The following is a 57,050-nucleotide window of genomic DNA, read 5'->3' as shown; positions in this document are numbered from 1 at the left end:
GTGGGAGTCGCGACGCTCCATCAGGAGCAGATCGTGAGCACCGTCAGGTGGGAGTCGCGACGCTCCATCAGGAGCAGATCGTGAGCACCGTCAGGTGGGAGTTATGGTGATCAGCCAGAAGATGCCGGGGAGGGGTGAGGAGAACCGGCGCCATCTTTTTTAGCGCGGACGATCCACAATATAAGGTATGCCCCAGTGGCTTAGCTGGCAGAGCGGCTGACTTGTAATCAGCAGGTCCCGAGTTCAAATCTCGGCTGGGGCTTAAAAGGCCAACTTATTAGCCTATTTTAAAACTGAGCTTCATATTCTCGATCATTTCATGGGCGAGAGGTATGGAAACATATATTAGTTCTTCAGATGCGTATATCTCATCGTATTACATATGTAACACATATGCACGCCACATGTGCGGGGTGGGTGTAATGGCGAAGGCTATAGAGTTAGGATTGAAATTAAAAGGCGAGGATGCTCGCAGGTTCGAGAGATTCCTTGAGCACAATGACCTGAGTACACGCGGCCAGTTTTTAGTCAGGGAGGCTGCGGTGCGTTCTCAAAAGCGATCTTAATGGCAGAACCAATTCCTGATGAAGAGTTGGAGTATGTCACTCTCCACGAAGGAATTGATGTTAATTCTTTTTCTTGTTGTAGTAATCCCGAAGAAGTTGATTTAGAGGAGTTCCTAAAAGAAGACGCCTTACGGTGTCAGAACAGTTTCTTCTCTGTCACGCAAGTTGTGTTCTGGAGAGAGGCTCTCGTGGGATATTTTACGCTTGTAACCGATTGCATCGAAAAAGAGGAGATGATACGGGGAGATCGAATAAGGGGCTATAAATATCGATATTACCCGGCAATAAAAATTGCAAGGCTGGCAGTTCACGACAATTACCGGCATCGCGGTATTGGAACCAATATGCTCATAGAAATCTTTTCTATAGTGGGCGACATCACTGAACATGTTGGTTGTAGAATTCTAACTGTTGACTTTAAGCCAACCTCTGTAGAATTCTATGAAAAATCAGATTTTCGAAGGGCTTTAGTCAATCCAGAAGATCCGCCAAAGGATACCATTCCTTTTTATTTTGATGTTTTGCATATCATCAGAGCGAGAAAAAGTTTGTAGATGTCCATTATTGACCTCATTTGAAAATACGCCCAAAATGAGTTCGGCACGCCCCGGAGGCACAGGCGTGCTGAAAAAGAGAGGGTATAGTTAAAGCTCCTCAAATCTCACCCGGACCCCCTCCGACCCAACCGCACACCCCCACCCCATCGCAGCTCTTTTCACCCGATCGCACCCATATATATACATGGCCTCTCACGTCCACCGGATAGAGGTACACTATTCCCGCGATCCACGCTTGCAGACGCGTACCGAGAGGTTCCGCTCGCCGGGCGTCCCCCTGCGCGATCTGCATCTCGTCGACGTCTATACCATAGCGACCTCCCAGAGGGACTTCTCCCCTGACGAGCTCTCGCAGATCGGTGCGCAGCTCAGCAACCCCGTTGTCCAGCGATACTCCGTAGACCGGCCGACCGAGGCCGACTTTGACCACGCGATCGAGGTCGGGTTCCTGCCCGGCGTCACCGACAACGCCGGGACGACGGCAAAGCAGACCATCGAGGATTACTTCGGGTTCCGGTTCGGCGAAGGGGAGGCGGTCTTCTCGTCGCAGCTCTACCTCGTCGCCGGCGACCTGACCCCCGACTCCCTCCGGAGGCTCACCGCTGCCCTCGCAAACCCGCTCGTCAACCGCGTCCACGTCAGGAGCCGCGAGGAGTACGGTGAGACGGGGATGGACACGATCACGCCCTTCGTCCGCCTCGACGAACTCCAGGCGGCCGGGACCGTCGACCTCGACCTTCCCGACGCGGACCTCGCACGCATCGGGAAAGAGGGCATCGTCGACCCCGGGACCGGGGAGCGGCGGGGGCCGCTCGCCCTCGACCTCGCCCAGCTCCACGCGATACGGGACTACTTCCGGAGCCTCGGTCGGAGGCCGACGGACGTCGAGCTCGAGTCGCTCGCCCAGACCTGGAGCGAGCACTGCAAGCACACCATCTTTGCCTCGGCGATGGACGACGACGTCCCGCGGGGGCTCTACAAGACCTGCATCCAGGCAGCCACCAACACCATCCGCGAGGCGAAGGGTGATAAGGACATCTGCGTCTCGGTCTTCACCGACAACTCCGGCGCAATCGTCTTCGACGACGAGCACCTCGTGACCTGCAAGGTCGAGACGCACAACTCCCCCTCGGCCCTCGACCCCTTCGGCGGCGCCCTCACCGGGATCGTCGGGGTGAACCGCGACACGATCGGGTTCGGCCTCGGCGCAAAGCCCTGCATCAACATCTACGGCTACTGCGTCGGCGACCCCGAGACTGAACCGCCCCTCTTCCGCGCCAAGAACCGGGAAAACCCCATTCTCCCCCCCCGGCGGATCTTCGAGGGCGTTATCCGCGGTGTGGATGTAGGAGGCAACTGTTCGGGCATCCCGACGCCACAGGGGTGGTGTTACTTCCACGACCGCTACGTGGGTAAACCCCTCGTCTTTGCGGGCACGGTCGGCGTGATGCCGCGCGCTCGCGACGGAAGATTGCTCCACGAGAAACAGGCCCTCCCCGGCGACCTCATCGTCATGGTGGGCGGCAGGGTCGGCAAGGACGGCATCCACGGGGCCACCTTCTCCTCGGAGGCGCTCGATCCGGCAAGCCCCGTGACCGCGGTCCAGATCGGCGACCCCATCACCCAGAAGAAGTTCTCCGACGTCATCGTCAAGGAGGCCCGCGACCTCGACCTCTACCGGAGCATCACCGACAACGGGGCAGGAGGGATCTCCTGCTCCGTCGCGGAGATGGCAAAGGAGTCGGGCGGGTGCCATGTCCTCCTCGACCGCGTGCCGCTGAAGTACCCCGGCATGGCGCCGTGGGAGATCTGGATCTCCGAATCGCAGGAGCGGATGACGCTCGCCGTCCCGGAGGAGAAGGTCGAGGCGTTCATGGACCTCATGAAGAAGAGGGAGGTCGAGGCCACGGTCATCGGGAGATTCACCGATACCGGCAGGTGCGTCGTGGAGTACAACGGCGAGACCGTCATGGATATCGACCTCGAGTTCCTCCACGACGGTCTGCCGAAGAAGCACCTCCAGACGTTGCCCGTGACGACGACCTATCCCGAGCCCGAGTTCGCGTGCCCGGACCGGCTCGACGACCTCCTCCTTGCCATGCTCACGAGAAAGAACATCTGCTCGATAGAGTTCATCTCGACCCGTTACGACCATACCGTCCAGGGAGGGCACGTCCTCGGGCCCGTGCAGGGGAGCGGGCGGGTCCAGGCCTCAGCCACGCTGACGAAGGTTGTGTTGGATTCGATGAAGGGCGTGGGGCTCTCGCAGGGCCTCTTCCCCTCCTACACGGAGCTCGATCCCTACCGCATGGCGATCGCCGCTATCGACACGGCCATCCGGGGCCTGATAGCGATAGGCGTCCCGATGGAGACGATCGCTCTCCTCGACAACTTCTGCTGGTGCTCTTCCGATGAGCCAGAGCGGCTCTGGCAGCTCAAGCGGGCCGCGCTCGGCTGCCGTGACGGCGCGGTCGGGTTCGGCACGCCCTACATCTCCGGGAAAGACAGCATGTATAACGACTTCTCGGGGTTCGACGCGGACTCTAACCCCGTCAAGGTCTCCGTACTCCCGACGCTCCTCATCTCCTCGATAGGCATCCACCCCGATGTTGCCACCGCCGTATCGATGGACGCGAAGTTCGATGGCGACCTCGTCTACGTCGTCGGGGAGACCAACGAGGAGCTCGGCGGGTCGGAGTACCTCGCGCACCTCGGCATCGAGGGAGGCACGGTCCCGGCCCTCGATATCGAGACGGCAAAAGCATGCTACGAGAGGATGACCGACGCGATCGAGAAGAAGATCGTCGCCTCTGCCTTCCCGGTCACCCACGGGGGCCTCCTCGTCGCCCTTGCAAAGGTCGCGATTGCGGGAAGGGTCGGCATGGACATCACCATTCCCGGCGGAATGCGCCCGGACTGCTACCTCTTCTCGGAGTCGCTCGGGCGGTTCGTCGTCACGATCGCTCCCTCCGACCGCGAGGCGTTCGAGGAGCTCTTCGGCGGCGACGCAAACCTCCTCGGCCACGTCGACGGCACGGTCTTCCGGGTATCGGCAGGAGGAAAGACCCTCATCGAGCAGCCCATCACGGCGATGGAAGCAGCATACAAGGCACCTTTCGGGAGGTACTGAGATGACTACTACCAAGACCCCGGCAAAAGCCCTCATCATGAGCGGTTACGGCATCAACTCCGAGATGGAGACCAGGGAAGCCCTGATGCGGGCCGGGATGGCATCCGACATCGTCCACATCAACGACCTCATCGCGGGGGAGAAAGCCCTCTCCGACTACCGGCTGATGGTCTTCCCCGGCGGGTTCTCTTACGGCGACGATACGGGTGCCGGCAACGCCTACGCAAACCGCGTCAGAAACAACCTCTGGAGCGACCTCAAAGACTTCCTCGCGGGGGACAACCTCGTCCTCGGGATTTGCAACGGGTTTCAGATCCTCGCGAACCTCGGCCTGATCCCCGCGTTCGAGCAGGTTCGTCCCCGCGAGATCGCCCTGATGCCGAACCGGAAGGGCGTGCTCGAGTGCCGGTTCGTCACCCTGAAGCCTGCGGTGGAGAACCTCTGGACGCGGGGCATCACGCACCTCTACTGCCCGGTCTCCCACGGCGAGGGGAACTTCTCCTGCTCGGAAGAGACCCTGAAACGTATCGAGCGCGAGAAGATGGTCGCGTTCCGCTACTGCCGCGACGACCTCTCTCCAGCGGGAGGGGAGTACCCCTACAACCCGAACGGTTCGCTTGCGGACATCGCCGGGATCACCTCGGCGGACGGCAGGGTCCTCGGCCTGATGCCGCACCCCGAGCGGGCCATGGAGTTCGTGAACCTCTACGACTGGCCGACCCAAAAAGAGCACCTGCGGCGCGAGGGAAAACCCCTGCCCACCGAATCGATGAACATGCAGATCTTCCAAAACATCGTCGCGTACTTCGAAAAGTGAACCGACTCCAATACCTTTTTTCAGGATCCTGGCGCGTCACCTGTGCCTCTCGTCTGCCCTTTCTCCTATACCCGGATCGTCTGTTGCCGCAGCCCGGGATCACGGCAGGCTCCTGCTCCCTGAGAGCAGGGAGAGGAGAGGCCGGGCCCCCTCACACCGAGAAGAGCGGTCCGAGCTCCACCTTCTGCCAGTCCCGGTCCACGACTTTCAGCCAGAGCGTACGGGTCTCCGGGACAAAGATCACCTGGTGATCTGAGGAGTACGGCATACCCTCGAGCATACTGTGCCGGAATGTCGCGCCCCCGTCCTCCAGCAGCACGTCGCGGATCGCGACCATCCGTTCCCCGTCGATCGAACCCCGGTTCTCCTCGGCGAGGCGCAGAAGATTGTCATACCGCGAGGTCGAATGATCCGCCGGGGGCACCGCAAGCCGCCAGGACGGGTCCACGAAGTGGTTCGCGGCCGCGATCACGCCCTGACCCTCGCGGCGCTTGATGTCATACACGGTCTCCTCGTAGGAGTAGGCCCGGTCCGGTCCTGCCGCGTTCACGATCCAGGCGCAGTCCGCACGGGTGGTCATGATCCCGGCGTCGAGCCCTTCCATATCGGAGTAGTCGAGCATCAGCCGGAAGAACTCCCCGATCAGGTCGGGCCTGCCGGCGATCTCAAGGCTACTGCCCGAGTCCACGGCGTTGTCGTCGGCGATGAAGAGGCCGGCGCTGTTCATCAGGGTCTCGGAACGTGCCCCTGCCGGGCCGAAGGTCGCCACGCCGTTGCTCCCGTCGGTCGGGTTGTAGACCGCGAGGGTGTAGTATGGGTAAAAGACCGAGAATACGTCGGGCAGGTCGTAGTTCCGGGAGAGGACCACCGAGCCGTCAGGGGTGTAGTTGCCCCATACCGCCATGAACGAACACCCTGCCTTCGCCCCATAAGTTACGAGGTAGACGATCGGGCCTTCGTAGAGGATATCGACCTCCTCTACGGAAAGACCGGACGTCTCCGCGATTCCCGCCCGGATCTCCTTCATGCGTTTTGCCTGGAGCGCCGTTGCCGTTGTAGCGAACTCGCCGATCTCCGCCTCGGTGTATCCGTTGGCCGTGAAGTGGGAGCGGAGCATCGCGTACTCTTCCTGGAGTTCGTCCTTCATCAGGGCGCCATACTGCCGTCCCATCTCCCGGTAGGTGCCGGAGAGGACGACGATATGGTACGATCCTGCCTCGTAGCGCGTGCCGTTGCCGAACGCGGCAACCTGCTTTGACCCGGCGTCGGTGCCGGCAGTCCACCCGCTCTCCGAAGTGAGGACGACCGCCGCCGCCGGGACCACGAGCAGCAGTGCGATGAGGAGGTATAATCGTCTCATGAGGAGATCTCCGCCCTCAAGCGGATAAACCTGCTTAAATGGTTTTGGCATGGCTGTTTTCCCGGCTCCCACCCGCAGCGTCCCGCCCCCGGCCCGGGGAGCACCCTGGAGCTCGCTCGATCCGGGTCGGGAACAGCACCGGAATTCCGATAGAAGAACCGGTTCCACAGCAGGCTCGAAGCAGGCACCGCCCGGAGAACTGTGGCAACCGAGGCAGCGACCGGCGACGGAATGTTTGAGTAGTCGAGAGGGAAAGAGGAAGTACGATGAGTACGCATCAGGAGACGGTCGGGGAGGAGAACGGAGAGGTATGGGAGTTGCGGCTCTACGTCGCGGGCCAGACACCTAAATCGCTCGCGGCATTCGCAAACCTGAAGAAGTTCTGCGAGGAGCATCTTGCCGGCCGATACCGGATCGAGGTGATCGATCTCGTCGAACAGCCTCAACTCGCGAGAGGCGACCAGATCTTCGCCGTCCCCACGCTGGTCCGGAAACTTCCCCCGCCCTTGAGAAAGATCATCGGTGATCTCTCGAATACGGAGAAGGTGCTGGTCGGCCTCGATCTGCGACCGGGGGATAAAACCTAGATTCTAAGGGGGTTGACCGAGTGAGTAACGAGAGCGACAATCAGGGCCGGAACAGGCCGTTGACCGCGGAAGAGTTCGAGACGGCACTGAAGAGTATGGACTCCCGTTATATTCTGCGGCTCTACGTAGCCGGGATGACCCCGCGGTCGCAGAGGGCGATCGAGAACATCAAGAACATCTTTGAGACGAGCTACAAAGGGAGTTACGATCTTGAAGTGATCGACATCTACCAGCACCCCGAACTGGCAAAAGACGCCCAGATCCTCGCGGTGCCCATGCTCATCAAGCAGCTTCCCCTGCCGATCAGGAGATTGATCGGGGATATGTCGGACGAAGATCGTGTCCTTGTCGGGCTCGGGATTAAACAGCTGGAGTGACTGTGCGCTCCACCGAAAACTACCCTCCAGGTAACCCATCCAACATGAACATTCCCCGATTACCGCGAGAGGAAGAACTCCTCCGCGTGCTGGAAGAACTCTATGGAGGCTTTGCGGAGGCTGAAGAGACCCTTTCGGCGATCCGGAGGGGGGAGGTCGATGCCTTCCTCGTCTCGACGGACGAGGGCGAGAAGGTCTATACCTTAAACACCGCCGAACACCCCTATCGTGTACTCGTCGAGCAGATGTGGGAAGGGGCTGCAACACTCTCCACCGACGGCACCATCCTCTACTGCAACGAGTCGTTCGCCCGGCTTCTCGGCATGCCCCATCAAAGCCTGATGGGAGAGCCGATCCACGCCTTCATCGCCCCTGCCTCTGCAGAGAGTTTCCGGAGGATGATGGAGGACGGGAACCCCTCCGGCACCGCGGGCGAGAGCACGCTCCAGGCGCATGGCGGGGACCTGGTGCCGGTACACCTCTCCCTGAAACTCCTGCGGATGGACGGGATACAGGTCTTCTCCCTGGTTGTCACGGACCTGACCGGGCAAAAGCAGTCGGAGGAACTTCTCAGGAAAGCCTACGCCGAACTCGAGACCCGGGTGAAAGAGCGGACCGCCGAGCTTGCCAGGTCCAACCAGGCCCTGCGCGAGCGAGGAGCGGCTGGCGATGGCTCTCGATGCCGCCAGTCTCGCACCCTGGGAGATCGACCTGGCCTCCGGGAAGGTTATTCCCTCTGAAGCGCTGGTGAAATTGTGGGGTGTTCCCGATGCCGGCGCACTGCAGACCCGCGACGACTGGAGGACCATCGTGGTGCCGGAGGATCGGCCCCGGATCCGGCAGGCCATAGATGAGGCCATCGCCCATAACGGCGAATACATGGCTGAATTCCGCATCCGCCGCCAGTCCGAAGGTTCCATCCGCTGGATTGCAAGCCGGGGCCTGGTGTGCCGGGACCCGGAAGGGCGGCCTCATCGCCTCATCGGCGTAGCCGCCGACGTCACCGAGCAGAAGCGTGCCGAGGAAGAACGGGCCAGGCTTCATCACGAGCTCGAGAGTGCGCACCGGGAGGCGAACCTCTACCTGGATATCCTGACGCATGATATCGGCAACACCGAGAATGTCTCGAACCTTTATGCCGAGCTGCTCCTTGCCACCCTCGACGGTGAAGCTGCCGATTATGCGGCGAAACTCCAGCGGAGCATTGGGAAAAGCATCGAGATCCTTGGCCTTGTTTCGAAGATCCGGCGGATCCATACCGGACCGCCCGATATCCGGCCGGTTGACCTCGATACGATCATCCGCGATGAGATTGGCCGGTATCCTGACGGCAGCATCAACTACGCCGGCGCTTCATCCCTCGTGCTGGGTGACGAACTCCTCCCGGAGGTCTTCTCAAACCTGATCGGCAACGCCATCAAGCACGGCGGTCCCGACGTCGCGATCGCCATCCGGACGGAGGATGCAGGCGGGTTTGTGTGGGTAACGGTGGCGGATACCGGCCCCGGTGTTTTAGATGCCGATAAGGAGGCGATCTTCCACCGCTATGAGAAGAAGCAGCGAGGCGTCGGCGAGGGGCTCGGGCTCTACCTGGCCCGGATCCTGGTCGAACGGTACGGCGGCAGGATCTGGGCCGCCGATCGGGTGCCGGGCCGCCCGGAGTGCGGTGCAGCATTCCAGTTCACGCTGAGAAAGGCCTGAATGTTGTGCCGGGTCCCGGACCCGGAAGACCCCGGACGGGATCGTGTCTCTGCGCGGCTCCATCGGGGATACGGCTCCCTCCGGGCGTCCTGTACGGCGTAACGAAGCACCGGGTCACCAGATTTCGGGGTAATGTATATGGTAAATACAGATCATCAAAAGAATATGGATCAGGCTGCAGGTGCTCCGGCACCGTCCGGGGATACCGAATTCGCTCTGGCAAAGGTGCCGAGCGGCATCCACGGTCTTGACGAGATCACCGCCGGCGGGCTCCCGAAGGGGCGGCCGACGCTGGTCGTTGGAAAGGCCGGGAGCGGGAAGACGCTCTTTGCCATGCAGTTCCTGGTGAGCGGGGCGACGCAGTACAACGAGCCCGGCGTCTTCGTCTCTTTTGAGGAGACGGCGGAGGACCTGGTCAAGAACGTCCACTCCCTCGGCTTCGACCTCCCCCGGCTGATCGCGCAGGAGAAACTCGCTATCGACTATGTCCGGATCGAGAAGAGCGAGATCGAGGAGACCGGCGAGTACAACCTCGACGGGCTCTTCATCAGGCTTGCTTACGCGATCGATTCCATCGGGGCGAAACGGGTGGCGCTCGATACCATCGAGGTCCTCTTCTCAGGTCTCTCAAACGAAGGCATCATCCGCGCCGAACTTCGCCGGCTCCTCTCCTGGCTCAAGGAGAAAGGCGTCACGGCGGTCGTGACCGGCGAGAGCGGCCAGGGCGAAAACCTGACCCGGCACGGTCTCGAGGAGTACGTCTCCGACGCCGTCATCTTCCTCGACCACCGGGTGACCAACCAGATCTCGACCCGGCGCCTGCGCATCGTTAAGTACCGCGGCTCCACCCACGGCACGAACGAGTACCCGTTCCTGATCACGGGGAACGAAGGTATCGTCATCATGCCGGTCACCACCCTCAGCCTCGACCACGAAGCCCTCGAAGACCGGGTCTCCACCGGCATCGAACGGCTCGACGCGATGCTCGACGGCAGGGGTTACTTCCGGGGTTCAAGCGTCCTGATATCAGGCGCGCCGGGCACCGGCAAGACGAGTTTCGCCGCTGCCTTCGCAGACTCGGTCTGCCGGCGGGGTGAGCGGTGTCTCTACTTCGCCTTTGAAGAGTCGCAGGGCCAGATCGTGCGGAACATGCGGTCTATCGGGATCGATCTCCAGCCCTGGATTGATGCGGGAAACCTTGTAATCCGTTCTTCCCGTCCGACGGCGTACGGCCTCGAGACGCACCTCGCCACCATGCTCCGGGATGTGCAGGTCTTGCGGCCCGACGCGGTCGTCATTGACCCCATATCGAGCCTCATCTCGGTGAGCAGCGAGGCAGACGCGAAGGCGATGCTGGTCCGGTTCGTCGATTATCTGAAGGTCAACCATATCACCGGGCTCTTCACCGACCTGACGCAGGCGGAGGGAACCTCTGAACAGACAAAGATCGAGATATCGTCGCTGATGGACACATGGATCCTCCTCAAGTTCATCGAGTCCGGCGGCGAGCGGAACCGGGGCCTGTATGTCCTGAAGTCCCGGGGCATGGCGCACTCCAACCAGATCCGGGAGGTCATCGTCACCGGTGAAGGGATCGATCTCGCGGACGTCTATCTCGGGCCGGGCGGGGTGTTGACCGGCTCGGCGCGCTACATCAGGGAGATGGAGGAGGAGGCGGAGTTGCGGAATCGCGAGGACGAGCTCCGGGTCCGGCAGATCGAGGCCGACCGGAAGCGGAAGGTGCTCGAAGCCCGGATCGCAGCCCTTCAGGCGGAGTGCCGGGGGGTGCAGACGGAGTTCGACCGGTTCTCATGGGAACTGGACCGGAAGAAGCAGGTCCGGTCTGAGGAGAGGGGGCATCTCGCCCGCATGCGGGAGGCGGACCGAACGGCAGGGGATTCCCGGAAAGAGCATGGCGGGGAGCGGTAAGCCGGGAGATGCCTGAGGGGGAGACTCCCTGTGAAGCGCGACCTGCCTTCTCGCGTCCTGCCCTCACCGCCCCGCGTCGCCCGACTGGCACGTCCCTTCCGCCGTGCCGGCATGACCCCGATGCCCAACGGGGAAGATCTCCTCCCCGTCATCGCAACTATATTATTCTCTGTAGAGAATAGTTCGCCGGAACCGGAGGAGCAGCCACGAAGATCAGGGTCACCCGCTGTTTTGCAGAAGAGGGCGGCGATGCGCCCGCAGTCCTGGAAGTCGAGGTGAGCCAGGGCGATGTTCCTTCAGCAGACGAAATCCTCTCGTTTGCGTCCATGCACGGTGATTTCGTCTGCATATCCGACCGTATCTTCCGCCGGTTCGAGATAATCCTCCCGCCGGAGAGCCGTCTTGAGATCCTCAAAGACGCGCTCCTCCAGATCGTCTACCTCGAACGTGAAGGCTCCACGAGCGAAGGACTCAACCCTTATGAGGTAGAGGACTTCATCGACACCCTGGAGCGGACCCGGCAGAAGGTGCTGGGCGAGGACGCAAGATCCTGACACCCGTCCCGGTTCGTTCACCTTTTTGCGGAGGACCGCGAACCTGTAATATGATCTGAGTGGCAGGAGAGGAGAGAGAGACGGACGGACCCGGCGGGCTTGCCGCCAATACCATCCATACCATGGACTGCATAGCGGGCATGCAGCGCCTTCCGGCGGGTTCTGTCGATATCATCGTCACATCGCCGCCCTACAACATCGGCAAGGAATACCGGTCATACAACGACCGGCAGCCCCGTGAAGAGTATCTCGGCTGGCTGGAGGAGGTCGCCGCCGGGGCGGCGCGGGTCCTCGCCGATGACGGCTCGTTCTTCCTCAACATCGGCGGCAAACCCCGGGACCCCTGGATCCCCTTCGACGCCGTCCAGCGGTTCCGCCCCTACTTCGAGCTGCAGAACGTCATCCACTGGGTCAAGGCGATCGCGATCGGGAAGGAGGATGTCGGCGGTTACGAGAACATACTCGGGGACATCGCCGTCGGCCACTACCAGCCGGTGAACAGTTCCCGTTACCTGAGCCAGTGCCACGAGCATATATTCCACTTCACGAAGAAAGGGAGCGTCGCCCTCGACAAACTGGGTGTCGGCGTCCCCTACCAGGACAAGAGCAACATCGGCCGCTGGAAGGCGGCGGAGCGCGACCTCCGGGACCGGGGGAACACCTGGTTCATCCCCTACCGGACCATCCGCTCCTCCCGGCCCCACCCGACCAGTTTCCCGGAGAAGCTCCCGGAGATGTGCATCCGGCTCCACGGCTGCCGGCCGGGGATGCTGGTCCTCGACCCCTTCATGGGCATCGGGAGCACGGCGCTTGCGGCGCTTGCCCTCGGCGCGGACTTTATCGGGTTTGAAATCGACCCGGGATACCGGGAGATTGCCGGGGCCCGGATTGCTGAAGCCCGCCGCGAGATGGAGCAGAAGGCCGGCGGGCCTTATAACCCCATGCCGTCAACGGAAGAGTGATGGAGACCCTCATCCCCTTCGCCGTCGCCATCGTCGTGATAACCGTCGCGTCGCTCAGGTATCACCTCCCCCCGTTTCTCACCCTGGTCGGGACGTCCGTCCTCTTCGGCGCCCTTGCCGGGATGCCGGCGGAGACGCTTATTGCGGCGATCACGGGCGGCGCCGGCAGGATATTCTCCATCCTCGGTATCGTCATCTTCTGCGGAGTCGGCATCGCCCAGGTCCTCCGCGAGAGTGGTCGGATAGAGAATATCGTCGCCGACATCCGGGGCCTGGTGCACCGCCCCCTTGCCACGGCAGGGTCGGCCGGCTACCTCCTCTCCGTCCCGCTGATGTGCGGCATCACCTCGTTCGTCATCCTCGCCCCCATCATCACGCACCTCCAGCCCGACCGGCAGGCGTCAAAGATCCTCCTCTACTGCGCCGGCGTCGCCGGGATGATATCCTACGTGCTCCTCTACCCCGCTCCAGTGGTCTACTCCACCATAACGACGCTCGGCCTCTTTGCCGGCCGGCCCTGGGAGGTCGACCTCGTCACCCTTCCTGTCTCGCTCCTCCTCCTCGCCGGTCTCCTTGTCGCCCTGCGGGCCCGCGGTACGCCTGCGGCGTTGCCGGCAGAACCGGCTCCCATAGCGGGCGGGCGGCACCTTCTCGCCTGGCTGCCGTTCCTGGTCATCGTCTTCGCGCTCGTAGTAGGGTCTTTCGTCCCACCGCTCCACGCCCTTGCAAACATCAACCTGGCGCTTCTTGCCGGGCTCTTTGCCGCACTTCTCACCGTTCCGGCCGACGTCCGGGAGAAGGCGCTTGCCCGGGGGACGAAAAACGCCGGGATCATCATCTTCGACCTCGCCGGTGCCGGAGCGCTCGGCGGCGTCATCGCCGCAAGCACCTTCCCTGCCGATGTGGCCGCGCTCGTTCAGGGTTATCTCCCCATCACCCTCCTCCCGTTCGTCGTCGCCGCCCTGGTGCAGGCGGCACAGGGCTCAAGAGTCGTCACCGCCACCGTCACCGCCACCATCCTCGCCACGATCCCTGCCGCTCTGGCGATCAACCCGCTTGCCCTGGTGCTCATGATCTCTGCAGGAGCGTTCATGTTCTCCTACGTGAGCGACCCCTTCTTCTGGCTGCTCAAACGGACGACCGGCGACGATTTTCCCGCGGTCGTGCGGAACTACACCCTGCCGCTCTCGGTGGCGGGTATCGTCACGCTCGTGGCGGCGCTGGCGGTCCAGGCCGGCCTGTGAGTCGGGTTCCTGCGGCATTCCACCAATATTCCTCAAAAATTCCGCCGGAACCACGTATATTATATAATTCGGGCGTCATGTTGTCCCCGCCAGAGGGAACAACTATGGATATCAAGTATGTATCGACAACATGCCCGTACTGCGGCACCGGGTGCGGGTTCAACCTTGTCGTGAGGGACGGCAAGGTCTTCGATGTGGCGCACTGGCAGCGTGCGCCCGTCAACGGCGGCAAACTCTGCCCCAAAGGACGGTATGCCCACGAGTTTATCAACAGCCCCGACCGCCTGACAACACCGCTCATCAAGAAGGACGGTACGTTCGTCGAGGCGACCTGGGACGAGGCCTACGACCTGATCACGGAGAAGTTCAGGTCCTATAAACCCGGAGAGATGGCCTGTCTCTCCTCCGCCCGGACATCGAACGAGGAGAATTACCTGATGCAGAAGTTCGCGCGGGTGGCGCTCAAGACCCCGAACGTCGACCACTGCGCCCGGCTCTGCCACTCGTCCACCGTCGCGGGCCTTGCGGCGGTCTTCGGATCAGGCGCGATGACGAACTCGATCAAGGACATCGCCGATTCAAAGTGCGTCTTCGTCCTCGGGAGTAATACCTTCGAGCAGCACCCGCTCATTGCACGGAGCATCGTCCGTGCAAGAGAGAGCGGCGGGAAGGTGATCGTCGCCGACCCGCGCTTCACCCCGACCGCCCGACAGGCTGATCTCTACATGCCGTTCGTCTCCGGAACCGATGTCGCCATCTTAAACGGCCTGATGCAGGAGATCATCCGGAACGGCAGGGAGGATAAGGAGTTCATTGCGAACCGAACGAAGGATTACGAGAACCTCAAGGAGGTCGTCATGCAGGAGACTTACAGCCTTGAGAACGTCTCAAAGATCTCGGGGATTCCGGTCGAGAGCCTCAGGACCGCGGCCGAGTGGATCGCAACGGCCGATGCTGCCGCGCTCATCTACTCGATGGGCATCACCCAGCACACCGTCGGCGTCGACAACGTCAAATCGACCGCGAACCTGATGATGCTCACCGGCAACCTGGGCAAGCCCGGCAGCGGCGTGAACCCGCTCCGCGGCCAGAACAACGTCCAGGGCGCCTGCGACATGGGAGCCCTCCCGAACGTCTACTCCGGCTACCAGAAGGTCACCGACGAGGCGACCCGGAAGAAGATGATGGAGATGTGGGGCGTCGAGGATATTGCCGAGGGCAGGGTCGGCTACACCGTCACCGAGATGATCAACGTCCTCGCCGACAAGCCCGGTGAGATCAAGGCGATGTACATCATGGGCGAGAACCCGATGCTCTCCGATCCCGACCTCCACCACGTCGAGGAGGCCCTCCGGAACCTCGAGTTCCTGGTCGTGCAGGACATCTTCATGACCGAGACGGGCGAACTCGCCGACGTCATTCTGCCCGCCGTCTGCTACGCCGAGAAGGACGGCACCCAGACGAACACCGAGCGGCGTGTCCAGCGCTGGAAGAAGGCACAGCAGGCACCCGGCGAAGCGAAGGAAGACTGGCGGATCATCTGCGAGCTCGGGAGCAGGATGGGCTACGAGAAACAGTTTGCGTTCGAAAGCCCTGAAGCGGTCTTTAACGAGGTCGCCGCCGTGACGCCCTCCTACCACGGGATGTCCTACGCTCGCCTCGATCCGGACGGCCTGCACTGGCCCTGCCCGACGGCGGAGCACCCGGGAACGGCGATCCTCCACCGGGAGAAGTTTGCGATGCCCGACGGCCTGGGCGTCTTCTCGCCCATCGAGTGGAAACCGCCCGCCGAGGTCCCGGACGCCGAGTACCCGTTCGTCCTTACGACCGGCCGTACGATCTGGCAGTGGCATACCGGCACCATGACCCGCCGGTCGCGGAGCCTTGAGAAGGAGGCACCCACGGGCTGGATCGAGATCAACCCTGAGGATGCGAGGGAACTCGGCATTAAGGACGACGAGGTCGTCCGGGCGAGCACCCGCCGCGGCACGGTGGACGTCCCCGCGAAGGTGACCCCCGACATCGTGAAGGGTGTCATGTTCATGCCGTTCCACTACAGGGAGTGTGCGGCGAATGTCCTGACGAACAACGCGCTCGACCCGATCGCAAAGATCCCTGAGTTCAAGGCGTGTGCCGTGAAGGTCGAGAGAATCGGGGAGGTGTGAGATATGGCAGGAAAAGGCGATTTACTCTATGCATGGACGACGGACGACGAACTCCGCGAGAAGGCCGAGACCGGCGGAGCGGTGACCGCCCTGCTGCGCCACGCTCTCGAGAGCGGTATGGTTGACGGGGTCTTTGCGGTCCGGAAGGGCGCGGACGTCTACGACGCCCTGCCGGCGCTGATCACCGACCCCGCCGAGATCGGAGGCATTGCGGGCTCGCTCCACTGCGGCACCCTGCTCCTCCCCAAACAGATGCGGCGGTGCCTCCTCGCAACCGATCCCAATATGCGGATTGCGACGGTCCTCAAGGGCTGCGACGTCAAGGCTATCTACGAGATGGCCAAACGCGGGCAGGTCAACCTGGACAACATCATCGTGATCGGCCTCAACTGCGGCGGCACCATCCGGCCGGAGGTAGCGCGGACCGTCGTCCGGGAGAAGCTTGGCCTCGACCCCGACGATGTCGTCAAGGAGGAGATCGACAAGGGAAAGTTCATCGTTGTCACAAAGGACGGCGAGCACGCCTCCGTCTCGATCGATGAACTCGAGGAGGGGGCAGAAGACCTTCTCGGGAACGAGGGGCTCGGCCGCCGGTCCAATTGCCGGCGGTGCAAGATCAAGATCCCGCGTCAGGCGGATCTCGCCTGCGGGAACTGGGGCGTTATTGGGGAAAAAGCCGGCAACGCCACATTCGTCGAGGTCTGCTCCGAGAAGGGCGCGAACCTCCTCAACAGCGCTATCCAGGCCGGCGCCGTGGCGACGGAGGCGGCAAATCCGAAGGGGATCGAGATCCGCGGCAAGGTCGAGAACGCCATGCTGAAACTCGGCGACAAATGGCGGGAACGCTACTTCGGGGCGCTCGGCGAGGGGACGGAGCGCCTGAACCGGATCCGGGAGCAGACCTCCCGGTGCATCAAGTGCTACTCCTGCATCGAGAACTGCCCGATCTGCTACTGTATCGACTGCAGTACGAAGAAGGACTACCTGGTCGAGCCCGGCGTCATCCCGCCGCCGTTCATGTTCCACCTGATCCGGTTCGCGCATATCTCCGACTCCTGTGTCAACTGCGGCCAGTGCGAGGAGCTCTGTCCTGTGGAGATCTCAAACTCGGTCTTCCTGCACGCCATCCAGGTCGACCTCGAGAGGCTCTTTGGGTTCCACCCGGGCGAGGATATGACTCCCCCCGTGCTCGCGCTCGTCGAGGAGAGTTCAGAGCGCGACCGGCTCATCGCGACGGGGAGCGACCAGATCTTTGACGTGTTCAAATGACCTGAATGCAACGCTCAACCATCAACCCTCTTTTTCTCGCCGGGACTGTTTCCTGCCGCCATACCCGGTTCGATCAGGGTGACGGACCCTGTACGGCGTCTCCCTGCCGACTGAGATACCTTCCGGGTATAGGCCTTCATAATATCTGTCCGGGTGATGAAGCCGGAGAGCACCCCCGGATCATCTGCCGGAACAACAGGCAGGTGGTGAATGTCGTGCTCGGTCATCAGGTCCAGGGCATCGCGCAACGTACAGGCATGGTGAACGGTGAATACCCGTGAGCTCATGGCCTCCTTCACCAGGACGTCATGCTCGCCGTTTATCCGGTTATCTCTGACATCATCGAGAGCGATGATGCCGACGAGTTTGCCCTCCCCATCGAGCACCGGAAACCCGGTGTGCAGTGTCTCGTCGATCAGGTGGAGCACCCGTCCAACCCTGTCATCGGGCGATACAGCCAGGATCCGGTCACGGGGCACCATAATATCGCCGGCATGGATATCCTGGAGGATTTCAACCATATACTCGTCCCTGTGAGCAGGAGATTGGGACCGGTCCAGCACCTGCTCACGGAAGATGGTGGACTGGCCGATGAGAATGACCGCCACCGAGACAGCGCCCATCGCCGGCACGAGCAGGGAGAAGTCGCCGGTCATCTCTACGACCATGATCATGACCGCGATGGGTGCATGGGAGATCGCACCGAAGAGGGCGATCATCCCGACGACGAAGAAGACCGGCACGGATTCTGCGGGCACGATGCCGGGGAGCGCGAGGTGCAGCAGGGAACCGAAGGCCCCTCCTGTCGCCCCCCCGATCACCAGTCCCGGTGCGAAGACGCCGCCGCTCCCCCCCGAGCCGATGGTGAGCGATGTCGTCAGGATCTTTGCAAACGGGAGGAAGAGCAGCACCCCGACGGGGAGCATGTTATAGAGGGCAAGTTGCGCAAAGCCGTATCCGGTTCCGAGGCTCCCGAGCCCGACGATTGCCGCTTCGGGAGAGAGGGCCGCAAGAGCAAGGACGAATATGCCGGTGAGAAACGCCCCGGCAAGGGGTTTGAAGTGATTCGGGAGGTTGAACCGGCCGAATATCTCCTTAAAAATCCTGTTCGTCCCATAGAAGGCGTTTATGTAGATCAGGCCGACTGCCGTCGAGACCACGCCGAGGAGGATGAAGAACGGGATCTGAAAGACGTTCCAGGAGGTCGCCGCGGGACCGAAGACCGGTTCAAACCCTTCGACCAGGCCGAACATGGCATATCCGATGACAGAGGCCAGAAACGCGGGAACGATCGCTTCGGTCTCGAAGTCCTGCTTGTAGAGGATCTCCGCGGCGAGGATTGCCCCGCCGAGAGGTGCCATGAAGATCGTGCCGATCCCGGCGCCGACACCGGTGGCGATGGCAAGCCTCCGCTCGCGGGGGGAGAGGCCTAACAGGTCGGCGGCGATCGAACCGAAACCGGCCGAGATCTGCGCGGTCGGCCCTTCACGGCCCGCGCTTCCTCCCGTCGAGATGGTCAGGATGGCGGTGACGGCTTTAACGAGAGGGACACGCCAGCGTACCCGCTTTCCTCCGTGAAACGCCCTGATCGCTGCATCGGTCCCGTGACCTTCCGCCTCCGGGGCAAGGGTGTAGACCAGGATGCCGGAGAGAAGCCCCCCGAAACAGATGACGGGGAGGATCATCCAGAGGTGATCGGGAGGAGCCCACTGGCTGATATCCTGGAGGGTCTGCCCTTCCTTCGGGAGGTTGAACCCGACGATGCCTTCCATGAAAAACGCAGTTCCCAGTTTCAGCCCTTCAAAGAAGAACAGGGCACCGAGGCCGGCGATAAGCCCGACGATGATGGCGATAAGTATGACCCTCCTGTAAGGAGTGACGGCTTCCTCGATCTGCATGAAATCTATGAAATATTTTTCATACGACCTGATATGTTATTTGATTAATTCCCAGTGGAAGTACATTGTTTTTGAATGCACATTGCCGGCCGGCGCTCCCGGTACGGTCTGTGGTGTGGGACGGGAAGATATAGTGTCTGAAGGACGATTCCTGCCTGAGAGGGCACGGAGCGCTTACACCGGATCCGGAAGCAGGTCTCCCGGTGCACCAGGCACTGCTCCTCCTGGAGGGATTGCCCAATCTGATTGGCTGCAGCGCGGAGGAGAAAGTTCCCTTGAGCCCTGTAGGATCCTGCTTCGTTCATGTTCCTGGCTGCGCACGTCCGGCTCCTGCGCCAGCTGCGGCCGGCACGTCCGTCGTGCCGTGCATCGGCCGTCGGGTGACGGGTGGGCGCGCAGCCCGAACCGGGATGCCCCTCCTCCAGCCGTTCGGCACTCCTCTCCAAAATCCGCTGTACATCTTCCAAAGACGCCTGATAACGCTCCTGCAGCGTCCGAACGGCGTCTTCCGAGTTACACGGTCATCATGCGGCGGGAGGGGGACCCTTCCCGGGAGCATACCCCCTGATCGGTCTACAGGGCAGGCTGTACCCGAGGCATGCGTCGGCTACTGCGGCACCACAAAGGCTTACGCCCACGGTGTCTGCAGTCCGCCTGAAGCGAGGTCCGGCACGGAACCGGAGACTGCTCTGGAAGCGAGGCGCTGGCCGGCCTTCTCTTCAAAACAAAGTTAATCTGCCTGACTGAAAGCCGGTCCCTGATGGTCATTCCTGCGCGCATGTCAAGTGCGGTGATAATGCCGTATTTTTTCTGTCCCGGAAGGGGGAATGGGCTACTGCCGGAGACCGGGCGCGCCTGCTCCCGGAATACCGTCGAACATCCCCTAAAACTACCTATATTCTGCGTGGTCTCCAATCCGAAGGTTAAAGCGTTATTTATTGATTCTTCATGTTTAACTATGGAAATTAACTTACAGCGACGATAAATGCCCCAAATGAGGCTCCGTCACCGGGGCACAGCGATCATTTCGAAACCTATTAATAGCACTCTTAAATTACTGATTAATTAGACCTATCCATTCGGATTACTTGATGGTATAGGTAGGACGTTTAGAGAGGTGTATGAAAAATGGTATTCCATCCTCCAGTTGCTATCGTAGCAAAAGCAGGTGATGCCGGGAAGTACAAGGTCGGACTGCCGGCCTGGAACATGCTCCTGCGTGGTGTCCTCTCCGGAGCCTTCATCGCGATGGGTGCTGCCCTGGCGACGGTCTGTTCGACCGGTATCCAGGCAACCGACGTTGCGATGCGGTTCGGTGCGGCAAGCCCCGGTATCTCCCAGCTCGTTCTGGGTGCTGTCTTCCCTGTCGGACTTATCATCACAATCATGACCGGTGCCGAACTCTTCACCGGCGACGCGATGCTCGCCCCCATGGCAGCGTTCGTCCACAAGGTCAGCTGGGCAAGCGTGCTCAACCTCTGGGTCTGGGTATATATCGGCAACTTCATCGGGTCGGTAATCTTTGCGTACATCATGGCATACGGGCCGTGTGTCAGCTACGATGCCGCCGGAGTCGCAACGGTCACCGCATTTGGTACGAGAGCGATAGGCATAGCGGCCGCAAAGACAGGTTACGTCGGTGGTATGGCGCTCTGGTCGTGCTTCCTGAAGGCAATTGCCTGTAACTGGCTCGTCAACCTTGCTGTCCTGCTCGGTATCTGCGCCGACGACGCGATCGGTAAGATCGTCGGTATCTGGTTCCCGATCTTCGCCTTCGTTGCCAGCGGGTTCGAACACAGCATTGCGAACATGTACTTCATCCCGGCGGGTATCTTCGTCACAGGTATTGACCCCACAAAGGCAGTCGCGACGGTCAACTGGGTGAACATGTGGACCAACAACGTAATTCCGGTCACACTCGGCAACATCGTCGGCGGTCTGTTCTTCGTCGGTGTCCTCTACTGGGTCGCATTCAGAAAGGAAATTGCAGCCCTTAAGTAGATCTAAGTAGACCTGATTAACGATGCAGATCGGAAATATCAAAGTGAGGGTGTCGGCCGTTGTACTGGCCGTCTTCCTCTTTTTTGTTGTCTTGATGGCAGCGTATGTCCTCACTACAGGGGATGTATACCTGCTGATCTGGGGCGTACCTGTGGCCGTCATGCTGGTTCTCATACCGCTAGCGCTCAACTACATGAGCCAGTCACAGTATACGTCACTGGTGCCTATGTACGAAGCAGAAGCGAAGAACGCCCGGATACGGGAGATCAACCTAAACATGCTCGGGGAACCGGTACGCATAAAGGGTGTCGTCGAACGTGTGTATTTCCAGTTCCTCAACCGGCCGCAGTACCTCGTCGCCGACCGGACCGGTGAGATATCGGTCAAGATGTTCACCTCGCCGGCACACAACGTACAGAAGGGGGATGTGGTCGAGGTGCTCGGGACGGTCGTCAAACGCTACATCCTGTCCGGGGATGCGGTCATCAACTGCGTCTCGATACGAAAAATCGAGAAAGTCCAGTAATCCTGATGCCCCCGGGGCGTCAAGCAATTCAGTGAAGGGACAGTTGACACAGGATAGGATCCTGCCAACATCACCTTCGCGCGTTTCTTCTCAAAATGTCGTATCAAGCCCGTCGTCGATCGGCCGGACCACCGGTCTTGTGTTGAGGTCCTGAACGTACTCCTCGAAGAGATGGATCCGGGTGCTCACCGGGAACGGTATCCCGATGGTGCTGATGACCGCTTCTCCCGGTTCAAGCGTCTGGATCTCGGTGTCCAGGCGCGATAGGTCCTGCTTTGCGCTGCTTGCGATGATATCGCGGTCTCCCCGGTCTGAGAGCCCCATCACGACGAAGGTGTTCAACTGGGCAAGGACCCGGGCGTCGATGTTCTTCGGCTGCTGGGTCACCACACAGAGCCCGACACCGAACTTTCTCCCCTCCATCGCGGCTTCCCGGAAGATCTGGGTGCTCCCGGGTCCTGACCCCAGCACCCGCTGCGCCTCCTCGATGGTGATCAGCACCTGCTTTGGCTCCTCATCGCCTCCGGCCCCTTCCCCCTGGTGGTTGCGCATGATCTTGCGCGTTATGATCGAGAGGACAAAGAGTTCGCTCTGCTCGCTCATTCCCGGGATATCGATCAGGACGACCTTGTTCTCGTGGAGCGCCTTCACGATCTCCGGGATCGAGGAGCCCTGGCGCCGGAAGAAGCCCCGGTTCCGGTTCATCATGCCCGTGATGCGCCGCTGCATCACCGAGAGCGTGCTCGGTGAGAAGTTCTTTAAGTCCCGGGCAATCCGGGGATGGCGGCCGGTGTAGGTCTCGGCGTCGAAGGTTGCAAAGTCGGTGGTCTGGAAGAAGTCGATCACGTCGGAACCCGGCGTGCTCTCGAGCATCTCCACGACCTCGCGCTGGGGCGGAGAGTGCTCGTAGAGCAGGAGGAGGTCGGGCGCCCTGAAGTCGTCGTGGTCAAGGTAGAGCTGGTCCAGACGGTACTTCTTCCGGAACTGCTCCGACCGGGTGGAGAAGACGGAGAGCCCGTCCCGGCCGGCCTGGTAGTGCAGGAGTCCCCGGGTATCCTTGCCGCTCGACGACCGCCCGCCCGCCACGTACTCGCCGTGCGGGTCGACGATGAGCAGCCCGAACGCCCGGGCCTGCATACAGGATGCGCAGAAGACCTTCATGAAGTTGCTCTTCCCCATGCCCGTCGTCGCGAAGACGCCCATGTGCTGGCGCATGACGGTTGAGGGGAGAGCGACCTGCACGTCCTGCAGGACGTCCTGGCCGGTCTTCATCACCCCGACCTCGATATCGCCCATCACCTGCCGGAGGAATGCAAAGTCATCCGAGCCCGGCCGCTCCACGCGGGAGAACTTCGCCGGAATTGTCCGGGGTTTTCGGAAGGTGCCGTCAGCGCCGACGTACCCGAGCGGGAGCGCCTCGACGAGGATGAAGACGTCCTCCCCTATGGTGTAGAAGTGCTCGGTATGGGGCCGGGTGTCCCAGTTCGGGTCGGAGAAGTTGCAGTCGTGGAGGAGGTCGCTCACTTTGGCAAAGAACGTCAGCCCCTTGACGTCGTCGGTGATCTTCAAGATGTCCCCGAGAAAGAGTTCTTCGTCGTGGGGGACGGCAAACCGGTAGCTGAGCACCCGGTCCCCGATCAGGCGGTATTTCGAGGCGTCGCCGCCGTCAATATCGATCAAATTCATCGTGGTAGTCTCCAAAGATGCCGGTGTAATCGGCAAAGGTCATGCCGAGCAGGTCCATGTCCCGGACGATGTCCCGGCGGACCTGGTCAACCGCGTCCCTTCCGATCTTCGTGGTGAGGTGGGCGTCGAGGAGCGGGTACGGGTAGCCCGTGACCCTCCCGTCGTCGGCAAAGAACGCGAGCGCCGAGAAGACCCGTTCGACGTTGTCCGGGCCGTAGTATTTCGGGATCTCCACCTTGAACGCCCGCTGTGCCCGCGGGTGCAGCCGCGTAACGTACTGCTCGCCCCGCTGCTTCCAGGGGCGTGCCTCCTGCCGATCGATGAGGCCCTCGGCGGCGGAGACGCAGAGATACCAGGGCTCACGGACGGAAAGTTCGCGAGCAAGCCCCTCTGCCGCCGGGATGATCGGGTGCCCCCCACCCCAGGTGAGCGACGTTCGTTTCGTCACCGCGGCGATGAGCACCCCCCGGAGGTTGCAGAGGTTCAAGAGTCTCTCGATGACCTCGTCATGGCTTGCATGGCGGACCTGGAGCGTGCCGTCGAGGACGATGAGGTCCCCGGTATCGAGTTCCGCGGCCATCTCCATCGCCGCCCAGTACTCGAGGGTGTCGCGTATGACGGCGGTGTTCCGGACCGGGTCGTCGTGGTCGAGGTGCGCCTTCGGGGTGCAGTGAAAACAGTCGTAAAAGAGCGTGTCGAAGTCCTCGTTCCCGGTTCCCGGGTTGACCGTAACGACGTAGAGGGGCGTCGTACGGTGGCAGAGGCGGGCACTGCCGGCATACGCGCTGACCGATGCCCGGACGGCGGCGATGGCGAAACTGCCTGCGTCGAGAATTATGGTGTTGCTCCCGTCCACCGCGCAGACTGCCCCGTCGAACTCGGGCCGGCAGCAGCGGTATGATGACGTATCAAACCCGCTGCACGCCGAAAACCGCTCGGGAAGGTCCTCGGGGGCGGACTCCCGGATCCTTCCGGCGACCCGCCGGATGGCGTCCTGGTAAAAGGTCTTCCGGTCCATCATTCGAACTCCCGGACGCGGCTTGCCTGGTCCGCCCCCATCTCGACCATGAGCGTCGTCGAGAACTCATCCTGGACCTCGGTGATATGGGATATGAGGAGAATCTGGGGGAAATGAGCCTCCTGGGTCCGGAGCGCCCGCAGGAGGTTATTACGCCGCCCTTCATCCTGGCTCCCGAAGATCTCGTCGAAGATCAGGAACGTGGAGTCGTGCACCCCGTTCACCTCGGCAAGGAACCGGGAGAGGGCGACCCGGAGGGCGATGGCGATGTCGTCCTGCTCTCCGCCGCTGAACCGGTCGGCCGGGTAGTCGTCTCCCATATCGTGGACGAGGACGGTGAAGTCGTCGTCGAGCATCACCGTCCCGTAGCGCCCATCGGTGATCTCGGCAAGCACCCTCCCCGCCTCCTCCTCGATCCTGTCCCTGACCACCTGCAGGAGGTAGTCCGTGTAGTCCTTGATGAGGGTGCGGGTCAGTTTCAGGCGCCCGATCTCCCTGGTGAGCGTCTCCTGCTGCCGGGAGAGGTCCTCCGCCCGGGAGAGCCTCCCTGCCTCATTCTCGATCTCTGCCGCCAGGCCGGTTATGCGAGCGGTGATTGCGTACCGCTGCTCCCGTGCCGCCGCAACCTCCCGCTCGCGGCCCGCGACTGCCTCCTCTGCTGCCGCGACCGCTCGTTCGTCAAACCCGAGGTCGCCGATGGCCGCCCCGACCCGGAGCAGGTCGGCCTCCCGACTTGCGAGGAGGTCCTGCTTTGCCTTGAGCGTCTCGAAGAGGCGTGGAACCTCCTCGAGGCGGACCCGGAGCTCAAGCGCTCTCCGGTGCGCCGCTTCGGCACGGCTGCACTCCTCACCAAGGCGTGCGAACCGTTGCGGGTCAAACGAGAGGCGGATGAGTTCAGCCCGGGCGACCTCCAGCCTCTGCCGGAGAGCGTCGACCCGTGCGAGAACAGCCTCCTGCTCCTTCTCCAGCGCCGGTCGCCGCGCGAGACGGGCCTGTGCCTCCGCGTAGGCGCGGTATGACCCCTCAAGTGCCTGCGCTTCGGCATCAAGGCGCTGCCGGACCACGGGGTCGAACCCGATCCGGGATACCTTCGCCTCGGTCTCCTCTTTTCCGGCGAGGTAGCCCTCGACATCCTTGATGAGCCGCTGCCGCTCCTCCTGGAGGGCGGGGAGGCGGCTGCACTCGCCCCGGAGGGTGTCGGCCGCTGCCCGCTTCTCCACGAGAGCGTGGATGCGCTCCTTGAGGGCGATATGCACCGCCGGATCGTATTCGTCCATGCCGAGCGCCTGCATCGCCGCACGGTGTTCTTCGGCCTCGGCCCGCCACCGCTGCACGCTCCTTCTGCTCTGGTCGTGCCGCGACGAGTAGAGCGCGTGCTGCTCCTTCAGGCGCTGGCAGTCGATGCGCTGCCGGGAGAGGTCCTGCAGAGCGGCGACGAGGTTCTTGCGGTCGGCGGTCGCCCTCGTATACTCGTGTTCGAGGTCTGCAAGCGTGGCCTGCATCGACGTGGTAGCGGCTGCAAGGTCGCCAACCAGTTCCTCGTAGTGCTCGCCGAGTCCCTGGTGGCACGTCGGGCAGGAGCCTTCCGGGCCTGCGGCGAGGATCTCCGCCCGGTGTTCGGCCAGTTTCCGGATCTCGTCGCGGATCGCCTCCTGGCGTTCGGCACAGGCGCTGATCCGGGATGTCAGGTAGTCTTTCCGGCTCTCCGCCGACTCGATCTCCCCCTCGATGGCGCCCATCCCGGCGAGCTGTCGGGCAAGCCCGGCGATCTCGCTCTCGAGCAGGCTCATCTCGTCTGTTGCGGCGCGGACCTCCCGGAGGCACCGCTCTTCCTGCCGGGCGTACTCCTGGGCTTTGAGAAAAGCCTCTTCCCGGGCCCGGAGGTAGTCGAGGTCCTCGATCTCCGCTTCGATCGCGCGAAGGTGTCGTGTCTTCTCCTCGATCGCTTCGATCTCCAGCCGATTCTCCCGGACACGGCGCTCCGTCTGGGAAAAGCGCTCGTCCATGCGGGCGAGTTCCTCACGGAGGGCGTCGTACTCCGGCTGGAGTGCCTTCATCGTCGTGAGACGGTCGCGGAGGGCCTGCCACTCCCCGACCTCCCGGGCAAGGGCGGTAACCGCCTCCTCGTCCTCTGCAAGTGCGGTGAGTTCGGCCTCAATCTTCGCGTTGCGTTCTCCGTACTCGCGGACCTGCTCGTTTGCGGCATGCACCTCGAGGACCCGGCGGTCGGTTGCGGCCTTCGCCTCCGCCATCACGACCATCTCCGCCTTCAGAGGTTCGTAGCGGTCGGCGAGAGGCGTGAGTTCTGCAAGTTCGGCCTGCAACCGCCGCCGCTCTGCGATCTCCGCCTCCCCCTCCCGGCACTCGGCACGGAGTCGTGTGATCTCCGCCGTGAACACCTCCTCCTCGTTTCTGAGGTGGAGATACCGTTCGCGCACGGAGAGCAGCCGGTCGCGTTCTCGTCGGGCATCCTCGAGCAACTCCACGGCACGCCTATCGATGGCACCTGCCTTCTCTGAGGCTTCTTCAACACCGGCGAGATCGGTGTGGAGTGCCGAGAGGCGGTCGCGGATCCCGTCTGCATCGAGCTCCCGGAGCCGCCCGGAGAGTTCCAGGAAAACCCCTTCCCGGGCATCGACCACCTTCTTCAGGTCTTCCATGCTGTCTTTCCTGAGGTAATCGATGCCCAGCACCTGCATGAACCAGTCCTTCCGGGACCCGGCCCGGCTCTCGATCAGGGCAAGGAGTTCCTTCTGCCCGGAGTAGATGGTGTTCCGGAGGTCTCCCGGGCCCATGCCGACGATCCGCTGCACCTCCTCTCCTACCTTCTGGACGCTGCTCGCGAGAAGTCTCTGGTTCAGGTAGAGGTTTGCCTCGTGGAGGGTCGAGGAGGGGCGGCGTTTGAACCTGCGGACGACGGCGTAGTCGTTGCCGGCGACCCGGAAGTCCAGGCGGACCTCGCAGACGTCCTGTGGGCCGGCAAAGGAACTGACGATGTAGTTTCCGTCGAGCCCGGTCCCCTGGAGGCCATAGAGGGCGAAGAGGATCGCGGCGACGATGCTGCTCTTGCCGGTCCCGTTGTTCCCGACGATGCCCGTGATGCCGTCCTGGAAGGCGATCTCCTGATCACGGAACCGCTTGAAGTTCCGCATCCGGAGTTTATTCAGCAGCACGCTCTCCCTCTTTATGGCGTGCGATGGCCGACCGGAGGACCGCCGTCCCGGTCCTCTTCACGAACTCTTCCTCGCCGGGGGCAAGGTGCTCCCGCTCCACGAAACGCTCGAACTCACCGATGTAGTCCAGACCGACGAGTGAGTCTTCGCAGAAGATCCGGGACGGATCGTCGGCGGTTATCACCTGCAGTTTGAGGTCCAGCACTTGAGCCCGGACGTCCGCGAGCGCCTTCTGGTCAAGTGCGCGGAGCGTCTCGCGCCGTATTCCATCGAGCGTGACCCGGCAGATCGCGCGGTCGATCCGCTCACCTGCGGTACCGGCCGCGTCGAGGATGCCCTCCACGACCTCACGGGCCGAGAGGCCGTCGCAATTGATCCGGCCGAGGCTGATCATGGGGGTGCGCGGGAGGTCGATCTGCTCGACCTCCCCGGACTCGAGGTCCACGGCGAGGCCGCCCTTCTTCTCCGCGATCTCTCCGTAGTTGCAGTACTCAAGTGACCCGCTGTACCAGGCGTTGTCGGCGACCTGCACCTGGCCGTGGAAGTGGCCGAGAGCGATGTAGTCGAACCGGTCCGAGAGGATCGTCGTGTCCAGTTCGTGCTCGGCGACGGTGTGCAACCGCCGGTCCTTCAGGATGCTCGCAAGGCCGTGGGTGACAAGCACGTCTGTGCCGCCGGAGTACTCGACCTCCGCAAATGCCGTCCGGTACCCTTCGGGGAGGAGCATATTCGGTATCAGGTGAAAGACGGTGTCCCCCAGTTCGACCCGCCGATAGCGGTTGTTGTGAGCGACGTAGAGGTCGCCTGCAGCGTAGCCTCCCCTCTCAAGCACCTCAAACGGCGATGCCGTATACCGGGTCTTGGCCATGCTGTGGTTGCCCGCAACCACGAGCACCGGGATCCCCGCGTCCCGCAGGCGGGAGAGGGCGTCGAGCGCCGTCGTGTAGGCGCGGGTCTTCGGTTTGACCTGGTGGAAGAGGTCGCCTGCATGGACGAGCGCGTCGGGACGCATCGCGATGATCCGGTCAACAGAGGCAAGGAAGTTGTCGTAAATGAACTGTTCGCGCAGGTTCATCCCGGTCTCCGGATCTACTCGGTTAAAAGCCGACAATCCGAGATGCGTGTCTGCTAAATGAACGATCTTCATGCCCACTAAATCTCCATGTCCCTAGAGTATAAATGCCTGTTCAGCGCGGTGTGAAAGTGTGCGGCATAGGCTCAGTGCCCGAAACACGCGTAACCTAATATATCCTCACTGATATTTGTATGGTGATCTCGTGTCAAAAAGAGCCGTTGACGCAGTTTTTCAGGCACTCTTCCTCCTCTCCGACATCCGATTCCTCCTGCGGGAGACAGCCCCGCAGCACGACCTTGACGAGGCAGAGCAGAAGCGTGCCGCAGCCACGCTCGAGAAGGTGAAGCGGCAGATCGCAGTCATCGAAGAGGAGCTGGTCCGGTGAGGTGCGCAGTCGATATCGAAGCCCGTGACGTCGAGGAGATGTACATCAACATCGACCCGATCCAGGCCGGTGGGCGGCTCACTCCTGAAGCCATGAAAGCGGCGATATCCTTCGGCGACGGCTATTCGGTCTGCGACAACTGCCGCAACCCTCCCCGGCTCGACTATATCAAGAACCCCCCTATCGCGCAGTACCACGCGGACCTCGCCGCGTGGCTGAATATGGATACCGCGCGGGTGGTCCCGGGAGCGCGCCGGGGGTTCCAGGCGGTTGCAAGCACTCTCGTCTCGAAAGGCGACCCGGTCATCCTCACGGCGCTCGCCCACTACACCGAGTTCATGGCAATCGAAGCGGCGGGCGGGATCCCCCGGGAGATCCCGAAGGACGAAAAGAACCACATCACTCCCGATGCCGCAGCAGAGAAGATCGAGGCGGTGATCCGGGAGTTCTCGCGGACCCCGCCCCTGCTCTTCGTCGACCACGTCGACTACCAGTTCGGGAACGTCCACGACGTCGCAGGAATCATCAAGGTCGCCCACCAGTACGACATCCCGGTCCTCGTCAACGGTGCCTACACCGTCGGGATCATGCCTGTCGACGGCAAAGCGCTCGGCGCCGACTTCGTGGTCGGGTCGGGGCACAAGAGCATGGCGGCCCCGGCGCCCTCCGGTGTCCTCGCGACGACGAACGAGCACGCAGCGCGGGTCTTCCGGATGACACAGGCAAAGGGAGACGTCACCGGCCGGACGTTCGGCATGAAAGAGGTGGAGATGATGGGCTGCACCCTGATGGGCGTCACCGTCGTCGGGATGATGGCCTCGTTCCCCCACGTCAGGGAGCGGGTGCAGCACTGGGAGACCGAGGTGGCGCATTCGCAGGCGGTCACGGATGCCCTCCTCTCCATCGAGGGGACAAAGGTCCTCTCCGACTACCCCAGAAAGCACACCCTGACCCGGATAGATACCCGCGGCTCCTTCGATATGGTGGCACAACGGCACAAGAAACGTGGATTCTTCCTCGCAAGCGACATGAAGAAGCGGGGGATCACCGGGGTCATCCCCGGCTCCACGAAAGTCTGGAAGTACAACACCTTCGGGTTGACGGAAAAACAGATCCGGCACGTCGGGGAGTCGTTTGTCGGAGTTGCGCAGGATAACGGGCTGAATACTGTCTGAGGAACCCCGAGACATTTTTTCTTTTGGAACCGGTGCGTGCGGGCCGGAGCGTTATCCGGTCTATCGTGTACCTGAACTCTCCGGGGGAGTTCGCAACCACCCTTCGCTTGCGTAACCCATGCACGACTTTCCAGTGGATATCGCGTCTGGGGGACGGTCCACTGTACCGGGCTTTGTCCCGTTCTTGCCCATAACAACGAATAGAATATTCTAAGGCTCAAAGAGCCACAAATTTTCGGGATCTGTGTTCCGCGATGGTTCGAAATGCAAGTACTCTCGGGCGGCGTTGCACCTAATTCCTCACCCAACCTCCTCAACCACCCCGTTCTTTGCGCGGTACACCCGCACCGTCGCCGCCGCCCGCTCCGCGAGGCTCCCGACGCCGATCTCTTCCTCGATCCCGGCGATCGTCGCCGCGGGTGCCGCCGTCGAAGGGTAGCGGGGGGCGACTGCGCATCCGACATCCCCCGGATGGGCCTCGAACGTCCCGATTGCGCGTGCGCGCTCGATGATCTCCTCCTTATCAAACCCGATCAGCGGCCGGAGCACCGGCACGGACGCCGCCGGAGCGATCACCGTCATGTTCGCCAGCGTCTGGGAGGCCACCTGCCCCAGGTTGTCGCCGTTGACGAGCGCGTAGGCGCCGCGTCTTTCGGCAAGGATGCCCGCCACCCGGAGCATGAACCGCTTGCAGAGGATGCACCGGTAACGGGGCTCCTTCAAGGCCGTGATCGCTTCAAAGAACGGTTCCATATCCACGACGAGGAGGTCGAGCGGGTGCCCCGGAACCCAAGCAGAGAGCCGGGCATGGTTCTGCAGAACGTTCTTCTCCGTATCCTCACCCCCGAACCGCCCGCTGTGCATGTTAAGGTGGACCATCAGGCATCCTCGGCGCATCATCAGCCACGATGCAACGGGCGAGTCGATGCCCCCTGAGAGGAGGGCCATAACCTCCCCCTGCGTCCCGTAGGGGAGCCCGCCTGGCCCGCCGATCCTCTCATCGTAGACGAGGCCGCCGAACTCCCGGGCTTCCACGAAGACCTCGTAGTCGGGCGCCGTCAGGTTCACCCTGGCCTCCGGGATCCGGTCGAGGACGGCCGAACCGACCGCCGCCCCGAGTTCCTGGCTGTTGAACCCCGTAACACCCGACCTGCGTGCCCTGACAGCAAACGACATCCCCGGCCGGAGGCGCCGTTCTGCATGCAGAACGGCTGCGGCCGCGATACCGTCGATATCGGCGGCGGTCATCGTGCAGACGCTGACGCTCACCACGCCAAACGTCCTCGCGGCGATGGCGGCGATCCGCCGGGGTTCGTCGCCGAAGATCAGGACCCTCCCTCGGGGGGTCTCGATGCGGTGGGTGAGTCCTTCGGCCTCCAGCGCGAGGCTGATGTTCCCGGTCATCATCGATATGAACCGCCGTTTCACCGGCTCGCTCTTGAGGAAGATCTCGCCGTACCTGATCATCACTGTTTCCAAGAATCTGCACCTCCTTGGCAGCCCTCCGCGACCTCCCCCGGAGGGGCAAGACCGGTATCGAGACTGATGCTGCTCATCCGGATCCCGTGCCGCCGGGAACTGGTCGGCAGGAGAGGACTCTCCGGGAGAACGGAGAGCGCGACCGCGATCGGCTCGCAGGATTCGAGGAGCGCATCCAACAAGCAAACTCTTGTCATCTGCACTTCTTATGCTCGTTTGCCCTAGATGAATCTTCTCGAATTGCAGCAATCCCGATTCTCTGCGCGAAGAGCAAATGGTTTTTAACAGAGGCACTCCGAATGTGTACTGATATGGCGAAGAAAGCGAGTGCCAAACAGGCAGAACCCATGAAACTCTTCTATATTTTTTACAATCAGGAGCGCTGGGACAACTGGATAACGACGCTTGAGGAGGCGAACTTCGAGCTCGCCGAAGGCGAAGAGGTCTCGGAAGGTGAGCAGATGCTCTACGGTTTCACCGAAGACATCACCCTCTCGGTCTTAAAGATCATCCGCCTCTACCAGAACGGCCGGTTCACGAAGGAGGAGGCCGTCGCGAAACTCGACGATGTGGAGTTGATCGTCATGACCGGGCTTCCCGAGGGAGACCTCGAGGATATCGTCGGGTCGCTCCAGCTCTCGCTGCTGGTGCTCTTCACGGCCTGCCGGAAGTACCTCGAGAGCGAGTTCGATAAGGACATAAAGTCGCTCGTGAAGAAAGGCCGTGGTCTCGGTGAGGAGAACCTCGAAGAAGCGCTCGAGGTTGCGGCGAATATCGGGGCCGCCGTTGTCGATGGCGCCACCTGCTGTGCGAAGTACATCAAGGACGACGCTGAGAATCCCGGCCTCTTCGATGAGTGGCTCATCGAGATCGAGACCATGAGCAACGCCATGAAATCTCTCGCAAAGTTCGACGAGGAGCCCGGCGAGGCGTCGTGATTGCGGATAAGGCCCGGTTCCGGGCGGCACGGAGGCTGGAGCGGGCTGCAGGGTTCCGGCTCCCGGACCATGTCTTCTCGGGCGCCTTCCTCGAGTCGCTCGGGAAGGCGATCAACTTCGAGAACCTCGACCGGCGGATGCACGAACAACTCCTGGCTTTTTTCCGGGACTTCATGGATTGCAAGTGCAAGAACGCTCCCTTCTGCGGCTGCCCGGAACGCAAGTTCACCCTTGCCATCATCGAGTTCCGGGAGATGGGGCTCGACCACCGCCAGATCAGCGCCCACCTCCTTGATGAATACGGGATCGACCTCTACCCCGCGGACATCCTGAGTTTCCTTGAAGACTCCGTCCACATGCTCGAGGCGATACGGGACGTCGCCGAGCTGCAGGGAAGGGAGAGACTGGCGGAGAGCGCCATCGAGCATATCAAGAAGATAGAACACTAGGGCACGTTCCCTGCGGTCAACCCTCTGGCGTTCTGTCACCAGCCCGGGCGAAGAGAGGTCTCTAACGGGGTGCCGGTCAGAACTGTCTCTTCTCCCTCTCGACCTCGAAGTACCTGCCGGGGAGCATATACCCGATAAAATAGTTCAGCCGCAGGATGATGTTCTCCCGATAGGAGAGGTCAAGGCCGTTCATAGGGAGGCCGATGACTGCCCCGCCGAGGACGGACCTGCATATCGAGGTCCGGAACCCTTTCCGCTGCCTGAGGCCGGCCCCAAGCCACCGCCACCGCAGCGTATCGGAGACGTTCCCAAGCGCATGGTGGTGGTTGACGAAGATGGGCAGGATATACCATCGCAGATTCTTTCCAGCCAGATATTCGGCATAGAGAGCATCTTCTCCGCTTGAGAGGCCATCAAGGGCCGTGCACGCCACCACGCACTTCCGGCGCGTCACGCAGCAGCCGAATGCCCCGTTGCCCCCGAGCAGCGAGATCGGCCCGGCCGGCCGCCTGATATAACCGTCGTTATAAAGCGCACCGATGACTCCCGCATCCGGATATCGTCCGTCGGCCGAGGTCCGCAGGACCTCTTCCCACTCCGGGAGAAGTTCCACGTCGGAGTCGACGAAGGCGACAAGGTCTGTGTGGGCCTCGCATGCCCCGAGCCTTCTTGCGGCCCCGAGGATCGTGCCTGAAGAGATAATGTCGCAACCATATTCCCTGGCGATCGCCGTGGTCCGGTCGGTCGAGTGCTTATCGACGACGATGATCCTGTTCGGGCGCCCGTGTTGCCGGATTGACGAGAGCGCGAGCTCCAGCGTTGCGTCACTGTTCCAGGTAGGGACGATGTAATCGATGCTCCTCATGCCGTCGCAGCCCCCCGGTCTATCGGATTTCATCGCACATCAGGTTTGCCGTCGCATGGAGCGGGAGGGCGGTGTAACGGGTCCGGCTATCCCGCCCCGCCCGGGTTTCGCATCATGGGGGCGACGTTGCACCCCGCCATCTCCCCGAAGCAGAAGAGGAACCGGTCCTTGATACTCGTCGGCAGTTGTGCCTCAGGGATGGGCACAAACCCGAGTTTCCCGTAAAACTCGATCAGGGGGAGGGTCGAGTGGATGTAGATCGTCTCGGAGCCACATTCGTCGAGGAGTATCTGCACGACCTCCTTGGCGTACCCGTGCCCGCGGTGCTCATCCAGGGTGAAGACGCAGTCCATCTCGAGACCACCCGGGTGGCGGGTGCAGCGGGCTGTCGCGGCAAGGTCGCCATCGATAACGACACCGAAGATCCTCTCGCGTGCAGGATCGGCTTTCTGGTTCCGGTAATGTGTCCAGACCTTCTCTGCAAGCGGGAACTCTTCGCGTTTCAGTTCGCGGACTTCTTTCTTCATTGTCTTCCTCTCGTACAGATACGGATTGCCGCGCTGCTATTTCAATCAGATGGGCATAGTTCCCCTGCCTGTCGGGGAGGAGCTTTCCGGCCCGATCTCCGCTCTTCAGAGCACTCCCGGCCAGGGGATCCCGAGTTTTCCGGCAAGCTCCGTTAATTCGTCGTGGATGCCCCTGTCGATGCGGAGAAGCAGCAAGAAGTAGACCAGCCCGCCGAGGGCGACGACTGCAAGGACGAGAACGACGTTTGTGAGTGGGAAGAAGTACGAGAAGGCGATGATGACAGCCGCCATGACGAGTGCGGCAAGGACGATGTTGCCCACGGCCCGGGGCTCTATCCGCACCCGGATGCTCTGGGAGAGGGCACGGCGGGAGAGCATTGCGTTCAGCACCATGGTGACGAGCGTGGCCGCCGATGCCCCGACAATACCGTAGGCCGGGATGAGGAGGAGGTTCAAGCCGATGTTCGCGGCAACCGCGATTGCCGTCACCCGGAACGAGTCCTTCGGCCGGTCGAGGGCGTTTAAGCACATCGTCTGGAGGAACATGAAGACATGGGCAACCTGGACGAGCAGGAGGAGCGCGAGAGCCCCCGCCCCGGCGGTGGATGACGCCGTGTAAAAGAAGTAGAGGAGCCGCTCGCCGAGGATCCAGCCCCCGACAACGACCGGGATCGCGAGGAGGAGCGAGTAGGTGAAGGCACGGGCAAGCGCGCGCTCCACCGACGGGAGGTCGTCCTGCTTCCCCCAGTAGCTGATCTTCGGGTAGAGGGTGGTATGAAGCGCTATGGTGACGAACGTTGCGATGGAGGTGAGCTGGAGCGCCACCCGGTAGATGCCGACATCGGCCTCGGTCATGAAGTAACCTATTATGATGATATCGGCATACGAGAAGACGAGGTAACCGCCCGAACCGAGGAACGTCCAGAACGAGAAGGCAAAAAGGCTCTGGATGTGGGACCGGCCGAACCGTGCCGGGGAGAGTTCCAGGAAACGGAAATTGAAGAGTCCCGAAGCAAGGAGCCCGGCGACGAATCCGCCGGCCAGGCCCGCAATACCGTAGCCGAGGACGACCGCGACGATCTGGACGACCACACGGGTCAGGTTATCGATCAGGCCGCCGATCTGGTTGACGCCGACCTTCCCGCTGCCGTAGACGCTGTTTGAAGCGATGTTCGTGAAGACACTGACGGCCAGCGCGACGATCAGCCAGGGGAAGACTCCCGATTCGGTGAGGCCGGTGAGGTATGGCCGGGCGATGAGGAGAAAGCCCACCGAGACGGCCAGCAGCATCACCCGGAGGAGGCAGAACGCGGTGAAGTATGCGTTCTGGTCCTCACCCTCGCTGATCCGCTTTACCGCGGCGCCACCGAACCCGCCGTCCCCGATCAGGTTGAAAACGCTGAAGTAGGCGAAAAAAAGGTAATACGCGCCCAGTATCGACAGACCGACGGTATGGGTGAAGAACATTGTGGAGAGGAACCCGATCGCGGTGAGGCCCAGTGTCGAGGCGAGGCTGATGACGCTCTGGCGTTGAACTGGATCGATGCGCATGACACGGGCAAGATAACCGGAGGGCCGGAACACAGTACGGGTTTGGCCGTGGAAAACCTTATTGGTTTTGAACCCGAGCAGGAGGGCGACCACAGTCCGGCAGGACGGGTCTCCCCTGCTCGCGACGAGGGCAGCGATGCTATCATGGAGGACTACCGGGGTGAAATCTTGGACGTAGGGGTAATCGGTGTAGGAATGATGGGTAAAAACCATGCCCGCGTGTATTCGGAACTAAAAATGGTAAACTCGCTTTACCTGTACGACCTCAATGGGAATGCGGCACGCGACCTTGCCGGAGTCTTCGGGGCAACGGCCTCTCCGACTGTTGAAAGCCTGCTTGAGCGCGTGGACGCGGTGAGTGTCTGCGTCCCGACGCCTTATCACTTCCCGGTCGCCGAGCAGGTCATCGGCGCCGGGGTGCCACTGCTTATCGAGAAACCCATATGCGCGACGGCGGAGGAGAGTCGGCGGCTTATCAAGAAGATCCCTGACGGCCTCGTCGCCGGTGTCGGGCACATCGAGCGGTTCAACCCGATCGTCCCCGAGATCAAGAAGATCGTCCGGGACCCCCTCTACATCGAGATGAAGCGGCATAACCCGGCCTCTTCCCGGGTGAGCGGATCATCGGTCGTCGAGGACCTGATGATCCACGACGTGGATATCATGCGAAACGTCCTCCTCCCCGGAGGGGCATATCGCCTCTCCGGCAGCGGCAACGAGGACGTTTGCAGCGCCCTCTTCTCCTTCGGCGGGACCCCGGTCTATCTCTCCGCAAGCCGGAAGTCCTCAAAGAAGATCCGGATGATCTATATCGAGGAAGAGGAGTTCACCGTCGAAGGGGACTTTATGGCCCAGGAGATTTACATCCACAGAAAACCCGGGCAGTACGCGGTCGAAGATGAGCGCTACGTGCAGGAGAACATCCTTGAGAAGGTGCTCGTGAACAAACAGGAGCCGCTGAAACTCGAACTCTCGACGTTCCTCGAATGCGCGGCACGAGGAAAAGAGTTCCCGGTCAGCCCCGCACAGGCACTGTTGAATATACAGATCTGCGAGGATGTTGCGCGATGCTTCTCACCCACGATGGTGTTGGCATGAGCGGCAGGTTACAATCGATCATCAGCGGTAGAGGCCCTATCAAGACGATTGGTGTCGTCGGGATGGGCTACGTCGGCATTCCCGCCGCGGTGCTCTTTGCGAACGCTCCCGGGTTCGAGTCCGTTCTCGGGTTCCAGCGGGCCTCCCCCTCCTCCGGTTACAAGGTCGCTATGCTGAACCGGGGTGAGTCCCCGCTCAAGGGTGAGGAGCCGGATCTGGAGGATCTCCTCGGAAAGGTCGTTGCTGCCGGAAAGTTCCGGTGTACATCGGACTTCGAGGAGGTCGCGGCGTGCGACGCGGTGACCCTCGCGATCCAGACGCCCTTTGCGGATCCAAAAGACCTCATCCCCGACTTCTCGGCCCTTACCGAGGGCCTCCGCGCAGTGGGGAGGCATCTCTCCGAGGGGACGCTCGTTGTCATCGAGTCGACCGTCACCCCCGGCACGACCGAGTGCATGGCCCGCGAGATCCTCGAGGCGGAGTCGGGCCTCGTCGCCGGCGAGGAGTTCGCGCTGGCACACGCCCCTGAGCGGGTGATGGTCGGGCGGCTGCTCCGGAATATCCGCGAGCACGACCGGATCGTCGGCGGGATCGACGAGGTCTCGACGGCGCGGGCGGTCGAACTCTACCGCCCGGTCCTGACGGCAGGGAAGATCATCGCGATGACCGCGACCGCGGCCGAGGTGACGAAGACCGCCGAGAACGCCTTCCGTGACCTCCAGATCGCTGCAGCAAACCAGCTGGCGCTCCACTGCGAGGCGATGGGCGTCAACGTCTACGACGTCCGGGCGGGGATCGACTCCCTCAAGGGTGAGGGGATCACCCGGGCGATCCTCTGGCCGGGTGCCGGGGTCGGCGGCCACTGTCTCACGAAGGACTCCTGGCACCTTGAGCGGGGGGCACAGGTTCTCGGCGGCGACCTCTGGTACCCGCACGGGGCCGAGTCTATCTTCGGCGTCGCCCGGAAGCTCAACGAGTTCATGCCCGAGCACATGGTCTACCTGACCGTCGAGGGGCTCAGGCGGGCCGGGAAGCCCCTTGCGGGTGCAACGGTCACGCTCCTGGGGTGGGCGTTCATCCAGAACTCCGACGATGCCAGAAACACCCCCTCAGAACCCTATCTCGCGGTGATGAAAGAGGCCGGCGCTGAAGTCAGGGTCCACGATCCGTTCGTGGATCAGTACCCGGGCATCGAGGTCTCGCACGACCTCGATGAGACCCTCGTGGGCGCGGACGCCGTCGTCGTCTTCACGGCTCACCACCACTACGCCTCCCTCGACCCTGCCCGGACAAAGGAACTCTCGGGCCGGGAGCACCCGGTGATCGTCGACGGCAGGAACGTCGTCGATCCGGATGCGTTCATCCGGGCGGGCTTCGTCTACAAGGGCATCGGCCGGGGTGACAGGAACGGCCATCCGATCCGGGAATAACCATGAAGATCGCATCGTTCATCGGCGCCCGGCCGCAGTTCATCAAGTGCGCCCCTGTCTCCCATGAACTCAGAAAAGAGCACGAGGAGATCCTCGTCCACACCGGTCAGCACTACGACCACGGGATGTCGGAGGTCTTCTTCGAGGACCTCGCCATACCGAAGCCCGACTACAACCTCGGCATCGGCTCCGGGACCCACGGTCACCAGACCGGGGCGATGCTTGGGGCGATCGAGGACGTCCTTGAAAAGGAGGAGCCCGATGTGATCCTCGTCTACGGCGACACGAACTCGACCCTCGCGGGGGCGCTCGCGGCGGCAAAACTCCACATCCCGGTGGCGCACGTCGAGGCGGGGCTCCGCAGTTTCGACCGCCGTATGCCCGAAGAGATCAACCGGGTGCTCACCGACCATTGTTCGGATCTTCTCTTCTGCCCGACGGAGACGGCCGCTAGAAACCTCGCGGCCGAGGGGGTCACGAAGGGCGTCCACCTCGTCGGGGATGTGATGTATGACGCGATGAACTACAACCGTCGGGTCGCAGAAGAGCGCTCCCGGATCCTTGAAGATCTCGAGGTTCGACCGGGGAGGTACCTCGCCGTCACCGTCCACCGGCCCTCGAACACCGACGATCGTGAAAATATGGTCGCCATCATCGGTGCCCTCGGAGAGGCCGGAGTTCCGATCGTCTTCCCGGCCCACCCGCGGACACGGCGTTTCCTCAACGAATACGGCCTCCTTGCGGCGATGCCGAAGAACGTTCGGGTCATCGAACCGCTCGGCTACCTCGATATGCTCCACCTGATAGCGCATGCGGCAAAGATCCTCACCGACTCCGGCGGCGTCCAGAAGGAGGCCTACATGCTCGGCGTGCCCTGCATCACCCTCCGGGAGAACACCGAGTGGGTCGAGACGGTCGAGGCCGGGTGGAACGTGCTCGTCGGGGCGGAGCAAGAGTTGATTACAGACGCAATTCACGCGTTTTCACCGGTATCGCGGCAGAAGAACCTGTTCGGCGATGGGGATGCCTGCATTCGAATCAGGGAGATTCTCACCGGGTTTCAGGGTGCCCCGCCCGGGTGAAGGTCCGCAGCATGCACAGGCCCGCGATCCTGTTTCTCACGAGCAGCCTCTCCTCTTTCGTAGAAGGGGACCTGCACATCCTCGAGGCGAGTTACCCTGTCCGGGAGGTCGCCACCGGGGGCGGCCCGACCGGGAGCTTCGGGCGGAGGCTCTCCCTGGTGCTCTCGATCCTCTCCGGGGTTCTCAGGACTGATATCGTCTTTTCGTGGTTTGCCCATAACCACTCGTATCTCGCGGTCAGGGCGGCGCGACTGCTCCGGAAGAAGTCCCTGGTCGTCATAGGCGGTTATGAAGTGGCACATGAACCGGAGCTCGGGTATGGCGCGCTCCAGGACCCGGCCATGGCAGGAAAAGTCCGGTATATTATAGAGAACGCCGACTGCACCCTCGCGGTCTCGGAGTTCAGCAGGAGGGAGATCCTCGCGGTCGCACAACCCCGCCGGCTTGAGACGGTCTACAACAGTGTCGACACGTCGTTCTTCTCTCCCGGAGGCCAAAAAGAGAGTATCGTCCTCACCGTGTGCCTCGTCAGCACGGCAAATATCAGGGTGAAAGGGCTTGATACCTTCATCGATGCGGCCCGTCAGATCCCCCAAACGCGGTTCGTCCTCATCGGCCGGGCCCTTGACGACGCCCTTGAACTCCTGAAACGAGATGCTCCCGATAACGTTGAGTTTGTCGGGGCTGTCGGGCAGGATGAGCTCATCGGCTGGTATCGCCGGGCGAAGGTCTACTGCCAGCTCTCCTACCGGGAGTCGTTCGGCGTCGCGCTTGCCGAGGCGATGTCCTGTGAGTGCGTCCCGGTGGTGACGGACCGGGGCGCCCTCCCGGAGGTTGCAGGCGATACTGGTTTTGCGGTCCCGTATGCTGATACGCAGGCGACGGTCGATGCCATATCGCGAGCCCTCATCGCCGATGCGGGACCGGCTGCGCGGAAGAGGATTTGCGAACTCTTCTCTCGCGAGCAGAGGGAACAGAAACTTCGCCGGATAATTGCGACGCTGCAGTCGTGACCTGCTCATCACTCTCCTGCAGGCCGGCTCTGGAACCATCGTTTCACTGCCCGTTCGTCCTCTGCCCGGAAGGGCTCTTTCTGCAATAAAGTATAAGTGTCTCTTCGGTATAGTTGGGTCCATTCGGTCCTCCTGTTCGTGCCCGAAGATAACCCGGGGGGAAGGCTCCGGGCAGGGAGGCCTGAGACCCCGCTATGCGCATCTGCATGCTCACCACAACTCACCGGCCCCATGACGGCCGAATATTCGAGAAAGAGGCGAAGAGCCTGGCAAAGGAGCACGACGTCACGATCATTGCCCCGTCGGACGCCGGAAGCTTCGGAGAGGACGGGGGCGTGCGGGTCGTCGCCGTCCGGAAACCAGCATCGAACCTCCTTCACCCGGTGACGCTCTGGCGGGCGTTTCGGGCGTGCCTGGACCTGGAGTGCGACGTCTACCACTGTCATGAGCCCGACGCCCTCCTCATAGGGGTCCTTGCGAAGTACCTCAAAGGGAAACAGCTCGTCTATGACATTCACGAGCACTGGCCCTCGGAGATCCCGTTCGATCTCGGCATCCGGAACGGCACGCCGGCGCAGAGGGCGCTATCCACACTCGTCTCAAGCGTGGAGATTGCGCTGACCCACCTGGCCGAGAGCACGTTTGCCGTCAGCGAGAGCGTTGCCGCCCGGTTCAGGGAGAGGGGGTTTGAGCCGACTATCCTCTCAAATTACTCGATCGCCGACCTTGATATTCCTTATAACCCTGACCGGAACGGTCGAAACCTCATGCTCATGGCAGGCAGCATGCAGTCGTTCCACGGGGTCGGCAAATGCATCGAGGCTGTATGCAGGGTCAGGGAACGCTATCCCGATGTATCCCTCACGCTCGTTGGGAACGTTCGAGAGAACCTCGACGCAGGTATCGGTGGATCCGGCGAGAGCGGGTTCATCACCTCCACCGGTTTCCTTCCCTATCGGGCGATGTACGAGAAGCTGAGTGAAGGCACTGCAGGACTCCTGGTCTTTCAGCCGACGTACTATAACATCTCGATCGGCCTGCCGAACAAGCTCTTCGACTACATGCTCCTGGGGCTTCCGGTCATTGCAAGCGACCTGCCGGAGATTCGTATGGTCGTCAACAGAGCTGACTGCGGCATCCTCGTCGATCCGTCGAGCGTAAGCGATATCGCTGACGCAATCACCTACATCTTCGATCACCCGGAAGAGGCGCGGAGGATGGGTGCAAACGGAAGACAGGCGGTTCTCGAGACGTACAACTGGTCCAGAATGGAGGCGGACCTTCTGCAGACGTATCGGAGCCTGAGCACTACATCCTCCACAATGGAGTGACCGGCAGTTAACAGGATTCCTACAGCATCTCGATCTCCCTGACTGCCGTTAGGTCTGCCGTTAGGTACTAGTAGCCGGCAGTCAATGTGAGTACTCATTATGCTCACCACCCTCATCCTCGACTTCGACGGCGTCGTCGTCGAATCCCTCCCGTTAAAATCCGCCGCGTTCAAAAAGATCTTCTCCTTCACTCCCGAGCACCTCGACGAGATCATTGCCTTCCACCTCGAGAACGGCGGGATGTCCAGGTATGACAAATTCCGCCATATCTACGCAAACATCCTCCATGAGCCGCTCACCCCCGAACAGGAGGAGCGGCTCGCGGGCGAGTACGTCGGGCTGATCTTTGAATCCATGCTCACCGTCCCCTACGTCGAAGGGGCGAGAGAACTTCTCGAAGACTGCTCCCGGCTGCTCCCGCTCTATATCGTTTCCGCGACCCCGGAGGGCGAGATGCTGGAGATCGCCCGCCGCCGCGACCTCACGAAGTACTTCGTCCGGATCTACGGCTCGCCGAAGACGAAGGCCGAGTGCATCAGGGAGATCCTTGAAGAGACCGGCGCCTCGCCCGATGAGGGCCTCTTTGTCGGCGACGCTCCGAACGACTGGCAGGCGGCATACGAGACCGGTGTGCGGTTCGTCGCGAGGATCCCGCCTGGCGACCCGGATCGCTTTGCCGGGCGGCCGGGGGTGGAGAGGATCGTGGCGAACCTTCATGACCTCCGGGAGTATCTACGGGGGAGTGTATGCTCATCCCGATCTCGTACCCCCTGAACCGGGCAGCCCCGCTCTACCCCGGCACGGAGCCGCTCACGATCACCACGACGAAATCCTTTGAGAAGGGTGATGCGGAAGAGAAAAGCCTGATAACGTTTTCCAGCCATGCCGGGACGCACATCGATCTTCCCCGGCACTTCTGCCCGGGCGGAGGCTCGGTCAGGGGCCTCCTTGCCCCGGAAGCGGTCTTTGAGCCCGCACAGTGCATCACGGTCCCGATCACCGGGGCGGAACCGATCCGGATCTACGACCTCCTTCCTCATATCGATGCGATCCGGACCTCACGCGCGCTCTTCATCCGGACCGGCAGCGGCCGGCTCAGGGAGAGCGACCCGGCCGCCTATGCAGAGAGGCACCCCTGGGTACACCCCGAAGTGCCGGACTTCCTCCGCATGGAGAACCCGGCCCTCAGGCTGTTTGGGATCGATACCATCTCCATCGCCGTCCCTGCAGAGCCGGAGGAGGGCGCGGAGGTCCACCGCGGGTTCCTCTGCGGATCCCCGCACATCTTCCTGCTCGAGGACGTGGACCTCTCCTACGGCCGGCTGCTCGAAGGGCCCTGGGTCCTGCGGGTCTACCCGATGGTCTTTGACTATCTCGAGGGAGTGCCGGTGGTGGCGCTCGCGGAGTTCGGGTGAGGGGTATTCAGTTCCCCGGCGCCATCCGCTCGAGGTCCTCCTCGACCGTCGTGATCCCCTGGATCCCGAAGTTCTCGACGAGAACCTTCAGGACACCGGGCGAGACGAAGCCCGGGAGGCGGGGGCCGAGGGTAATGTCCTTGACACCGAGCGAGAGGAGACCGAGGAGGACGAGCACCGCCTTCTGCTCGTACCAGGCGATGTTGTAGGAGATCGGGAGTTCGTTGATCCCGACACCGGACGCCTTGGCGAGGGCCTGCGCAATGACCACGAGCGAATAGCAGTCGTTGCACTGGCCGGCGTCGAGGACGCGCGGGATGCCGCCGATATCCCCCAGACCGAGGCTGTTGTAGCGGTACTTCGCGCACCCGGCGGTGAGGATGATCGTGTCTGCGGGGAGAGCCTTCGCGAATTGGGTGTAGTAGTCCCGCCCGCTGTACCGCCCGTCGCAGCCCGCCATCACGAGGAACCGCCGGACGGCGCCGGACTTCACCGCACTGATGACCGTATCCCCGATGGCGAGAACCGGGGCGTGGGCGCATCCGGTAATGAGATCACCCCGGGAGAGGTCCTGGGGGGGCTCGCAGCGCTTTGCGTGCTCGATCAGGGCCGAAAAGTCCTTCTTTCCGTCCGGCGACGCGCCGATGTGCTTTAACCCCGCATACCCGACGAGCCCGGTGGTGTAGACCCGGTCGCGGTAGGAGTCCTTCGGGGGGACGAGGCAGTTCGTCGTGACCAGGACCGGGCCGTTGAACCGCTCGAACTCCTCCCTCTGGAAGGGCCAGGAGCCGCCGTAGTTCCCGACGAGATGCTCGTACTTTTTAAGGCCCGGGTAGGCGTGCGCCGGGAGCATCTCGCCGTGGGTGTAGACGTCGACGCCCGCTCCGCGGGTCTGCTCGAGGAGATCGGCGAGGTCCTTGAGGTCGTGACCGGTGACGAGGATGCCCGGCCGCGTGCCCGCCGCGGTGCTGACGGTCGTGATCGCCGGCGTCCCGTAGACCGTGGTGTTCGCCGTATCGAGGAGAGCGAGGACCTTCACGCCGACTTCGCCGCACTTCAAGACGTAGCCGACCATCTCTTCGACAGAGTGGTCCTGCAGCGTGGCGGCGAGCCCCTCCTGCATGAAGGTCATGACCTCCGTATCCTCGTAACCGAGGACGGCGGCGTGGTGCGAGTAGGCGCCGACCCCTTTGAGCCCGTAGACGAGGAGGTCGCGGAGCGACTGGAGGTCAGGGTCCACGGCATCCCGTGCGGCGACGATCTCCTGCGCCTTCGCCGCGATCGCCGCGGGGCTTGCCGGGGCCCAGGTGCAGGCGTCGGGCTCCGCGCTCCCGGCGGGCGGGAGAGCGTCGCGGATGCGTGCCGCTTCACGGATCATATCCCGGAGGCGGGCGGGGTCGAAGTTCACGTTGGTCAGGGTCGCAAAGAGGCATCCCCCGACGAACCTTCCGGCATCCGGGTTTTCGCCGCCGTTCTTCATCGCCGCGAGGTTCCTCGCCGAGAGCCCCTTGAGGGTGTAGATCAGGACGTCCTGGAGCCCGGCAGTCTCTTCGTCCTTGCCGCAGACGCCCCGGACGGTACACCCGAGGCCCTTTGCCGTCTCTTCACACTGGTTGCAGAACATTGCACTCACTCCATGGTATCTTTATGATACAAGGTATCGATTTGATACTTGAGTATAAGTAGGAGAAGGTTTCTCTAACTATACCATGCAGAACGAGTGTACGGTCAATCAGACCGTCAAATACCTCGGGAAGAAGTGGACGCTCCTGATCATCCTCGAGCTCTACAAGGGGGAGGGCTACACCCGGCGGTTCACCGAGGTGAAGGACCGGCTGCCGGGGATCACGGCGAAGGTTCTCTCGGCCCGACTGAAGGAACTGGAGGAGGAAGGCCTCGTCGAGAAGAGAGTGGAGGCTGGAACTGTCCCCGTCAGAAGCGATTACACCCTCACGGCAAGCGGGCTCGGACTCGTCGAGGTGATCAAGGATATCAAGCGGTGGGCACTCCGGTGGAAGATCGAGAACCGGGCATGCGGAGCGCAGGACTGCCACGACTGCGTGTTGTGACGGCCGCTGGCCGGGAACTGGCTCCTCGTCGGGTTAGGGGGCCGGGTAGAAGCCCCCATAATGATCAGATAACCCCCATCTCCGAGAGCCTTTTCGGGAGGTACTCCTTGGTCACGAAGTCGAGCCCCCGGCTCGCGAACGCCTGCTGTTCCGACTTCATCTTCATACCGAGCTGAAGGTTGATCTGGGTGCGCCAGTAGTCGGTGGCGAACCGGGGATCCGTCAGTTCCGCCTTCAAAGCGTTGATGTCCTGCTCGGTGAGGTGGTCGGCGGGGAGGTTGTAGTCCGATATGTCGGAGGGCTGCACCCCGATGAACTGCGCCTGGGGAGTCGCCAGGAGATCCGACATATGAGCGCTCTTGATCGAGCCGTAGGCGACGCTCGCGTAGATCCGGTAGGACCAGGGGTCGCCGTCGGTGAAGACCACCACCGGCAGGTTGAGCGAGTCGTTGAGCCTCCGTAAGACCCGGCGCGTCGAGCGCGCCGGCTGCCCCTTGAGGTGGACCAGGATCGCTCCGTACTCTTCATCGAACCCGTTCTCCATCAGACGGGCGTACATACCGCCGGTCTCGATGGCGATGACGAACTTCGCGTCGTGGTCGACGAAGTCGAGGTTGTCGACGTTGTTCGGGATGGGGTAGCCCGCCTCCCCAACGTCATCCTGGCAGTGCATCTCTTTGACGCCGCGACGGGTGGTCTCCCGTATCCGCAGGGGGCCGAAGAGCGAGGCACCGTCCTCCTCGGGCCGGAGGTGGAACGCCTCCCGCTGCACCTCGGTGATGATCTCGAGGTCCTCGATTAAGAGGTTGCTCTCGTCCTGGGCGGCGAACTTCGCCTTCTTCCAGCCTTCGGAGATGTAATAGAGTTCTCTCAACGTCGACGACCGGTTCTCCACGAGCTGCTTTTTTAAGAACCAGACGAGGTAGGCCATCTTTAAGATGTGGACCGCGCCTTTTTCGGTCGTAGCCGCCCGGGTGCTCTCCCTCTCGCCGTACTTCCAGACCTCGCCTTCGTCGTCGTACGCAAGATTTCGTTTCGTCCGCGTCGGCAGCCGGATGAACGGCACGATACCGTCCCGCATCTGGTCATACCATCCACGGGCGATCTCGACCAGCCGCTCTTTTGCGAGCGCATCCATCTCTTCCCTAGACATCGAGATCCACCACCACTTTCATACCGTCTTCCACGCCGCGCAGATCGACCGAACCATCGCCCGATCCTGTGTAGACTATCTGCCAGGCTTCACCGGCGCCGAGCGTGCGCCGCCAGACCTTGTTGTACTCTCCGTCCATATTGTCCACGAAGTCAGGTCGGGGCTCTGCGTCCGCGGCCTCATCACGGGAGAGGTTGTAAAGGACGAGGGGGACTTCCTTCGCGGTGTAGTTGTTCACATCGATGTGGACCTTCCCGTCGCTCGTCCACTTCTTGGCGACGACCTTTCTCATGATCTTGCCCTCGATCGGGGAGGTGTCGACCAGGGGGAGTTCCACGATCTCGCTCACCTTGATCGCGATATTGGGGATGATGGCACATATCGCCCGGGCGCGGTCGTCCTGCTGCTTTTTTCTGTCCCGGCGGGAGAGGTAACTCTTGAGTTCCCGGCCTAACTCCTGGAGGACGAGGACGACTTCCCGCTCGATCTCCGGGATGGACGCGACCGCGTCCTTGCTCTCGCTCGTGAAGGGGACGTTTGTCGAGGCCACGTGGACCATGACGAGCACCGGGCCCATGGGGAGCCCCTGCTGCGAGAGGCCGTAACCTTTCCAGTTCACCTGGGAGACGCAGTTCGTGATTGCACAGGCGCCCTGCTGGTAGAGGAGCGGGACGCGGTTTGCGAACCGGAAGATCTGGGCGCTCCCTTCGGGGGGGATCTTGCCACCGTAGCCGATCGCCGCCTCAATGATGAACGAGTGCCCGCCGTAGACCGCGCTCGGGCGGGTCCGGGCCTTGATGAAGTCGAGCTGAATCTCCTTCTCGAGCCCCTTGCAGATCAGGTCCTCCCCGATGGGGGAGAGACACTGTTGCGCCGGGGGAGCCGGGACCCTCACACTCTGCATGGCATCGAGGAGGCTTTTCAATTCCTCGGATTCGAGTTTGTTCACCTTCCGGGTGGGTTTGAGTTTTGCAAGGGCAATCATCTCGTCCGCGGTCTTCTTCCCGACGCGGGAGAAACTGCCCACAAGGAACTCCTCGACGGTCCCGGTGCTCGCGGCCGCGATCCGCTTCAAGGCCCCGAACTCGATCCCGTGCGGGTGGGGGAGGATGGGCTTTGGGCACGGCGGGACTTCACTCGATGCCCGTTCGAACACAGTCATCTCACCGTCGATATCGGCCGTGATCCGGGCGTGCGGGTTGACGATCGCGGTCAGGCGGAGGTAGTCCACCAGCCGCTTCTTTGCGGCAAGGGTGCTCTTGAACTGGATCTCGATTCTCGTCCCGTGCATCCGGTCCCAGTCAATCTCCTGGCGGCTGACGACCTCGGGCTCGTTCGTCTCGGTCTTGATCATCAGTTCGAACCGGTAGGCTCTTGCCTTTGCCCCCGTCCGGGAGGTGACCCGCGCGGGGGTGCCGGTGGTGAGCTGCGCATACAGAACCGCCGCCGATATCCCGATACCCTGCTGCCCCCGGCTCTGCCGGATCTGGTGGAACCGGGAGCCGTAGAGGAGTTTCCCGAAGACCAGGGGGACGTTCTCCGGCACAATCCCCGGGCCATTGTCCTCGACGGTGATCCGGTAGACCTCGGCGTCGACCTTTTTGATGCCGACGAAGATGTCGGGGAGCACCTCCGCCTCCTCACAGGCGTCAAGCGCGTTGTCCACCGCCTCCTTGATGGTGGTGATGATCCCGCGCGTCGGGGAGTCGAAGCCGAGCAGGTGCTTGTTCTTCTCGAAGAACTCCGCGACGCTGATGCTCCGCTGCTGTTTGGCGAGGTCCTCAGCAAGCACCATGCCGCGTTACCTCAGCGATGGCGTCCTCAAGGCTCCTCTCCTGCTGCTCGCCGGAGTGCAGGTCCTTGAGGGTCACCGTCCCCGCCTCGACTTCGCGCTTCCCGAGAACCACGGCGAAGTCGGCGGTCTTTGCGGCGTGGGCGAGCTGGGCGCCCATCCCCCGCTGCATCAGATCGACCTCGGCCCGGACCCCCGCCTCCCGGAAAGCACGGGCGACCTCGAGCGCACGAGCCCGTGCTTCGGGTGTGCAGACGACGCCGACGACGGGTTCGTGGGCGAGTGCGAAGTCCCCGACCGAGACCATGACACGGTCAAACCCGATGGCGAACCCGCAGGAAGCAACGTCGTCGCCGCCGAAGAGGTGGGCGAGCCGATAGGTGCCGCCGCCGAGGATCTGGTTCTCCGCGCCGAGGTTCCTCGCAAACCCCTCAAAGACCATCCCCGTGTAGTAGTCGAGCCCCCGGGCGATCCCGAAGTCGGGCTGGTAGTTGATGTTCTGGGAGTCGAGGAGCGCAAACGTCTCCTCGATCCGCGCGCGTTCCGGGATGTCGCCGATGATCTCGAAGACCTCGGCGACGTTGCGGCACTCCGAGAGGGCGGCAAGGGGTTCGGCGAGGCGGGTGAGGCCCCGGCCGACGAGCGCCGCCCTGAGCCCTTCCTGGTCGTGCTTGTCCAGGCAGGCCATGATCGCCCGCTGGTCGCCGGGAGCGAGATCGGCGAGGAGGTGCTTCATCGGCGCGAGGTGGCCGACGTGGAGGTCGAAGGTGACCCCGCTCGATTGGAGTGCTTCGTCGGCGAGCATGATCACCTCGGCATCGGCGAGTGCCGTGTCCGCACCGATGAGCTCGACGCCGAACTGCCAGAACTGCCGGTAGCGGCCTTTCTGGGGGCGCTCGTAGCGGAAACAGTCGGCGAAGTAGCACCAGCGGATCGGTTTCGGGAGGACTTTCCCCTCGTTGACGTACATCCGCAGCACCGCTGCGGTCACCTCCGGCCGGAGCGTCAGCTGCCTGCCGCCCTTGTCCTCGAAGACGTACATCTCCTGGATTATACCCTCACCGGACTTCATCGTGAAGAGTTCGAGGTTCTCGAAGTCGGGGGTGCAGACCTCACGGTATCCCCACCGGCGAGCCGCCTCCCGCATCCGCCGCTCGATCAACCGCCGCCGTTCCATCTCGTCGGGTAAAAAGTCCCGCGTTCCCCGTGGTTTTTGAAGCATTCGGTATTCTCCTGAACTAAAGTCTCTTGCGTGAACCCTTATCATTTGTGCGCTCCGCCCGGCCGAAGAACCGCTCGGCGGCGCTTTCATGGTGGAGCCATACGTTCTCCCGGTCGACCCGGCCCTGGAGGTAGAGACCTAATAGGACCAGACCGAGGCCGAGGTACTCCCAGCCCCCGGCAAACGCGGTGACAAAGAAGCCGATCAGGGCGAGCGCCGTGCAGGGTACGCCCCAGTAGGCCGCCTTCCGGTAGCCGGAAAGACCGGTACGGGAGAATATCCGCAGGTCGCGGAGCCACAGGAAAACGGTAACGGCAACGCCGAACCCTGCAACGTAGGCGAGGTATGACATGAGATGAAGTAATATTATACTTCCACCCCTATTTTTGTTACCGAACTATGCTGCCGAATACCACCATCAGGGACATTCTCCGGATGTATTGTCGCGATGAGCTATCTGAGGACGAGGCGACGGCCGCCATCGAAGGGCTCCGTATCGAGATGATCGACGGCATGGCCCGAATCGACACCGGACGGAGCGTGCGCTGCGGGATGCCCGAGGTGGTGCTCGCCGAGGGAAAAGAGCCCCGGACCTTTGCGGAGATCATGCTCGCGCAGGTGAAGACGGCGGGCCGGTGCGTCGCGACGAGGGTCTCGGCGGCGCACCTCGAGGCTCTCCGGGCCCGGCTGCCGCCGGAGGTCCGGATGGAGCACCGGGAGGCGGCACGGGCCGTCATCCTCTCGACGGGAGGAGAACCCGGCCTCCGGGGCGGCAAGGTCGCCATCCTCACCGCGGGAACGTCCGACATCCCCGTCGCCGAAGAGGCGAAGTTGATCGCCGAGGAGGTGGGATGCGAGGTCAGGACCGCCTACGACGTCGGTGTGGCGGGGATCCACCGTCTCTTCTCGGCGCTCAGGGACCTGATGGAGGCGGACGTCTTCATCGTGGTCGCCGGGCGGGAGGGAACGCTTCCCGCGATCGTCGCGGGGCTCGTCGACCGCCCGGTGATCGGTGTTCCCGTGAGCACCGGCTACGGTTACATGGGCGGCGGCGAAGCGGCGCTTGCGAGCATGCTCCAGGCTTGCTCGGTGCTTGCGGTCGTGAACATCGACGCCGGGTTCACGGCGGGCGCGTTTGCCGCGCAGATCGCGCACGGGGGCAGGCGTGGATGAGCAGGGGGTTCTACGTCGGGCGATTCCAGCCCTACCACAACGGGCACCAGACGGTGCTGGAGCAGATGGCCTGCAGGGTCGACGAGATCGTCATCGGGGTGGGTAGCGCCCAGGTGTCCCATACCGTGGCAAACCCCTTCACGGCGGGAGAACGGGTGCTGATGCTTATACGGTCGCTCTCCAGTCTCCAATGCCCGTTCTACGTCATCCCCATCGAGGATGTCCAGCGCAACGCTCTCTGGGTCTCTCATGTCCGTTCGATGACCCCGCCGTTCGATACGGTCTACTCGGCAAACCCCCTTGTCGTCCAGCTCTTCACCGAGGCGGGCGTGAGCGTTCGGTCGCCCGCCATGCACGAGCGGCTGACCTACTCCGGCACCGCCATCAGGCAGCGGATGCTCGACGGTGAACCCTGGGAGTGCCTGGTCCCCCCCGCCGTCGTGGACGTCATCCGGGAGATTCACGGCGTGGAACGGCTCCGGCAGATCGCGGGGAGCGATCAATGAGCGGAACCATGATAGAGACGGCCGTCGTTGGATACTAGTATGGGGGCGGATCATGTTTAAGCAACTGCGAGACCTCTTTCGGCGACCCGAACCCGTGGAAGAGGGCCTGGAACTCTCCTTTGATGACCTTCCCGCGTGGCTGGATGCCCGCGAGGAGGAGATCGGGAGAAGACTCTCCGATGCAGTGAGGCCGTCGGAGGAGGCGATCGGCGGCACCCTCGATCACCTCAGGGAGGCGGTCGCCCGTATGGAGACGGCGGAGGGTGACGAGGAGGTCCATCCCCGGCTCCGGGATATATCGAAGAAGGCGCTTCCTCTCTTCATGAAGTCCATGACCCAGATCCTCTCCCGCGAGCCTTCCGGCGACCCGGAGACCTTCTACGCCACTGCCGTCGAGACTCTGAAGGGCGTGCTCAAGGCGATGAAAGGGCAGGGGAAGTACCTCTCATCCGCCTATCCGGATGAGATGAAGGAGATACGCACCGTGGCAAAGGACCTGGGACGGGAGATCAACACCATGACGGAGGCGATCACCCGGGCGCGTGAGGGCCGGCAGCAGGTGGAAGATGCCCGGAAGTCGTATGAATCGCTCGTCCGGATCCGGGAGGAGCATGTCGCCGCCGCCGGCCAGGTCCGGGAGTGCGGGACGGCGCTCGCGGAGGCGGAGAGGACGATCCGGGAGGCTGAAGAGGGCCTCGCCGCTCTCAAACTGCGCCCGGAATATACCCGAAAACATGAGATCGAGGAGAGGATGCGGGAACTCGATGCTCTGGACACGGAGACCGGACGCGAGATCGCGGCCTTCCGGACCCCTGCCATCCACCTCTTCCGGAAGGCAGAGAAGGTGGCCGGAAAGGTTGGGGATACCGCGACGGCCGCGGCAATCGGCCGGGTCCTCGACGCCTGCACGGGCAGCCTCCCGGACGACGAGGAGGACCTGCCCGACCTGATCGAAGCGGTGATGCCGGCCACCCTCGCCATGATCCGGCAGGGAGACCTTCTCCTCAAGAACCAGGACGAGGTCCGCCTCTTCTCGGACCCCGATACCCTGCCCGCCGGGATACGGCGGGTCCTGCACCGGCAGAGGGAGGTGCGGGAGCAGCGCGCCGCACTGGAGACGACCCACGCCGCGCTCCCGGGCGTGCTCGACGAGCAGCGTCTTCTCGCCGCGCTCGCAGAACTGCGACGGGAGCACGTGGCAAAGTCCGCCGCGCGGACCCGGGCGGAGAACCTGCGGGAGATCTTGCAGACGTCATATGCCGCAGAGCGCGAGAAGTTCAGTTCCCGCACGGCTGCGCTTGCCGGCCGGGAAGTGGAGGTCGACGTCCCCGACCTCCCGTCCCCGGCCTCCTGACGGGGAGACAGCCGCTCTTCCCGTCCAAGAGCGATGGTTCGCCGGAGTTCAAAGGGAAACCCTGTTTAGGCGCGGGGTACAACTACTTCAGAGAACAACTGATGACGACAGACACTACCACATCTGGATCTCGTGTAATCCCCTGGATAGCAGTCCCTGCGGTCTCGTTTTTGGGCATCGGGATCGAGTTGCTGCTCGCCTCCGTCGGTTTCCCATACGCCGTCTGGGCGGGCAGCGCGGGGTGCGTCATCGCCTCGTGCATCCTCTGTTATCAGGCGTACCTCAAACCACGCAAGGACCTCGTCTCGCTCTTCACACCGCTCTTCGCATTGCTCATCCTCGTCGTGCCGAACGACCTCAGTTCGGGAGTGATCACGCAGGTGTTCTTCGCGTTGACGATCACCGTCCTTGCGGTTCGGGTAGAAAAGATGTTTAACACTCCAAAGCAAGAGAAGAAATCAATGAAGCAGATGTTGAACGAGTATATCGGCCGGATTGGGCCGCTCCTTGCCACAATCGATGAGGAGACCGGGCATCAGGTCGCGCAATCCCTGCTGACGTATAAATTCGGACTCTACGGGAATGCGATCGAGAAGAGCACGGCTGCGCTTGCCCGGCTCGATGCGATCAACCCCCATCCCGACGTGCTGGAGCGTGCCCTCCTGATCCTCCGGGAACGTGCCGGCGGCTTCGTCGATTCCCGGGTGACGCCCAACCCGGAGCATACCTTCACGGAGGCGGACTACAATCATCTTGCCATCCGCTTCCCCCCGGATCAGGTCGAGGACCCTGCGACGCTCGACCTCGAAAACGCACTGATCCTGCTCTACGCTGTCGGGATCGAGACCTCCCCTGACGATGAGCAGGCGCTCGAGGAGCACCAGCGCTTTGTCATCCAGATCCTGGAAGGATATAAAGAGAAGCTGACCCGGTGAGCGGGCTCGCCGGGGGATCTCATCCGGGCCCCCTTTCGTTCTACTGTGGGATCCTGTTACTGACTATACCGTTGCCTCGCGTAGGGTCGCACGTCATGTGAGCAGCAAGGGCCCGGCGTAATACCACGGCAAAAAAATCAGAGTGAGTCCAGGCTGATCCCGCTGAACTCGTCGGCGACCGTGTTGACGTCCTTCACGCCGAACGCTGTCTGGACCGTGGCAAGTTCGAGGTCGCGCGCCACATCGCACATATAATCGATGATATCGACCGAGAGTTCCCGTCTCTGTTTGGACTTGCGGAGCTGGTCCACGAGGAACGTCATCCTCTCGGGGGACTCCATACGGAGTTTGGCGAGGCTCATCACGCACATGTAGATCCTGGTCAGGTTCCTGTCCGTCCCGGTGATGGTGTCGAAGAAGTTCCGGAGGACCTGCGCCTGATAGACCTCACCGCTCATGATGATCGAATATTCCTCAATCTGGTATTAAAATTTGCCGTTTTATCTTCACCCGCATGGACTGCAGTCTCGTCCGAAGAGCGCGATGGGGAGGGGTGCCCGCCCCTCCCCCGGTGCCGGGCTCACTTTCGGACGCTGACGATCTTGATGATATCGCCGTTCTTCAACTCGAGAGTATCCTTCACCCGCATCCCGGTCTTCGCGTCGATGGCATACAGGAACCCCTCGCCGATATCGGTATGGACCTGGTAGGCGAGGTCGCGGGGGGTGGATCCGCGCTTCATGAGGAATGCATCGGGGAGCACCCGGCCCTTGCCGTCGGTGAGTTTGTGCTCGTCCTCGACCGGAAAGACGACGATGCGATCGAGCAGGTTGAAGACCGCGGCATCCAGCGCCTGCTGGACGCCGGTGCCGCCGAACGTCCGGATGAAGTCCGCGACCTTCGCGAGGCCGGCACGCTGCGCGGCGCTGAGAGCTGCCCCGGGGTTTTCGGAGAAACCCCGGTCGCCGGGGAGGTAAGTGATGAACTTCCCCTCCGCGGCCATGCGGAGCGCAAGTTCCCCTGCCGCGCTCGCAAAGATGACGTCGTGCTCCCTGAGCCGGTCAAAGCACTCTTTCGGGGCCTGGTCCGCTTTGTTCCCGACGATCAGCATGGGCTTGCTGATTGTCATCAGTTCCCGGCAGAACCGGATCAGGTCCTCCTCCCCGGCAGTCCGCAGGTCGACCCCGGTCGCCTCGTCGGCATCGCGGACGTGCTCGAACGTCACTCCGAGACCGGCAAAGAGATCGGCGATCGCGCCAACGAGGGAGAAATCCTTCGCCTGGGCCTGCCGCACGATCTTTGCCCAGTTCCGCGAGAGGATACCGTACATCCACATCGACATCTCGTACTGGAGGAACTCGATGTCCTTTACGGGGTCGCGCGAACCGATATCGACCGGGTTTCCTTCGGCATCCGTCGCCCCGCTGGCATCGACGATCTGGAGGATAGCATCCGCCTGCCGGAGGTTATCGAGGAACTGGTTCCCAAGCCCCCTGCCCATGTGCGCCTCGGGGACCAGGCCCGCCACGTCGATCAGCCCGATCGGGACAAACCTGACCCCATCCTGGCAGTTCTCGCACGGCACGTGCATCTCCTGGCAGGGGCAGGCGGTCCTGACATACGCGACGCCGTGGTTCGCGTCGATGGTCGTGAACGGGTAATTGGCGATCTCTACCTTGGCCAGGGTCGCTGCCCTGAAAAACGTCGATTTGCCGCAGTTGGGCTTTCCTGCAATGGCCAGTGTGATCATGAGAAACTCCTATACCGCCCCGTTAGGCTTGAATGTAGTATTGGGTCATGCACCATTTATCTTCTTTCTCCGGCGGCAGCGCGGGCCGGGTCGCGCGGTTGAACTTGCCGCCGGGACGCCGCCTCTATCTCCGGAGCAGGCTGGTTATGCCGGAAATCGCCGGTACCGCCGAAACGGGGGATTCAATACGAAGCGGAGATAACATGATTGCATGGGCTTCGTAACCCGAAACACCTACTATTTCGATGCCCCCGGGGCGGAGAACACCCCCGACGCCGCCAGGTTCGCCGTCGAGCGGGCGCGGGAGCTCGGCATCCGGAAGATCGTGGTCGCGAGCACCAGCGGTTGGACGGCGCTCACCTTCCTGGAAGCCATGAAGGATACGGATCTTCACCTGGTCGTCGTCACCCACGTGGTCGGTTTCTCAAAACCCGGCGAGTGGGAGTTTTCGGAGGAGGCAGCCGGGCTCCTCCGGGCGGCGGGCGCGACGATCGTCACCGGCACGCACGCTCTCTCCGGGCTCGAGCGCGCGATCTCCCGCTCGCCGAAACTCGGCGGGAGTTCCCGCACCGAGGCGGTAGCCGAGGCGTTGCGGCGCGTCGTTGCGGTCGGCCTGAAGGTCGCGGTGGAATGCGTCCTCATCGCCGCGGACCAGGGTGCGGTCGGCGTCGATGAAGAGGTGATCGCGGTGGGGGGCACTGCAAGCGGTGCCGATACCGTCTGCGTCATTCGACCGGCGCATACCGCGACGTTCTTTGACCTGCAGGTGCGCGAGATCGTCGCCATGCCGAGAGTTCGGTGATACATGTCCCTCAACTCGCTCAAGGGCGCCACCGGACTCCTCCGGCAGCACTCTGTCCTCTGGCTGATTGGCCTTGTTATGGGCGCTCTCGCGGTCCTCGACATCCTGGTCCCCGTCTACGGCGGGGCCTTCTACAGCGAACCGCTTGCGCTCCTGCAGGTCCTCGTGGTGCCGTTCCTGGCCGGCGGGGTCTACGGCACGGTCAAGGGGGAGGCGTTCTCCATCGGGGAGTTCGTACAATCGGGGAAGACCTACTACTTCAGAATACTCCTGCCCACGATGATCATCTTCTTTGCAGCGGTCCTGACGGTCTTTCTACTCGCCGTCCCGCTCGCGCTCCTCGGGGCCGGTGCCGCAGCAGGCATGACGCCGCTCCTCTTCGGAGTGCTCGTCTCGATCGTCTTCTTCACGTTCTTCTACGACACCGTGGCGGTCTTTGAGGAGACAACCGTCTTTGAGTCGATCCGGCGAAGCATCGAGTTCGTCATGAACAACCTCGGCAGCGTCCTCGTCTTCTACCTGGCCAACATCGTCGTCGCGATAGTGCTCGGACTCGCGGCTCTCTTTGCCTGGACCGCGCTGCTCGTCGGCAAACTCGAGCCGCTCACCCTGATGAACCAGACTGAACTCCAGACGGTGATGCCCGAGGATATCCTCGCTCTCATCGGGACAGAAGGGATCTGGATCACCGCGGCCGTCTATGCGGTGGTTATCGCCGTCTACTCGGCCTTCCTCTACGCCTACAAAGCAAGCTTCTTCCGCAACCATGTCGCCGACGGGGCGCGCATGCCGCAGGGCGAGTACGACGAGAAGGGCCGGTGGTATAAGTACTGATGTGACAGGATCGGCATCAAATCCTTTTTTTCTCGTGCCCGGTTCGGGCGGTTAAAGTCTCTCGACATCCTGTTTACGAAGAAAACAGGCAGAAGGCCCCCCACTTTAGTGAGGGGATGAATGCCGT

At 62.3% G+C, this 57,050-nt stretch carries 51 protein-coding genes and 1 tRNA gene; 34 read left to right on the top strand and 18 right to left on the bottom strand.

Features of this window, described 5'->3' with window-relative positions:
• Positions 1–189 precede the first annotated feature (189 nt).
• The 4 genes from PLN84_RS01500 to PLN84_RS01485 all read left to right on the top strand — a co-directional run bounded on the left by PLN84_RS01500 (position 190) and on the right by PLN84_RS01485 (position 5,070).
• Positions 190–262: transfer RNA gene (locus tag PLN84_RS01500), tRNA-Thr, on the top strand.
• Between the two features lie 303 nt (positions 263–565).
• Positions 566–1,120 (top strand): GNAT family N-acetyltransferase, encoded by a 555-nt coding sequence (locus tag PLN84_RS01495; protein ID WP_292384641.1) that lies wholly within the window; start codon positions 566–568, stop codon positions 1,118–1,120.
• Positions 1,121–1,358: 238 nt separating this feature from the next.
• Positions 1,359–4,253: an AIR synthase-related protein gene (locus tag PLN84_RS01490; RefSeq protein WP_292558746.1), complete on the top strand. Its 2,895-nt coding sequence runs from the start codon at positions 1,359–1,361 to the stop codon at positions 4,251–4,253.
• Between the two features lies 1 nt (position 4,254).
• The gene (locus tag PLN84_RS01485; protein WP_348531865.1) at positions 4,255–5,070 is read left to right on the top strand and encodes a phosphoribosylformylglycinamidine synthase subunit PurQ; all 816 of its coding nucleotides are present in this window, start codon (positions 4,255–4,257) and stop codon (positions 5,068–5,070) included.
• Between the two features lie 151 nt (positions 5,071–5,221).
• Here PLN84_RS01485 and PLN84_RS01480 read toward each other — a convergent pair whose 3' ends face one another.
• Positions 5,222–6,430 carry a C45 family peptidase gene (locus PLN84_RS01480; protein ID WP_292384638.1) on the bottom strand — a complete coding sequence of 403 codons (1,209 nt, stop codon included), beginning with the start codon at positions 6,428–6,430 and terminating at the stop codon, positions 5,222–5,224.
• Positions 6,431–6,696: 266 nt separating this feature from the next.
• On the opposite strand from PLN84_RS01480, the gene PLN84_RS01475 reads away from it, so the two are divergent.
• The 10 genes from PLN84_RS01475 (at position 6,697) to PLN84_RS01430 (ending at position 17,218) form a co-directional block, all read left to right on the top strand.
• Complete coding sequence (locus PLN84_RS01475; RefSeq protein ID WP_292384637.1) at positions 6,697–7,017, top strand: circadian clock KaiB family protein; 321 nt, start codon at positions 6,697–6,699, stop codon at positions 7,015–7,017.
• A gap of 20 nt (positions 7,018–7,037) precedes the next feature.
• Positions 7,038–7,394 (top strand): circadian clock KaiB family protein, encoded by a 357-nt coding sequence (locus PLN84_RS01470; protein WP_292384636.1) that lies wholly within the window; start codon positions 7,038–7,040, stop codon positions 7,392–7,394.
• Positions 7,395–7,438: 44 nt separating this feature from the next.
• Entirely contained in the window at positions 7,439–8,134 is a 696-nt protein-coding gene (locus PLN84_RS01465; RefSeq protein WP_292384635.1) for a PAS domain-containing protein, read from the top strand.
• A complete protein-coding gene (locus tag PLN84_RS01460; RefSeq protein ID WP_292384634.1) occupies positions 8,064–9,095 on the top strand; it encodes a sensor histidine kinase in 1,032 nt (343 codons plus the stop codon). Before PLN84_RS01465 ends, PLN84_RS01460 begins: the two co-directional genes overlap by 71 nt.
• Positions 9,096–9,260: 165 nt before the next feature.
• Entirely contained in the window at positions 9,261–11,024 is a 1,764-nt protein-coding gene (gene kaiC, locus PLN84_RS01455) for a circadian clock protein KaiC (RefSeq protein WP_292384632.1), read from the top strand.
• Positions 11,025–11,299: 275 nt separating this feature from the next.
• A complete protein-coding gene (locus tag PLN84_RS01450; protein WP_292384631.1) occupies positions 11,300–11,578 on the top strand; it encodes a hypothetical protein in 279 nt (92 codons plus the stop codon).
• 59 nt (positions 11,579–11,637) lie between these two features.
• On the top strand, positions 11,638–12,540 hold the full coding sequence (locus PLN84_RS01445; protein WP_292384629.1) for a site-specific DNA-methyltransferase: 903 nt from the start codon (positions 11,638–11,640) through the stop codon (positions 12,538–12,540).
• Positions 12,540–13,784, top strand: coding sequence for a hypothetical protein (locus PLN84_RS01440; RefSeq protein ID WP_292558745.1), 1,245 nt, complete (start codon positions 12,540–12,542; stop codon positions 13,782–13,784). The genes PLN84_RS01445 and PLN84_RS01440 overlap by 1 nt, the downstream gene beginning before the upstream one ends.
• A gap of 104 nt (positions 13,785–13,888) precedes the next feature.
• On the top strand, positions 13,889–15,949 hold the full coding sequence (gene fdhF / locus PLN84_RS01435; RefSeq protein WP_292384627.1) for a formate dehydrogenase subunit alpha: 2,061 nt from the start codon (positions 13,889–13,891) through the stop codon (positions 15,947–15,949).
• 3 nt (positions 15,950–15,952) lie between these two features.
• Complete coding sequence (locus PLN84_RS01430) at positions 15,953–17,218, top strand: Coenzyme F420 hydrogenase/dehydrogenase, beta subunit C-terminal domain (RefSeq protein WP_292384625.1); 1,266 nt, start codon at positions 15,953–15,955, stop codon at positions 17,216–17,218.
• 14 nt (positions 17,219–17,232) lie between these two features.
• On the opposite strand, the gene PLN84_RS01425 is transcribed toward PLN84_RS01430, so the two are convergent.
• The gene (locus PLN84_RS01425; protein ID WP_292384624.1) at positions 17,233–19,116 is read right to left on the bottom strand and encodes a chloride channel protein; all 1,884 of its coding nucleotides are present in this window, start codon (positions 19,114–19,116) and stop codon (positions 17,233–17,235) included.
• 1,128 nt (positions 19,117–20,244) lie between these two features.
• Here PLN84_RS01425 and PLN84_RS01420 point away from each other — a divergent pair.
• Both PLN84_RS01420 and PLN84_RS01415 read left to right on the top strand, forming a co-directional pair.
• Positions 20,245–21,117: a formate/nitrite transporter family protein gene (locus PLN84_RS01420; RefSeq protein WP_292384622.1), complete on the top strand. Its 873-nt coding sequence runs from the start codon at positions 20,245–20,247 to the stop codon at positions 21,115–21,117.
• A 22-nt stretch (positions 21,118–21,139) separates the two neighbouring features.
• The gene (locus PLN84_RS01415) at positions 21,140–21,643 is read left to right on the top strand and encodes a nucleotide-binding protein (RefSeq protein WP_292384620.1); all 504 of its coding nucleotides are present in this window, start codon (positions 21,140–21,142) and stop codon (positions 21,641–21,643) included.
• 90 nt (positions 21,644–21,733) lie between these two features.
• Here the strand turns inward: PLN84_RS01415 and PLN84_RS01410 are convergent, their stop codons facing one another.
• From PLN84_RS01410 to PLN84_RS01395, 4 genes are read right to left on the bottom strand one after another with little or no spacing between them, the layout of a single operon-like run.
• Positions 21,734–23,329, bottom strand: coding sequence for an ATP-binding protein (locus PLN84_RS01410; protein ID WP_292384617.1), 1,596 nt, complete (start codon positions 23,327–23,329; stop codon positions 21,734–21,736).
• Positions 23,310–24,350: a DNA double-strand break repair nuclease NurA gene (locus tag PLN84_RS01405; RefSeq protein WP_292558744.1), complete on the bottom strand. Its 1,041-nt coding sequence runs from the start codon at positions 24,348–24,350 to the stop codon at positions 23,310–23,312. The genes PLN84_RS01410 and PLN84_RS01405 overlap by 20 nt, the downstream gene beginning before the upstream one ends.
• A complete protein-coding gene (locus tag PLN84_RS01400; RefSeq protein WP_292384614.1) occupies positions 24,347–27,520 on the bottom strand; it encodes an SMC family ATPase in 3,174 nt (1,057 codons plus the stop codon). Before PLN84_RS01400 ends, PLN84_RS01405 begins: the two co-directional genes overlap by 4 nt.
• Positions 27,507–28,667: an exonuclease SbcCD subunit D gene (locus PLN84_RS01395; protein WP_292384612.1), complete on the bottom strand. Its 1,161-nt coding sequence runs from the start codon at positions 28,665–28,667 to the stop codon at positions 27,507–27,509. The genes PLN84_RS01400 and PLN84_RS01395 overlap by 14 nt, the downstream gene beginning before the upstream one ends.
• A 130-nt stretch (positions 28,668–28,797) precedes the next feature.
• Between PLN84_RS01395 and PLN84_RS01390 the strand changes: the two genes are divergently transcribed.
• Positions 28,798–28,980, top strand: a complete 183-nt coding sequence (locus PLN84_RS01390) for a hypothetical protein (protein ID WP_292384611.1) — start codon at positions 28,798–28,800, stop codon at positions 28,978–28,980.
• The gene (gene pscS / locus PLN84_RS01385) at positions 28,977–30,155 is read left to right on the top strand and encodes an O-phospho-L-seryl-tRNA:Cys-tRNA synthase (protein ID WP_292384608.1); all 1,179 of its coding nucleotides are present in this window, start codon (positions 28,977–28,979) and stop codon (positions 30,153–30,155) included. Before PLN84_RS01390 ends, pscS begins: the two co-directional genes overlap by 4 nt.
• Before the next feature lie 300 nt (positions 30,156–30,455).
• Here the strand turns inward: pscS and thiI are convergent, their stop codons facing one another.
• Together thiI and PLN84_RS01375 are read right to left on the bottom strand one after the other, a co-directional pair.
• Positions 30,456–31,625: a tRNA uracil 4-sulfurtransferase ThiI gene (gene thiI / locus PLN84_RS01380; RefSeq protein ID WP_292385236.1), complete on the bottom strand. Its 1,170-nt coding sequence runs from the start codon at positions 31,623–31,625 to the stop codon at positions 30,456–30,458.
• Complete coding sequence (locus PLN84_RS01375; protein ID WP_292384607.1) at positions 31,622–31,831, bottom strand: hypothetical protein; 210 nt, start codon at positions 31,829–31,831, stop codon at positions 31,622–31,624. Before PLN84_RS01375 ends, thiI begins: the two co-directional genes overlap by 4 nt.
• Before the next feature lie 114 nt (positions 31,832–31,945).
• On the opposite strand from PLN84_RS01375, the gene PLN84_RS01370 reads away from it, so the two are divergent.
• Positions 31,946–32,572, top strand: a complete 627-nt coding sequence (locus PLN84_RS01370; RefSeq protein WP_292384606.1) for a DUF2150 family protein — start codon at positions 31,946–31,948, stop codon at positions 32,570–32,572.
• Positions 32,569–33,021: a DUF5814 domain-containing protein gene (locus PLN84_RS01365; RefSeq protein ID WP_292384603.1), complete on the top strand. Its 453-nt coding sequence runs from the start codon at positions 32,569–32,571 to the stop codon at positions 33,019–33,021. The genes PLN84_RS01370 and PLN84_RS01365 overlap by 4 nt, the downstream gene beginning before the upstream one ends.
• A 76-nt stretch (positions 33,022–33,097) precedes the next feature.
• Here the strand turns inward: PLN84_RS01365 and PLN84_RS01360 are convergent, their stop codons facing one another.
• The 3 genes from PLN84_RS01360 to PLN84_RS01350 all read right to left on the bottom strand — a co-directional run bounded on the left by PLN84_RS01360 (position 33,098) and on the right by PLN84_RS01350 (position 36,177).
• Positions 33,098–33,919, bottom strand: coding sequence for a glycosyltransferase family A protein (locus tag PLN84_RS01360; RefSeq protein ID WP_292384601.1), 822 nt, complete (start codon positions 33,917–33,919; stop codon positions 33,098–33,100).
• Positions 33,920–33,972: 53 nt separating this feature from the next.
• On the bottom strand, positions 33,973–34,413 hold the full coding sequence (locus tag PLN84_RS01355) for a GNAT family N-acetyltransferase (RefSeq protein WP_292384599.1): 441 nt from the start codon (positions 34,411–34,413) through the stop codon (positions 33,973–33,975).
• Between the two features lie 105 nt (positions 34,414–34,518).
• Positions 34,519–36,177, bottom strand: coding sequence for a polysaccharide biosynthesis C-terminal domain-containing protein (locus tag PLN84_RS01350; protein WP_292384597.1), 1,659 nt, complete (start codon positions 36,175–36,177; stop codon positions 34,519–34,521).
• Between PLN84_RS01350 and PLN84_RS01345 the strand changes: the two genes are divergently transcribed.
• From PLN84_RS01345 to PLN84_RS01315, 7 genes are all read left to right on the top strand, one after another.
• Entirely contained in the window at positions 36,160–37,062 is a 903-nt protein-coding gene (locus PLN84_RS01345) for a Gfo/Idh/MocA family oxidoreductase (protein WP_292384595.1), read from the top strand. The two genes, PLN84_RS01350 and PLN84_RS01345, sit on opposite strands and share 18 nt — an antisense overlap.
• Positions 37,059–38,492, top strand: a complete 1,434-nt coding sequence (locus PLN84_RS01340; RefSeq protein ID WP_292385235.1) for a nucleotide sugar dehydrogenase — start codon at positions 37,059–37,061, stop codon at positions 38,490–38,492. Before PLN84_RS01345 ends, PLN84_RS01340 begins: the two co-directional genes overlap by 4 nt.
• A gap of 2 nt (positions 38,493–38,494) precedes the next feature.
• Positions 38,495–39,574 carry a UDP-N-acetylglucosamine 2-epimerase (non-hydrolyzing) gene (gene wecB / locus PLN84_RS01335; RefSeq protein ID WP_292384593.1) on the top strand — a complete coding sequence of 360 codons (1,080 nt, stop codon included), beginning with the start codon at positions 38,495–38,497 and terminating at the stop codon, positions 39,572–39,574.
• A gap of 11 nt (positions 39,575–39,585) precedes the next feature.
• A complete protein-coding gene (locus PLN84_RS01330; RefSeq protein WP_292384592.1) occupies positions 39,586–40,587 on the top strand; it encodes a glycosyltransferase family 4 protein in 1,002 nt (333 codons plus the stop codon).
• 206 nt (positions 40,588–40,793) lie between these two features.
• Positions 40,794–41,918: a glycosyltransferase family 4 protein gene (locus PLN84_RS01325; RefSeq protein WP_300033068.1), complete on the top strand. Its 1,125-nt coding sequence runs from the start codon at positions 40,794–40,796 to the stop codon at positions 41,916–41,918.
• Positions 41,919–42,017: 99 nt separating this feature from the next.
• A complete protein-coding gene (locus PLN84_RS01320; protein ID WP_292384588.1) occupies positions 42,018–42,692 on the top strand; it encodes an HAD hydrolase-like protein in 675 nt (224 codons plus the stop codon).
• The gene (locus tag PLN84_RS01315; protein ID WP_292384586.1) at positions 42,665–43,333 is read left to right on the top strand and encodes a cyclase family protein; all 669 of its coding nucleotides are present in this window, start codon (positions 42,665–42,667) and stop codon (positions 43,331–43,333) included. The genes PLN84_RS01320 and PLN84_RS01315 overlap by 28 nt, the downstream gene beginning before the upstream one ends.
• Positions 43,334–43,340: 7 nt before the next feature.
• Here the strand turns inward: PLN84_RS01315 and hcp are convergent, their stop codons facing one another.
• On the bottom strand, positions 43,341–44,957 hold the full coding sequence (gene hcp / locus PLN84_RS01310) for a hydroxylamine reductase (protein ID WP_292384585.1): 1,617 nt from the start codon (positions 44,955–44,957) through the stop codon (positions 43,341–43,343).
• Positions 44,958–45,042: 85 nt separating this feature from the next.
• Here hcp and PLN84_RS01305 point away from each other — a divergent pair, with 85 nt between their 5' ends.
• Entirely contained in the window at positions 45,043–45,402 is a 360-nt protein-coding gene (locus PLN84_RS01305) for a helix-turn-helix domain-containing protein (RefSeq protein ID WP_292384583.1), read from the top strand.
• 64 nt (positions 45,403–45,466) lie between these two features.
• Here the strand turns inward: PLN84_RS01305 and PLN84_RS01300 are convergent, their stop codons facing one another.
• Genes PLN84_RS01300 through PLN84_RS01285 form a run of 4 tightly spaced genes read right to left on the bottom strand, consistent with a single transcriptional unit; the run spans position 45,467 to position 49,921 of the window.
• On the bottom strand, positions 45,467–46,555 hold the full coding sequence (locus tag PLN84_RS01300; protein WP_292384581.1) for a DNA topoisomerase IV subunit A: 1,089 nt from the start codon (positions 46,553–46,555) through the stop codon (positions 45,467–45,469).
• Complete coding sequence (locus PLN84_RS01295; protein ID WP_292558636.1) at positions 46,548–48,350, bottom strand: DNA topoisomerase VI subunit B; 1,803 nt, start codon at positions 48,348–48,350, stop codon at positions 46,548–46,550. Before PLN84_RS01295 ends, PLN84_RS01300 begins: the two co-directional genes overlap by 8 nt.
• Positions 48,337–49,569 (bottom strand): histidine--tRNA ligase, encoded by a 1,233-nt coding sequence (gene hisS, locus PLN84_RS01290; protein ID WP_292384577.1) that lies wholly within the window; start codon positions 49,567–49,569, stop codon positions 48,337–48,339. The genes PLN84_RS01295 and hisS overlap by 14 nt, the downstream gene beginning before the upstream one ends.
• Before the next feature lie 16 nt (positions 49,570–49,585).
• Positions 49,586–49,921 (bottom strand): ABC transporter permease, encoded by a 336-nt coding sequence (locus PLN84_RS01285; RefSeq protein WP_292384576.1) that lies wholly within the window; start codon positions 49,919–49,921, stop codon positions 49,586–49,588.
• Positions 49,922–49,968: 47 nt separating this feature from the next.
• Here PLN84_RS01285 and larB point away from each other — a divergent pair, with 47 nt between their 5' ends.
• The 4 genes from larB (at position 49,969) to PLN84_RS01265 (ending at position 53,537) form a co-directional block, all read left to right on the top strand.
• Positions 49,969–50,742 (top strand): nickel pincer cofactor biosynthesis protein LarB, encoded by a 774-nt coding sequence (gene larB / locus PLN84_RS01280; protein ID WP_292384573.1) that lies wholly within the window; start codon positions 49,969–49,971, stop codon positions 50,740–50,742.
• Entirely contained in the window at positions 50,739–51,248 is a 510-nt protein-coding gene (locus PLN84_RS01275) for a nicotinamide-nucleotide adenylyltransferase (RefSeq protein WP_292558635.1), read from the top strand. Before larB ends, PLN84_RS01275 begins: the two co-directional genes overlap by 4 nt.
• A gap of 94 nt (positions 51,249–51,342) precedes the next feature.
• A complete protein-coding gene (locus PLN84_RS01270) occupies positions 51,343–52,602 on the top strand; it encodes a hypothetical protein (protein WP_299952601.1) in 1,260 nt (419 codons plus the stop codon).
• A gap of 101 nt (positions 52,603–52,703) precedes the next feature.
• On the top strand, positions 52,704–53,537 hold the full coding sequence (locus PLN84_RS01265) for a hypothetical protein (protein WP_292384568.1): 834 nt from the start codon (positions 52,704–52,706) through the stop codon (positions 53,535–53,537).
• 137 nt (positions 53,538–53,674) lie between these two features.
• Here the strand turns inward: PLN84_RS01265 and PLN84_RS01260 are convergent, their stop codons facing one another.
• Complete coding sequence (locus PLN84_RS01260; RefSeq protein WP_292384566.1) at positions 53,675–53,995, bottom strand: hypothetical protein; 321 nt, start codon at positions 53,993–53,995, stop codon at positions 53,675–53,677.
• Positions 53,996–54,117: 122 nt separating this feature from the next.
• The gene (locus tag PLN84_RS01255; RefSeq protein ID WP_292384565.1) at positions 54,118–55,287 is read right to left on the bottom strand and encodes a redox-regulated ATPase YchF; all 1,170 of its coding nucleotides are present in this window, start codon (positions 55,285–55,287) and stop codon (positions 54,118–54,120) included.
• 211 nt (positions 55,288–55,498) lie between these two features.
• On the opposite strand from PLN84_RS01255, the gene PLN84_RS01250 reads away from it, so the two are divergent.
• Positions 55,499–56,089, top strand: coding sequence for a pyruvate kinase alpha/beta domain-containing protein (locus PLN84_RS01250; protein WP_292384564.1), 591 nt, complete (start codon positions 55,499–55,501; stop codon positions 56,087–56,089).
• Between the two features lie 3 nt (positions 56,090–56,092).
• A complete protein-coding gene (locus tag PLN84_RS01245) occupies positions 56,093–56,923 on the top strand; it encodes a hypothetical protein (RefSeq protein WP_292384562.1) in 831 nt (276 codons plus the stop codon).
• Positions 56,924–57,050: the final 127 nt, after the last annotated feature.

It is taken from the genome of Methanoculleus sp. (assembly GCF_035363275.1).
GTDB lineage: Archaea > Halobacteriota > Methanomicrobia > Methanomicrobiales > Methanoculleaceae > Methanoculleus.
Note: the sequence above shows the minus strand (reverse complement) of the source record. Positions and strands in the feature narration are given on the sequence as shown.

What these genes read in the sequence shown, in the direction of transcription:
- PLN84_RS01375 (WP_292384607.1), bottom strand. Translation starts at nt 31,831, where the DNA reads ATGACAAGAGTTTGCTTGTTGGATGCGCTCCTCGAATCCTGCGAGCCG.
- PLN84_RS01330 (WP_292384592.1), top strand. Translation starts at nt 39,586, where the DNA reads ATGCACAGGCCCGCGATCCTGTTTCTCACGAGCAGCCTCTCCTCTTTC.
- hisS (WP_292384577.1), bottom strand. Translation starts at nt 49,569, where the DNA reads ATGCTTCAAAAACCACGGGGAACGCGGGACTTTTTACCCGACGAGATG.
- PLN84_RS01360 (WP_292384601.1), bottom strand. Translation starts at nt 33,919, where the DNA reads ATGAAATCCGATAGACCGGGGGGCTGCGACGGCATGAGGAGCATCGAT.
- PLN84_RS01475 (WP_292384637.1), top strand. Translation starts at nt 6,697, where the DNA reads ATGAGTACGCATCAGGAGACGGTCGGGGAGGAGAACGGAGAGGTATGG.
- PLN84_RS01350 (WP_292384597.1), bottom strand. Translation starts at nt 36,177, where the DNA reads ATGGTTTTTACCCATCATTCCTACACCGATTACCCCTACGTCCAAGAT.
- PLN84_RS01420 (WP_292384622.1), top strand. Translation starts at nt 20,245, where the DNA reads ATGGTATTCCATCCTCCAGTTGCTATCGTAGCAAAAGCAGGTGATGCC.
- PLN84_RS01405 (WP_292558744.1), bottom strand. Translation starts at nt 24,350, where the DNA reads ATGATGGACCGGAAGACCTTTTACCAGGACGCCATCCGGCGGGTCGCC.
- fdhF (WP_292384627.1), top strand. Translation starts at nt 13,889, where the DNA reads ATGGATATCAAGTATGTATCGACAACATGCCCGTACTGCGGCACCGGG.
- PLN84_RS01425 (WP_292384624.1), bottom strand. Translation starts at nt 19,116, where the DNA reads ATGCAGATCGAGGAAGCCGTCACTCCTTACAGGAGGGTCATACTTATC.
- PLN84_RS01355 (WP_292384599.1), bottom strand. Translation starts at nt 34,413, where the DNA reads ATGAAGAAAGAAGTCCGCGAACTGAAACGCGAAGAGTTCCCGCTTGCA.
- PLN84_RS01250 (WP_292384564.1), top strand. Translation starts at nt 55,499, where the DNA reads ATGGGCTTCGTAACCCGAAACACCTACTATTTCGATGCCCCCGGGGCG.
- PLN84_RS01325 (WP_300033068.1), top strand. Translation starts at nt 40,794, where the DNA reads ATGCTCACCACAACTCACCGGCCCCATGACGGCCGAATATTCGAGAAA.
- PLN84_RS01265 (WP_292384568.1), top strand. Translation starts at nt 52,704, where the DNA reads ATGACGACAGACACTACCACATCTGGATCTCGTGTAATCCCCTGGATA.
- larB (WP_292384573.1), top strand. Translation starts at nt 49,969, where the DNA reads ATGCTGCCGAATACCACCATCAGGGACATTCTCCGGATGTATTGTCGC.
- PLN84_RS01495 (WP_292384641.1), top strand. Translation starts at nt 566, where the DNA reads ATGGCAGAACCAATTCCTGATGAAGAGTTGGAGTATGTCACTCTCCAC.
- kaiC (WP_292384632.1), top strand. Translation starts at nt 9,261, where the DNA reads ATGGATCAGGCTGCAGGTGCTCCGGCACCGTCCGGGGATACCGAATTC.
- PLN84_RS01285 (WP_292384576.1), bottom strand. Translation starts at nt 49,921, where the DNA reads ATGTCATACCTCGCCTACGTTGCAGGGTTCGGCGTTGCCGTTACCGTT.
- PLN84_RS01460 (WP_292384634.1), top strand. Translation starts at nt 8,064, where the DNA reads ATGGCTCTCGATGCCGCCAGTCTCGCACCCTGGGAGATCGACCTGGCC.
- PLN84_RS01295 (WP_292558636.1), bottom strand. Translation starts at nt 48,350, where the DNA reads ATGGTGCTTGCTGAGGACCTCGCCAAACAGCAGCGGAGCATCAGCGTC.
- PLN84_RS01275 (WP_292558635.1), top strand. Translation starts at nt 50,739, where the DNA reads ATGAGCAGGGGGTTCTACGTCGGGCGATTCCAGCCCTACCACAACGGG.
- hcp (WP_292384585.1), bottom strand. Translation starts at nt 44,957, where the DNA reads ATGTTCTGCAACCAGTGTGAAGAGACGGCAAAGGGCCTCGGGTGTACC.
- PLN84_RS01410 (WP_292384617.1), bottom strand. Translation starts at nt 23,329, where the DNA reads ATGAATTTGATCGATATTGACGGCGGCGACGCCTCGAAATACCGCCTG.
- PLN84_RS01430 (WP_292384625.1), top strand. Translation starts at nt 15,953, where the DNA reads ATGGCAGGAAAAGGCGATTTACTCTATGCATGGACGACGGACGACGAA.
- PLN84_RS01255 (WP_292384565.1), bottom strand. Translation starts at nt 55,287, where the DNA reads ATGATCACACTGGCCATTGCAGGAAAGCCCAACTGCGGCAAATCGACG.
- PLN84_RS01305 (WP_292384583.1), top strand. Translation starts at nt 45,043, where the DNA reads ATGCAGAACGAGTGTACGGTCAATCAGACCGTCAAATACCTCGGGAAG.
- PLN84_RS01260 (WP_292384566.1), bottom strand. Translation starts at nt 53,995, where the DNA reads ATGAGCGGTGAGGTCTATCAGGCGCAGGTCCTCCGGAACTTCTTCGAC.
- PLN84_RS01480 (WP_292384638.1), bottom strand. Translation starts at nt 6,430, where the DNA reads ATGAGACGATTATACCTCCTCATCGCACTGCTGCTCGTGGTCCCGGCG.
- PLN84_RS01395 (WP_292384612.1), bottom strand. Translation starts at nt 28,667, where the DNA reads ATGAAGATCGTTCATTTAGCAGACACGCATCTCGGATTGTCGGCTTTT.
- wecB (WP_292384593.1), top strand. Translation starts at nt 38,495, where the DNA reads ATGAAGATCGCATCGTTCATCGGCGCCCGGCCGCAGTTCATCAAGTGC.
- PLN84_RS01370 (WP_292384606.1), top strand. Translation starts at nt 31,946, where the DNA reads ATGGCGAAGAAAGCGAGTGCCAAACAGGCAGAACCCATGAAACTCTTC.
- PLN84_RS01320 (WP_292384588.1), top strand. Translation starts at nt 42,018, where the DNA reads ATGCTCACCACCCTCATCCTCGACTTCGACGGCGTCGTCGTCGAATCC.
- PLN84_RS01300 (WP_292384581.1), bottom strand. Translation starts at nt 46,555, where the DNA reads ATGTCTAGGGAAGAGATGGATGCGCTCGCAAAAGAGCGGCTGGTCGAG.
- PLN84_RS01340 (WP_292385235.1), top strand. Translation starts at nt 37,059, where the DNA reads ATGAGCGGCAGGTTACAATCGATCATCAGCGGTAGAGGCCCTATCAAG.
- PLN84_RS01415 (WP_292384620.1), top strand. Translation starts at nt 21,140, where the DNA reads ATGCAGATCGGAAATATCAAAGTGAGGGTGTCGGCCGTTGTACTGGCC.
- PLN84_RS01345 (WP_292384595.1), top strand. Translation starts at nt 36,160, where the DNA reads ATGATGGGTAAAAACCATGCCCGCGTGTATTCGGAACTAAAAATGGTA.
- PLN84_RS01245 (WP_292384562.1), top strand. Translation starts at nt 56,093, where the DNA reads ATGTCCCTCAACTCGCTCAAGGGCGCCACCGGACTCCTCCGGCAGCAC.
- PLN84_RS01465 (WP_292384635.1), top strand. Translation starts at nt 7,439, where the DNA reads ATGAACATTCCCCGATTACCGCGAGAGGAAGAACTCCTCCGCGTGCTG.
- PLN84_RS01485 (WP_348531865.1), top strand. Translation starts at nt 4,255, where the DNA reads ATGACTACTACCAAGACCCCGGCAAAAGCCCTCATCATGAGCGGTTAC.
- PLN84_RS01315 (WP_292384586.1), top strand. Translation starts at nt 42,665, where the DNA reads ATGCTCATCCCGATCTCGTACCCCCTGAACCGGGCAGCCCCGCTCTAC.
- PLN84_RS01440 (WP_292558745.1), top strand. Translation starts at nt 12,540, where the DNA reads ATGGAGACCCTCATCCCCTTCGCCGTCGCCATCGTCGTGATAACCGTC.